This is a genomic window from Bacillus gaemokensis (assembly GCF_001590835.1).
Lineage (GTDB): Bacteria > Bacillota > Bacilli > Bacillales > Bacillaceae_G > Bacillus_A > Bacillus_A gaemokensis.
Genome location: NZ_LTAQ01000056.1, coordinates 124,491 through 182,161, shown reverse-complemented (window position 1 = coordinate 182,161; position 57,671 = coordinate 124,491). Strand labels below are relative to the sequence as shown.

Below are 57,671 nucleotides of genomic sequence, written 5' to 3'. Positions count from 1 at the left end.
AATTGGCTTAAACTTTGCTGATATATATAGACGTAGAGGTGCCTATCATCTCACTGGAAAACCACCCTATATATTAGGGTATGAAGGATCAGGAATTGTAGAGCGTGTTGGTAATGAAGTTTCTAACATCAACATTGGAGATCGCGTTGCATTTGCTGATGTCCCGTTCACAAATGCGGAGTTAGTAGCCGTTCCAAAAGAAAAAGTTATTCCGCTCCCAGATTCTATTTCCTTCCAAATAGCCTCTTCTGTTTTATTGCAAGGTTTAACGGCTCATTATTTAACAAAAGACAGTTACAAAATAAAAGATGGTGATTTTGTTTTAGTCCATGCAGCTGCTGGAGGCGTAGGTCAACTTCTCATTCAAATGATAAAACTACAAGGCGGGCAAGTAATTGGCCTTACTTCATCAAAAGAAAAAGCAAAGATAGCCTATTCAGTTGGGGCAGACCATGTTTTTTTATATACAGAATCTTGGTGTAACAAAGTAATAGATGTAACAAAAGGTCTTGGGGTTGATGTTGTATATGAATCCGTAGGGTCTACATTAGAAGAGAGCTTTCAAACTACACGAATCGGTGGTACCGTCGTATTTTATGGAATGGCCGGTGGTGATCCTGCTCCCGTTAATCCTCGAATGCTGATGGACACTTCAAAAACATTGACTGGTGGAGATCTTTGGAATGTACTAACAACGTATGAAGAACGCAAAACACGTTCACAGCAACTATTTGATTGGATTACTGCTGGAAAATTAAATATCCAAAGTCCAACTACTTTCTCTTTAAAAAACGGGGCTGAAGCACATCGATTATTAGAAAGTCGAAGAAGTACGGGGAAAATTTTATTAATACCATGATAATTTCTGGTTCAAAAATCAAATCAAAAAGAGGAATTAGACCACTCTGTAGTATTTAAGAGTAAGTGATTGTACACGAGATTTTTTTAACCCCTATCTTATCTATCATGTTACATATCACGTCGAAATCGTACATCATTCATATATTTAGTGATGTACTTTTTTGTTTTATAACACTGTTAAATGATTTTATTTACAACAACATTAATGATATGAATTGGATGCCACTGAAACAAAGTGAGTTTAATAACCATATCAAGTCGTTACTTTAAGGTGCTCTTGCTAAAGAAAGTTTCACTTAATCGACATAGCAAGCCGCATCACGAATCGTATGGGGAGTGCAGGATTCGCCATTTGATTTACATCTCCAACAAAAAACAAATCCTTATTAGGATAATAAAAGGCAAATGAACCTGTTGAGCCGGAATGACCAAGCAACTCACCTTTTCCCATAAAAAGTGTTGCAAGACCATTTAACGGGACACGCATATATCCACCACCGTATTGAATTGGGTACATGGAAGCTTGTAACTTGTTATATACTTTGCGTTCATGAAAAACAGTTTTATTAAATAATTTCCCTCCAAAGAAAGCTTTAATAAATATCATTAATTCACGAGCTGTAGAGATACCACCACCGCTAGCACCGCTGCTCTTAATAATTTTCGGACGGTAAAGAGAAGCACCCTTATAAAAAATATTAGGAACAAAGTCATACTCACTTGTTGGAAGATACGTATTCTTGAGCTCTAATGGGTCAAAAATCAACTGCTTATATGCATCTTCTAATGTTGAATTCGTAATTGTTTCAATGATTTCTCCGAGCATGTCAAAGTTCACATCTGCATAATGAGCCCTTTTTTTCTCATCAGGTGCAAAGTACGGGTTTAATTGTTTGGTCAATGTTATCTTTTCATCAAAATCAATCTCCATATCCTCATGAATGACACGTTTTTTAACATTGTTACTACTTTCTTCAAAGGCATCCGGTAATCCGCTTGTATGAAATAATAAATTTAAAAGTGTCAGCCTCAACGAATGCTCTTGATCTTTATAAATATGAAGGTTATTCAACGTATCTTTTTTAAAGTATTTTGTTACTTTGTCATCAAACGCTAACTTGCCCTGCTCCCTCAAAATAAAAATACAAGTGGTCGTAAACAACTTTGTGATACTTGCCATCAGTAATGGTGTATCGATATTTTTTCCTCCGTACCCATTACTATATGAAAAATCTCCATTTGTATTTTCTACAAATAGGACGCACTTATGTATCTGCTTAGAACTTATAGTTCGTCTGAAAATCTTTTTGATTTTTTGTTTGTCCATCTCCCTCTCTCCCCTTTTGTTATAGTATTTTTACCGTAGGTTTTATTCTTACAAAGAGATTAATATTCCTTCTTTGTCCAACACATCTTTTCTTTTTTACAGCCTAATACTTCATTCTATAATCTAAAATATTTTTTATGAAACATACTCCTCTCTTTTCTGTAAAACTAACGATACCTTTAATTGAAGACCACAGAATAATTTTATTGTGATAGCAAAGATCGTCGTATGTCATACAAAAAAGGATAGATAAAGCATATGTTTTCTGCTTTATCTATCCTTTTCTTTTTTCTAGCTACACTTTATCTATTCAATACCAAGTTCTATTCAGAAAAAGCTTCCGAATATTGAACAACTCCTTGTATATTTTGAAGAGCATGATCCGTTAACTCCATCGCCATAAATACTTCGTCTGGCACCTCAAATGGCGCTCGTATATTCCATAGGCTAGCCGGTTTAAAACCAAATTTCGGATAATAATCTTTATGACCTAAAACAATTACAGAATGATACCCAAGCTCTCTTGCCTTTCTTAATGCACCTGAAATTAGCAACCTCCCAATCCCTTTTTTCTGATAATCTGGTGCAACAGAAACTGGAGCGAGAGCTAAAGAATCTACAAATTTATCATCATGTTCTATTTTAATTTTAGATAATAGAATGTGACCAACAATTTCTTTATCCACCGCTACTAATGATAACTCTGGAATAAACGCATCAGATTTTCTGATTCGATTTACAAGTTCATGTTCTTTCTGATCACTATATTCTCCATTTAAAAACGCTTGTTTTACAACTTCTTCTATCCAGTTATAATCTTTCTCAAGTTCTTGTCTAATCATTATATTCATTTCATTTCATCTCAACCTCTACTTTTTCTTATTTCTTTTTGAATTTTGCGAAGCGCTTTTTTCGATCCACGCTCTATATCATGCTGCATTTTTCGTTCTTTATAATCCACAAACAATGTGTCTAAATCATACCCTTCTGGATATAATTCCTTCGCCTGTACCTCTAAAGAGATTCGCTTAACATTTACTTCTATAAATTCCCCGTTATAATATACAACGACATTATAAAAATTATCTTTCTCTTTATATACAATTCCAAAGTCATCATAGTCTAATAATGTCACACGGTCCCCTTTTTTATATTCATTCTTCTCTTCGGTTTTCTCTTTGACGACCTTAGGCTTCCTTATCTTATCTTCGTTTACACACTCTAAATGATACTCTTTATTTTCCATATAGCCTTTCGCTCTTTGTAACACACTTTCTCGTACATTCATTTTTTTAGAAATCCATAGGGCATTACTTTCTCCAGACCTTCCTATCATTAACTTATACAGTGGTTCCAATGTTTCATTATTAAATTGCATTGCCGCATTCATAAAATCGCTATGCATTTCTGAAAAACGTTTTATTTCTCCATAATGAGTAGTCGCAACTGTAGTACACCCCATATGATAAAACTCTTCTAAAATAGAAATCGCAAGTGCGGCTCCTTCATTCGGTTCCGTACCACTTCCTATTTCATCAAATAGTAAAAGTGTATTGTTGTTTGATACTCTCATAATTTCCGAAAGGTTTTTCATATGAGATGAAAATGTACTTAGCGCATTTTCTATACTTTGATTGTCACCAATATCTACGAAGATGTTTTCAAAAACGGCGATTTCTGTTTCCTTGTCAGCAGCAATATGCAAGCCTGACATTGTCGCTAATGTTAATAATCCTATCGTTTTCAAAACAATTGTTTTCCCACCAGCATTCGGACCTGTAATAATTAAACTTCGATAATTTTGCCCGATTTCAAAATTAAGTGGTACAACTTCTCCGGATAAAAGTGGATGTTTGCAGCGAACTAACTTTACATATCCATAATCATTTAATTTCGGCTCTATCCCGCCGATGTGTTTACTAAATTTCGCTTTTGCAAACACCAAATCATATTGACTAATAAGCTCCATATTAATCTTGATGTTATATATATTCTCTAAGATCATTCCTGATAAAGTGGCTAGTATTTGATATTCTTCTATCGCTTCTTCAGCTTTCAAACTTGTTAGTTCCACGTTTAATTTTGTAACAGTATTTGGTTCTATAAAAACTGTAGAACCTTTAGAAGAAATTTCAACAATTGTTCCCACAACTTGATTTTTATAGGAAGCTTTAACTGGAATCGTATATCGATCATCCTTTTTACTAATAAAGAACTCTTGAATATATTTCTTATTTGCACTACTATTTAAAAATTTATTTAAACGTTCTTTAATTTTCTCGTCTACTGAGTCGATACTATTTCGAATTCGTTTTAATTCTTTGCTTGCCGCTGAATCGACGCTATTTCCTTTAATTGAAAAATCAATTTCTTCTTCCACACTTTTGAATTCTGACATAGAATTCGCATACGATGCTAATACTGGTGCAAAGAACTCTTTCTCCAGCATAAACTTTTTAATCTTTCGACACCCTCTTAAAAAGTCTGCTACACTTACTAGCTCCGTTGGATCTAAAATCATACCCTTCTCAAGTTTTTGAATGGTACTATCAATATTAGAAATTCCGAAAAAAGGAACATGCCCTTCTGCATCTAATACTGTTCTTGCTTCCGTTGTTTCATTCAAACGATTTTTCACTACTTTTATACTTGCACTTGGCTCCAATTTATCTAACAACTGTTTCCCTAATCCACTCACGCAATAAGATTTAACCATTTCCTTTAATTCGTTATATTGTAACTTTTCAAAAGTCATTTTATTCACTTTTCATTCTCCTCACTATGATTTAATCAGACCATACATGAAGATACCTACTCATTAGATTTCAATGAGATTTAAACGATTACTATGACATGGTGTTTTGTTCCACCATTTTTATATGATAAAAAATAAACACAAAAAAAGCTGCGGAGATACCGCAGCTTTTTACATTTACAAGGCATGTGTAACATACATATATAATGAAATAAACCACAAAAAAACATTTGGGCTATCCCATCATCATTACACGCTTTATAAAGTATTGTAGGTATCTTCATAGGTATCGAAATAAATCCATAACAAAATTAGGGGTATGAATTATATAAAAAATCCCCTGTTTATCATCAGATTTATTTCATTCAATTTTTCCTATTTAGAACCTACCGCACTCACAAAAAGCACCTCTCATTAATTTATAGTTATGTTCATTGAAATCTAATTTATTAAAATCATCATACTATATGTTACAACAGAAGTAAAGGTGCCATGCTTTACAATGTTCTTCTTATTATACTTTAGTCGTAAGTATATATACGGATCGTTTATTCAACGTATTACCGATGTTTTCTTACTCATCATTAGATACAATTACATGTAGAGCAGGAAAATGTATAAGGAGTGATTCACATGACAGAACTACAAAAACAATTCTTCTCCAGATTAAATATAAAAGAAAAAGAATCTATCTCATTTGAAGATTTAAATGAAATCCTTTATGCGATGGCACAAGTAGTTCCCTTTGAAAACTTAGACATTATTCAAGGTACGGTAAAAGAAATTTCAAAAGAAAATCTTCAAAAAAAAATCTTGGTCAATAACCGTGGTGGACTTTGCTATGAATTAAATCCGGCTATGTATTACTTCCTTAAAGATTGCAGTTTTGATGTTCATTTAGTATCAGGAACAGTTTATAATGCAGCATCCGCAACCTGGGCTGTTGAATCTGGACACATAGCAACTGTTTTAAAACATAATAATGAACTTTATTTAATTGAAGTAGGTTTCGGTTCATATCTTCCCCTTTCACCTGTTCCTTTCTCTGGTGAAACTGTTCATTCTTTTACTGGAGACTATCGTATCCGAAAAGAAACAACTGCTAAAGGAAACTATGTTTTAGAGATGAGAAAAAATCATGAGTTTCTAGATGTCACTTCATCTGAAGATTGGATATTAGGTTATGCATTTTATATAGAAGAAGTTGATGAAACAACATTAAATAAAGCACAAAGAATAATTGTAGAACATGAAGAATCTCCTTTTAATAAAGTACCTCTTATTGTGAAACTAACTCCTGACGGGCATGCTTCTTTAACAAAAGATAGCCTTACCGTAACAAAGCAAGGTAAAAAACAAAAAGAATCCATTACAGAACAACAATATGCAGACTTATTACAATCCACATTTGGCATACACTTGTAATCTATTACATCCTAAAGTCTTGTCTTTTTGACAAGACTTTTTATACTGTAGCAGGGATTTTTTGCAATTTGTTGTATTTCATAGTTATTATAGAAGATACAAAATACATATCTAGAAAGGAAATGATTATGACCGAATTACAAAACAGATTAGATGTACCCGATCAAGAAAAGTGGGATTTAACGGATATTTATAAATCAATTGAACAATGGGAACACGACTATAAAAAAATCGAAACATTAACAAATGAGTTAAAAGAGTTTAACGGAAATATCCATGACAGTAAAACTCTACTTGCTTACTTAAAAAAAAGTGAAGAAATATCAGGTTTATTTAATTTAGTTTATGCATATGCAAGACTTCAATCAGACCTTGATACACGTGATACGGAAGCACAATCCCTTGTAGACAAGGCATCGCAATTACATGTTAAATTAAGTGCAGCTCGTTCCTTCTTTTCTCCATTCTTACTTAGTATAGATGAGAAAGTATTACATTCCTATATAGAAGAAAACGAAGCCTTACAGTATTATAAAGAGGATTTATTTGAATTATATCGCTATAAGAAACATGTTTTAAATAAAGACAAAGAAGAAATTTTATCTCAAATGGGCGAAGCCCTCTCTTCTCCTCAACATACATATGGAATGCTCAACAACGCAGATATTACATTTGGAGAAGTTACAACTGATAATGGAAGCACAGTGAACTTAACACGTGGAATGTACTCGAAGTTAATTAAAGATGAAAACAGAAATAAGAGAAAAGAAGCTTACAAAGCTTACTATCAACCTTACATTCAATTAAAAAACTCTATAGCTTCTACTTTAACAGGGGCTATCAAAAATAATGTTACCATTTCAAAAATTAGAAATTACCCATCCGCATTAGAAAAATCTCTATTTGGTGATATGGTTCCAAAAGAAGTATATGATAATTTAATTGATACAACTAAAAAAAACATTGCATCTCTACATACGTATAACCATTTACGAAAAGAGAAATTACAATTAGATGAATTAAGACAATATGACTTAAATGTTAATTTGGTAAAAGGTGGAAATCAAGATATTCCATATGATGAAGCATTTGAAATCATGCTTACTTCCCTTTTCCCACTCAGTGAAGAATATCTTCAAACTCTTAAAGGTTTTAAAGATAAACGCTATATAGATGTAAGAGAATTACCTGGTAAACGTTCTGGTGCTTATAATTTCGGGGTATATGGCGTTCATCCTTTTATCCTTTTAAATCATAACGATGACTTAAATAGTCTTTTTACACTGACTCATGAATGCGGGCATGGTATGCATACCTATTATTCACATGGTTTCCAACCGAGAATCTCCGCTCACTATTCAATCTTTGTAGCCGAAGTCGCTTCTACAGTGAATGAAATACTATTAATTCACCACCTATTAAAAGAAGCAAAAGATACAGACGTACGCAAGCATTTAATCAATCACTTTATTGAGCAATTTAAAGGAACCTTCTTTACACAAGTTATGTTTGCTGAATTTGAAAAGATTACACACGAAATGGCAGAGCAAGGTAAACCATTACATGCCCAAGCATTCAATGATGTTTATGAGAACTTATTTAGAGAGTACAACGGAGATACACTCGTATTCGACGAAGAAGTAAAATATGGCTGGGCTAGAATCCCTCATTTTTACCGACCATTTTATGTTTATAAATACGCTACAGGCTTCGCTTCTGCGATTCAAATTGCAGATCAGCTTTTAAGCGGTGATCCTATCGCACAGCAAAATTACATCGAGTTTTTAAAAGGTGGAAGTTCAGATTATCCACTTAACCTTTTAAAGAAAACAGGTGTAGATTTAACTACACCAACGCCAATTGAAAGTGCGCTAGGTCGTTTTGATAAACTAGTTAAAGAATTCTCGTCATTGTAGAAAAAAGCCTCTATTAGAGGCTTTTTTCAAACTTATTTATATCCATAAAGAACACACGCATTACTTATTTTCCTTCTAATAAATCTTTTGCCATCTTTCGAAATTCCTGATTAAATGCATCGGTCATTCCGTTTTGAACATTAGAGAAAAGAATAACAAAAATTCGTTTATCCCAATTGAAATTATTAAATGTATTCCATCCAGCTAATACACCATGATTGTGGTAATAATCTGGATAAATATAAAAACTAAATCCATATTTCCTTGCTGGCGATATTGTAAACATATCGGATAAACTTTGTTTAGAAAGAAGTTTACCAGTCATAATCGCCTCATCTAATCTTTTCATATCTTCTACAGTTGTATACATTTCACCACAACCGTATAACCAGCTCATTCTTAACTTAGGGGTAGCGACGAATTCATTATCTTTCTTTGTATAACCTTCTGCAAAAAATATGTCCGCAGGGAATTTCGCACCCATACCAGATTCATCCATTCCAATCGGCGTAAAAATATGTTCTTTTACATATTCAGCTAATGGTTGTTTAGAGATCTTTTCTACGATATAAGCAAGTACCATATAATTATAATCTGTATATCTCCAACCTGTTCCAGCAGGGAATTCAAGATTTTGTGAACCAATCCATGTCACTAATTTTTGGCGTGACGCTGCATCCACTTTCCCCTTTCCCTGCTCAGGTAGTCCAGATGTATGCGTCAATAAATGTCTTAAAGTAATATTTTTATCCGCGGGGAATGAAGGAATATATTTATTCACATTCTCTTCTATACTTAACTTTCCTTTTTCTTGTAACTGCAATATAGATACTGCCACTACTGTCTTAGTTATAGAACCAATACGATATTTTGTTCTTGGCGTTGTTAAGACTTTATCTTTCATATTTGCATAGCCATATCCTTTTCGCAAAATCACATTATTTCTATCCGTCACAAGTACAGTGCCATTAAATCCTTTTTCTTTTAAGTATGCATCTAATTTTTTCGCCGCCGCAGCATAACGATTCTGCTGATTGATATCTATTTTTTGTTTATCATTTTCTACTTTACTATTAGAATCTGAAAATGCCTTTAAATTCTGCTCTTTATTTTTATTTGTTTGCATTAACGTATATACACTTAAACATAAAATAGCCATAATAAAGAAAACCATTAAACATTTCTTAAACATACAGGAGCCCTCTTTTTATTCAGTTTATAAATATTATTCTATTTTCATTAGTTCATTCTATCTCTATTCATTCAAAAGAAGACCTTGATTTTCACTTAATTTTATTCAAGAATTACATTACTATTACAGTTCACAAACTTCTATTTTAACTTTCCGAACACTTTCTATTGTATTTCTTTCTTACAAAAATTCCACCCAACAATCCGATTCATCTAACTATAATTTTGTTTTTTATGTAACATTCGTTTCAATCAACATATACGATGATGTAAAAAGAGGATTTCTATTGAAAAACATTGACAAGCGAAATCGATTAAATAATGAACCATTCCATTATCGAACTAACAAAAATAACATGGTATTTATCGAATATTACGGAAAAGAAATTATGATTTTAACAGGAAAAGAAGCGGAAAAGTTTTTAAATAAAATAAATTATGCCAACAATGAACAAGAACGACAGCTCATTATGGCCAAAATAACCGGAAATTTCAAAAGAGGAAATGAGCGGAAAATAAATAGTAACAAAAACTAAGTTCGCTTTTTACCCCTACTGATTATAGTTTCACTTGATGTCATAATACCATTTTTTTAAAATTCAATTCAGAATTGATTATACAGCATATTGCAAAAAAAATGTCATTTACATGACATTTTTTTAAAATTCTCCAACAAACTTATTACCGAAACAAATAGTAATATAGTCATCCCCATCCATGCCCAGCTATACCCTTTTATATCCACTATAAATCCAAAAATAGGCGGAGCTAAGATAATAGCAATTTGATTTAGTGTAAGTGCAAAGCTGACTGTGATTCCTACTAAATCCTCCCTTGATTTTTCAGCAATTTCAACCATAAAAAGACTAAACCAGCCAATACCGAAGAACCCTAAAAAACTGCTAAACAAAAACAATTCCCCTACCGAAAGATTATGTATGTTCAGCATCAAAATGAATATTAAAGTACACGTAGCTAATACAGAAATACATAATGGCTTTCGACGATTACCTTTATAGAAAAAATCACTGACTGTTGCTAATACAATTCGTCCAATCATCCCCGAAAGCAAAGTAACCGAAAATATCTGTCCTGCCAAAATTGGAGGTATTGATTTAGCAGTAATCAAAAATTTTATAAAGTGTCCAATTAACACCATTTGTAACGAAATCATACAAATTCCTGTAAAAAAAACGGGATATAATTCCTTATTATGCATCACTTCTTTTAGCTGTTGCCAAAAAGAAATTAATTTGTTATTTGGTATGGACTCTTTATGAGCGAAAGGCTCCCTATAAAAAACTAAAAATAATACACCACCTGCAATACATATACTTGAGAGAATATATATCGTACAAGACACACTAAACTTTAAAGAGATCATTGGAACAATTGCTCCCGCTACTGCACCGCCTATAGGAATACCTGCTTGCCTAATACCCATAGCTAACCCGCGATTTCCTTTCGGAAACCATTTTAAAATCACCTTACTTCCCCCTGGTTGTGCGGTACTATAAAAAACTCCAACCAACGCAAGAACAAATAATAATCCAGTGAATCCTTCTACTATATTAATAAATAAAATAGATCCACCAAGCAATATAGAACTAACTCCAATTAGTAACCGTTCATTATATTGATCAAGTAATCTCCCTACAAAAAGCATACAAAAGAGCGGACCTATATTGACAGTAGTTAACAACATCCCCATCTGCATATTAGTAAGATTGTATATTTCCTTCCAAAAAAATGCTAACGGACCTACCCCATATGTTATAAGTGTTGCACTCGCCTGCGTTACTGTTGCCAACATTAGCACAATCCATCTATACGAACTATCATACTTCATGATTTCTTCTTGATTTAACAATTCCATCCCCCCATATACCATTATTGTATGAAAGTTCAGATATCATGTAAAATGAGTATTAATGATAAAAAACATCAAAATAATTGATATCTTTAGGAGGTGCAACGATGGACATAAAAGACTTAACCATTTTTCATGAAGTAGCTAGGGAAGGAAATATATCACGTGCGGCTCAAAACTTAAATTATGTGCAATCCAACGTAACAATGCGCATTAAACAATTAGAGAATGAATTAGGGGCACTATTATTTTACCGAAACGGAAAAGGTGTTTCTTTAACTTCAAATGGAGAGATATTATTAGCATACGCTAAACAAATCATACATTTAATGGAACAATCTATTAAAGCTGTCCAAAACAACGGCGCACAGCCAAAAGGAACATTAAAAATCGGTGCTACAGAATCTACAACTGCTGTCCGTCTTCCTTCTATATTGACATCGTATTATGAAACATATCCCGAAGTTGAATTCATTTTAGAAACTCATTCAACAGAACAATTAATTCAACTTGTTTTGGAACGAAAGCTTGAAGGTGCATTCATCGCTGGAAGTATTCATCATAACGATCTCAGCTCTATCTTGTTTCAAGAAGAAGAATTAGTTCTTATTAGTAAACTACCTTTATCTTCTTTTAAAGATTTGGGGACAATGAATTTATTGGCATTTAGCCAAGGATGTTATTACCGTAATCTATTAGAAAAATGGCTTCATGAAAAAGGCATTTTTCCAAAGCGAGTATTAGAATTTGGAACAATAGAAGCCATTTTAGCGTGTGTAAAATCAGGTATGGGCATCGCTATTATGATGAAATCTATTATACAAAATCATGAACATTCTTTTACGCTAACGTCTTTACCCGAAAGCTTTTCAAAGGTACCCACTACTTTTATCATGCGAAAAGATACTTTTTATTCAAGTGCTTTACGTAAGCTTATTGATATGATTACAGATGCGCCCTGTACAATAAAAGAGTAAATTTCAAACAAAAGTTTTCTCTTTTTCATTTCACATTTATCACCATATAATAGATGTAACAATTCTATTACAGGAGGTTTTAAAATGGTAATTCCTAAATACCCTGAGGTCCCTCACCTCACAGAAAAGCAAATTGAAGAAATAACAAATATCACTTTTTTCAATACAGTACCAATACAACAATGTGATGCTATTTTTGTATTTGGCGGTTCTCATCCTGGAAATTGGAAAGCTCCTTTACAAGCTTATCAAGAAGGTTTAGGTAAGCAAATTATCGTTACAGGTGGCACTAGTTTACACGGAATGAAACACCCTAGCTGGAGCTATGGAAATATGTCAGAAGCGGAAGTAATTGTTACAAAATTAATAGAGCATGGCATTCCAAGTGATTCCATATTTTATGAGAAGACCTCATTACATTCCATCGCGAATATAATTGAGGCTAAGAAAATTTTTGACTTCACGAAAATTAATAGTTTATTATTTGTATGTAAAAGTTTAGGGGCAGGTCGACAATACCGAACTCTAAAAAAACATTTACCCGGCCATATAAAGTTTATCCCCTATACATTCAATACAAGTTTCGATAATAATTTCGTTATTACTAGAGATAACTGGATGGAGCAAGATAAAAGTCGTTCCATGGTATTTGGAGAATACATAAGAAATGTTTGCTATGGTAGAAAAGGTGGGATTGAAGCGCCAGAAAAAGAGATTGCAGGACTTGAGGAATATGTTTCCTATTACTATAATCTTGCCTAATCGTTTGTAGAGCCCGTTATAATGAATCTATCAGCATTTTTCATGCCTTTTATACTATATATATCCATTTTGATTTTTCAACATATAAGTCGCTGCTATGAAAACAAAAGAAGATCTCCACTCGTTTTCTCCTTTTGTTTTCACTTGGCATGGGGTTGGAAGAGGATCTGACCGCTTCTATGCATGATCGGATCCTCTCTCCCACCCAAAAAATTAGACTTTATGTCGGTTTTTTAATTTGTGTTTATACTACTTCTTACCAGATGTTTTGCAGACATCGTTCTTGTTATTATGTAGTAGTAGCGCTTTCTTGAATAGTACCTTTATTGATTAAAAGGTTAGGACCATAAAAAATATAGCTGAAAGTCCAGCTATATTTTTTATTCATACATATCTCGTTATTCCCTCATACAGCTATCATTCACATTATTGTTTCATTAATCCACTTTTCCAATCATAAAGCCAATCATTAATATGATAAAAACAATTCCTGTAATCATAACATATAGTCTATCCTTCTCAATCCAAAAAGTGATAAGTGAAACTCCCACACGAAACACCGGTTATCCACTATAAGCTAAAACTTTATTTTTCCCTATCGCACCCATAATTTGATATTTCAATAAGATTTCCATCTAAATCTCTTATATACACAGATACAATAGGCCCTAATGCACCTGTTCTTTTCACTGGTCCTTCTATAATATCAATATATTGTTTACCTAAATGATTCATAACATCTAACATAGGTATTTTTGTAATAAAACAAAGATCAGCTGACCCTGGTGTAGGAACCTGTGCTTTTGGTTCAAACTCTTTTCCTGCTTGATGTAAATTAATTTTTTGATTACCGAATTTTAATGCTTTTCTACCATTTTGAAAGGTGATAACCGTCATACCTAATACTCTTTTATAAAATTCACATGTAGCTTCAATATCATGTACTGTGAGAACAAGATGATCTAAACGTTCTATATTCATCTAAAAGCACTCCTTTTTAATATATCCTCCACCAAAAATCGGTAACTTTTTTACTACCTGCCGCTCTATACAATAATTCTTATTTTAAAATGTATTTCCTGTATTTTTTAATAATCAGTTTAATAAAAAAGAGACAGCCTTAGCCATCTCTTTTGCAGTTACATATTCTGTTAATTGAATTGCGCTGTTAAATCGTACTCATAATTTATACTTGCATTCACATTAGACATTGTAGATTTTGCTGTTGCCTTTGCATTATATTTAAAATTCCATTTACTAGCTACTAATAAATTATCTTGTAAAGAAATTCTATATGAGCCACTCGTTGCACTTGAAACAATAGACGTGCTCCAAATATTATTTTGGTTTGACATTATCATATGATGTACATTCCCTTGATTTGGTGATTGTATACTTGATGTAGAAACAGATTTCACAATTGCGCCTTTAGGAATCGTTGTATCTTTTGTTAAATCCATCATAATCACAGAAGACTCAACACCATTTAAATCTAACTTAATATTCCCGTTATTGGTTGCACTTCCTGAGAAACGGTATGTTCCACTTCCTGTTTTTATACGATCTTCAATAGATAAAGAAAAATACATCGTTCCACTATTAGCACCTCTACTCACCTTTATGTAAAACGTTTGATTAGCGGAAGTAGCATCTGCATTTGCATATATAAATGGAGTAAGAGAACTACGATTTATTATATTTTCTCCACTACTAATCTTCTGGCGGTTTTGGTTAAATAATTCAATTTTCATTCCTTCATATTCATTCCGGTAGGAACTTCTCACATATATTCGTTCCCCCGCATTAGCAGTAAAAGTAAAGTAAGCTGCATCTTGACCTTCTGGTAAGATAATTGTATCAATATTTTTATACTTCCAATATCCAATTGACATTGCTGTATCAAAGCTATTATTTCCAGTAATTGAACCAGCTGGAACTTGTTGATCAGATTCACTCGCCAAAGCTGGAATAGCTAATATAGCTATTGATCCTACCATTATAAGTAATGCGAGTATTTGTTTAAAGAATGTTCGTATCATAAAGCATCCTCCTATATATATATTAGTTGCAAGTTAAGAATACTCTCCCTACTCTATTATGTAAATATTGCTAATCTTTATAAAAATTAAATTCATTATTATGAATGTTTAGATTAGATATAACTATATATAATAAATATAGTTACTGAGTCTCCAAGACTAGAAAAAACCTAAGTCAATCGAATTTGACTTAGGTTTCTTAGAAAATCACCGATTTCTATACCAAAAAGTATAGCCTCCATACACTCATTACATTTATTCACTTTCAATTTAATTGCTATTTTTCTTTTAAAACACTATGTAATCGATCTGGATAATTTGTAAACATACCTGTTGCACCCCACCCAATTAAAAGTCTCATATCTTCTTTTTCATTAATTGTATACGGATGAACAAGCAAACCATTTTTTCGAGCCTTTTTAACATAAGTTTCGTCAATAATTAGTTCTCCATTATCATTACGTAAGTTTGGTCCAATACCAACTGCGTACTCTTTAATAGCTCGAAGATCTTGATTTGTTACGTCTTTAGGAGCATGAGTAACTCCTGACCATTCAATAATCTCATTATTTTCATTCGGATAATACCAAAGCAGTTGAACTAATGGGATATTTTGATTCATGCTATGAATCTTTTTTAAACTCTCTTGACTAAATGATTGAATCATCACACGACTTGAAGACATATTTTGACCAATTAAATTATATTTCTTTAATAACTCTAATAATTTCTCTTCCATTCCTGGATATACATCTGGAGATTTCGTTTCAATATAATACTTCATGCTTCTTCCATACTTTTGAAATATCTCTTCAAGCGTTGGAACTTTTTGAGCTACATATTCCTTTTTGGCTTTCTCTGGATATGTAGCATTAAACCAAGACCCTGCATCTAAACTTTTTATTTCACTTAATGTTTTCTCTCTTACTTCGCCAGTTCCATTTGTTGTGCGGTCCACTGAAGTATCATGCATCGCAATTAATTGACCATCTTTTGTTAATTGAATATCTAATTCTAAGTAATCAGCTTTCATTTTTTTCACAAGGTCATATGAAGCGAATGTATGTTCCGGGGCATGTCCACTCGCTCCCCGATGCGCAATATTTAAAAATTTATTCGCGTTTAATCTATTTTTTGTATCTGCTTTCGCATCAACAGTGCCCCCATAAAGAAAACTCCCTACTGTAAAGAAAATAAACAAGAAACTTATTATCTTTTTCATAATCTTAAACCCTTCCCACGTTGTAAATTTCAACAAGTTAATGAGATTTACACGAAATAGAAGAATGCCCTAAATATTCTTATAAGCCTCTAATAAAATTACAATCTCACAAATAAAAGTTAATCTATGATTCTATCTATCATCCCTTCCATATTGTATATCTAACCTATTATGAAGCAGTCTCTATTGTGTTCCCATAATTCAACAAAAAGCCATAAAACGTTTGTGAATACATTTGTATTCACAAACAGTTTTATGGCTTTTCTCAAATATCTCCGGCCTTCTATTAACTTGCTGGATTTAATCATAACAAATCTTATAAACTTTGTGAATATTTTTTGTCATATTAATTCCAATAAAATAATATAACAAAAAAGCGATACACTAACCTATATTGAGAAAATTTTTAGCGCCTCCCAAATTATATAAAATGAACTTTTTTTGTTGTAAGATAATTCTATTAATAAAGTTATTTCACTTAAGGGGAGAGAACATATATATGATTAAATATGATGAAAAAAGATATGAAACTTATATGCAACTGCCTAACGCTGATGAAGTAAAAAAGCATTTAGAACTAAAAAGTGTTTTAAACATTGTAAATGAAAATCCAAATATTTCACAAATCTTAGATATAGGTACAGCTACTGGAAGATACCCTATTTTATTTGCTAAAAAAGGCTATGAAGTTACTGGAATAGATATTTCTAAAGAAGCTCTATCAGTTGCTTCTAGTAATATTATAAAAGAAGGGATTTCCGATCGAGTGAATCTATTTCAAATGGATGCAACAGAGCTTGATTTCCCTGAAAATTCATTCGATTTAATCACATGTATGATGGGCACCATTTCACATGTAAACCCAGATAAGTATGAACAATTTCTAAAAAAAGTTAAATATCTATTAAAACCAAGAGGTTTTGTTATTATCTCTTCCTGGGATTCAGATTGTTCTTTTACTAAATTTTTATCTTTTTATAACGAACAAGAAAAAATTAAATTAAAGAACAATAGTATGCCAGCTGAAAAATTCAAATCATTAATGGATTCAATATTTCCGTATACTAAAATTAAAAATATAATTCCATTTTCAGATGAACAGATGGCTTTATTTCAACCAGAAAACGAGTTTGATGCATTTGTAGATATTCAAGAGTACATATATAGTAGAACTCATAACAAAATTGGGCAAATGTACCTTGCTATCGGATATAAATAAAAGAAAAAATGATGTATATTAGGCTTTTTATTACTTGATGAGCATTTAGATTTAACTTTTCTTTTTGGAGCCTGCTTAATTGGAATAGGCGTCTATTTATCTTCAGGTACCGATATCCGGAAACAAAGATTTTAGCAACGGGTAGCACTTTACTTTATGTTGAAGATCCCACATCATAATTCTTTGGATGAGAAAAAGGAGTTGGTAAAACTACCACTCCTTTTTCTCATCCAATAAAAGTACCATCTGGTACATGCATATCAGAATTCAATAATACGACATCTCCCTTTTCAGGAATACCTCCTAGTACTAATACCTCTGAATTAAATCCTGCAATCCTTCTAGGAGGAAAATTTACAACCCCTATTATTTGACGACCAATCACTTCTTCTGGTGTGTATCTTTTTGTAATTTGAGCACTTGATGCCTTGATCCCTATTTCTTCACCAAAGTCAATTTCTAACTTAATTGCTGGTACACGAGCACCTTCTAGATATTCTGCTTTTTTAATTGTACCGACCCTTAAGTCTAATTTTAAAAAATCTTCAATCGTTGCCATTGTTCCACTCCTTATTCATTTTTAAAAATATCGTACATCTTGAGGCGAAACATTATAAGAAAGAACTTATTCATGCCCCAGTTAAGAAAGAATAACTATCTAATTACTTTCATATAAGCTATTGAAAGTCTTAATACAACTTCTTCATCTGGAAGTTAATCATATTTTAACACAAAATATTTAAATATTCTTACTTCCACAAGTTATACCAGTGATTTATACGTAGAGATTTCATATTTAAATACGAAGTCTCTAACCGCTAAACCATCTTATCTCGCTTAAAAAATGCGTTTCAAATTAAGGATCTTATAGGTACAATCTTCACATTTACAGATACATAAGTTAATATAAAAGAACCCCACTCATTTTAGAATGAGCGGGGTTCTTTCTAGCACATTTATAAAATGAAAAAGTATGCTGCCATATCCTTTATTTCTCATTTAAAGAAGAATTGCATAGTAGGCAATTCAACACTTCCTTAAGTACTAAATCGGGTGCTAGCACTGCTTCTTCTGTACGCCAACCAATAAATCCATCAGGCCTTACTAATACTGCCCCTTCAGAATCAATTCCGTATAGCATTTCAAAAATGTTATCCCGATCAACAAAATCCCCTTTCGGAGAAACTCGATACACTTCAATACTGATTCCCAAATGAGATGCAACTGTACGTGCAGCACTTGACCAAGAATCATGTTCTGATCCAGTAAATAGCACAAAGTTTCTCCCCAGTAAATCAAGTATTGAAATTCGCTTTCCTTGGTAAGTCCCCCACATATGCGGAGCGCGTGTTCCCGGTCTTCCCTTGAGTTCTAAAATATCCATTGTATATGGAGTTTCATCTTGATCTATGATCGCTGCCGAACAGTACTTATAACCTACAGTAACAGCTAAACCATCCATAGTATTCAAGTTATCCGCGTCTCTATTTATAGCTCGCAGCAAGATACTACTTGCATAATTCGTGGTTAATTGTACAACGTGATGCCTCTCCTCATGATAAGTTTCTAGTAACTTAAGATTCGCTTGACCACGTATTACAGCAGCTAATTTCCAAGCTAAATTATGTGCATCCTGAACACCTGTATTTGAACCAAATCCTCCCGTCGGTGGCATAAGATGAGCTGCATCTCCAACTAAGAAAACACGATTATCTTGAAAACGTACAGCTGTATTTTCTGTCGCTTCCCAAGGTGAAATACTTAATATTTCCACATTAAGATTTGACTTCCCAATGGCTTTTCGAACGATTTGTTGGCAATCCTCTATAGAAAAATCTTTAGGTGTCTCCCCTTTTAAAGGATTATAGGCTACATGATAAATCCAACGATCACCATTATTGACTGGAATAAGCGCACCGAAGACGTCAGGGTTTGAAATCATAGAGAAACCGAAAGCATCCCCTTGGATGAAGTCACTTAAATCTGCTTTAAAATAAATGTTTATATAATGGCCTCCTATAGTACCACGACCAGTAGTTGGAATGTCTGAATGTTTACGTATCGAACTTTTTGCTCCATCTGCTGCAATCAAATAATTACTATGGATAATTTGATCTTGTTTCGTCTCACGATTCCGTACAATAGCCGTTACCCCTATATCATCCTGCTTATAAGAAACCAGTTCATGATTAAACCACAACTCCCCACCTAATCGCCTAGCCTCTTGTAGCAACATCGGTTCTAACGTAATTTGGTAACAAGACGTTATCTTTGATGGGCTAATCTTTTTAATCGTTTCAGACATACTTTTATCACTTTCAGAATGAGCTATTCTTATCCTTTTTAATTCTTCAGGGTCTGCCTCAGCCATTGTATTTACAGTAATTCTTCCACGGCAGTTCTCCAGTGGCTTTCCAGCGGTGCGAATATTTTTTTCTAACCCTAATTCTCGGAATAATTCCATCGTACGAAAGGTAATCCCCCCCGCCTTTGGGTGAATAGCAGTAGTAGGATGCCTCTCAATCAGTAAATAATCAACTTTGTGATATGCAAGAAATAGTGCAGAGGTTAGACCTGTCAAACCTCCTCCAATAATTAAAACTGGAACATGAATAGGTCTCATGTGTAGTGCTCCTTTCATATAGAACGTGCATCATTTTCACTGAGCTCAGTAGTTTAACTATAATAAGGAAATCCAGAAAAATGTAGACTTATTTTTCATAATAATTTATCATATAGATAGAGTACGCCCCAAAATCCCCCCTATTCAACCTACTATGTTAATAAAATTACATTTCACAACATGAAATGTAATCACCCACTTTGGGATACCGCCACATATCTATCAAGCTTAGAATTTGAACTATCCCCAAAACGAAAATTTTATGTCTCTACAGTTATTTATGAGAATTCAGCTCATTTTTATCGTTTTGGGGGTGTTTACTTTTCTTAAGTTGATATGCATGCGGTCGAACCCCTAAAAGAGAAAAAAGGTAGATTACTGTGTTTTTAAAAAATGGAGTTCCAATCCGTGGGGAGATCCTTGCGATAGATAAATTCACTGTTCTTATGATGGCTCATGATAAGCAGCAATTAGTTTACAAACAAGCCATTTCAACGATTGCTACGTAATACATACTAGATGTATGTAAATATTTCTCGATATTACACTATAGATATATAAGCTATAATATAAGTATTCTTTTTCTTGTTTATATATTTGTTGTTTCCTGTTGCAGAATCCTTATCATATGTTGATTTGAATTAAAGTCACGATGTTTGCAAAAAAGTTTGTTTGTTGTGGATTTGAAACAAAATCATATTGTTGAGTATTACGATAAACTAAAAACGCAACCTTATAACAAATGTCATAAAGTTGCGTCCATTGCATGTTTAAATAAGTTATTGAAGCTCCTCTTCTATCTCATTACACATAATATACACTATGATTATCGGTTAACGGCCTGAAATCATAGTTTCATTCATCATATCATATTCTCCCCCCTAGTAAAAAAATGAACACATATTAGGGGTATTTGGTTTGCAATATAATTGACATAAAATCTCTGACATTTAATGAATTAGAACTCTGAAAAACAATTGACTAATCGTAAGAAAAGGAATCGAAACCATTCATGCCCTATATAAAAAAAGACGGAGTCTTCAACCAAACTCCGTTTTTTCGACGTATAATGAATTACAGAAATTATTGATGCCTGCATAAAATTTGTCTTCTTCAACCACAGATCTTTTACATTTCAGCTAACTTTGCAACAGAACCCAGTTTCTAATTCATTAGACTATCTTTGTAGTTCCTACCGTCGGGAGAGTAATTTCAACTGTTGTTCCTTTATTCACTTCACTCTCAATAAATATCTTTCCGTGATGTGTTTCAATAATTTTATAACAGATCATTAATCCTAAACCAATACCATCTTCTTTAATACTATAAAAAGGTTCTCCAAGGTATGGTATACGTTCTTTGGGAACCCCACATCCTTGATCAATAAAACGAATGCCTATTTGATCATTATCAAGTTTATCGATTTGAATCAGAATTTCTCCCCCCATCGGCATGGATTCAATTGCATTTTTTAAGATATTAACAAATACTTGTTTTAATTGATTTGCTTCACAGGGTACCAATGGAATGCCAGGTGTAAAATCTGTTCTAATTTGTATATTATTCATCATTGCTTGAGGTTGAAGTAGTATTAAAACTTGATCAATTAGCAAACTAATATCATTAGGTTGTATCTTTATCACCTGTGGCTTGGCTACTGTCATAAATTCATTGGTGATATTTTCTATACGCTCAATCTCTGATGATACTATATTTATATAACGCTGATTATTTTCATTTTCCGTTGATTTTAATAATTGCATAAACCCTTTCATTGCGGTTAATGGATTCTTAATTTCATGAGCTATTGCAGTGGCTAATTGTCCTACCACAGCAAGTTTTTCAGATTTCCGTAATAATTCTTCTGTTTTTAACCGTTCAGTGATATCACGAGAGATACTTAAGAAAACTTTTTTGCCATTCAAGTTAAAAATACGAACACTAAACTCAGTGGTTATTTTTTTTCCTGTCGGAAAAATATGTTCATCTTGCAAAGTGAAAGAAGTCTGTCCCTCTCTAATTTTTTCTAACAACTGTATGATAATTGGAGAATCTTGTGGTACAGTATTGGGAAATGGCATTGAGAGAAGCTCTTCTCTACTATATCCAAATCTGTTACACCCAACAGGATTCACCTCAATAAATCGACTTGGAACTTGATCCTCATTCAACTCTACAACATATACTGCATCAGTTGCTTGTTCGATTAGTGCACGATATTTCATTTCACTATCTCTTAATTGTTGATGTAATCTATACCGTTCTCTTTCTGCTTGTTTTCTTTCGGAAATGTCTCTACATATTGCAGATAAAGCTATCACATTCCTCCTTACATCTAGAATAGGTGAAATTGTCAGACTGACATCAAGAAGACTTCTATCTTTACGTTGTCTAACGGTTTCTAATCTAGTAACTACAGATTCCCTTGCGAGAATTTTCTGGATATTATCCAATGATTCGTCCATTAAAAAATCAGGCACACAAGGCAATCTCTTACCTATGATTTCGTGTGATGACCAACCAAATATCTTTTCATAAGCTTTATTAGCTTGTAAAATATGTCCTTCTCGATCAGATATGGTGATAGCATCTGCGTTGTGATTCACAAATGATTCCAGTAATTCCTTGGTCGCTCTTAATTCTGATTCTATCTTTTTCCTTTCAGTTATATCGACTGTAGAACCAACAACTTCAATAACTTGTCCATTTCGTTTAATTGGCCTAAGCGCAATGAGAATAATAGTTTTATCATTTGGCCAGGGTAATTCGAATATAATTTCTTCCCCTTCCCATGCTTGTAGATAATACTTCATCAATTGGGGAACTAAATGGGAAGGAATAATAGAAGCATCAATGGTGCGTAAACTTTTTCCTACCACTTGTTCGGAATAAAATCCTTTTTGATAATAAAACTGTCCATCACACAAAGTGTGTATAAAATGTTTATCCACTTTTTTAAACTTAAAGATACCTCCTTGAAGTTCATGTACGGTATCTTTGAGTTCTTGCTTCGATTTTTTTAATTTTTGATTCATTTTAGATAAATCCTGTGTTAAGTAATATAATCTTTGGTAAGCTTCCATAAGAAAAAGCCCGATTAAAAGTCCTAAAGCTATATATAATAAACCTGGAGTGTAAAGCACTGTAGTTATAAAGAATACACCTACTAACAACTTCATACTCACAAAAACAGAAAAATATAGAGGTGCACTTTTAAAAGGATGAAGGCTTTTGAAATATGTTTTAAAAATAGTAAACAGAATACCCATACCTAAATAAGCAATCACAGGTGGTTCCCAATACCCTCCAATGTAAAAGATGCGCATTATAATAATACTTATTAATGTAATCCAACCCGCAGTGCGACCAAAGTAAATAAAAGAAAGAATAAGAGGAACAACACGGAGATCGTATGAAAATCCCATGTACGGAAAAGAAAAGAACATCAAAGTAACTGCGATAATTCCTCCATAGAATTTTTCGAAATATTTCCTGGAATTAATTATAAATACTTGAGTAAATATGGCTGCACTAACTAGTAAAGCAAAAATAGAAAGATTAATAAAATAGTCTTTGATAATCATGTAATGTCCCTCCTTACATTAAGTATATTCGACAAAAAAGAATAAAATCCTACAAATAACGTAAACGGTTCTGGTACAGCTAGCGATAGGGTACCACCAGCAAAACCCGAATTTACAATATTAAGGGAATACAAATATAAAAAGCCTAATTTCTCGGGTGTTATAAGTGAGAAATTAGGCTTTAGTTACTTCAGAAAAGCGCTCGATTGTTGAATAAATTTGTTTTCTATACTTTATTATCCTTGAGTGTCTTCGTCACTTTTGTATTCTAAAATATCTCCAGGCTGACATTCTAAAGCCTTACAAATCGCATCTAAAGTTGATAATCGAATCGCTTTTGCCTTTCCATTTTTCAATATAGAAAGATTAGCCATCGTTATTCCAACCCTCTCCGAAAGTTCTGTAACGCTCATTTTCCTTTTAGCTATCATTACATCAATATTGATTATAATTGCCATGTTTTTCACCTCAGACCGTTAAATCATTTTCTGACTTTATATCAATAGCTTCTTGTAAAAGCCTTTGAAGAACAGCCGCAAAGGTTGCAATTACACTTGAGGCAAAAATGCTTATTAGTGCCAGCATTATAATACCTGTTATATCTTCACTGCCATAAAATATAGCTCCGGATATCATTATTCCTACTACAATTAAGATACTAATTGTGATTGCACAGTACTTTATATACCTCAAAGCTCTAACAGATAATTCCGAGAAAGCCATATTCTTATCGATGTAGGTTAAAAGTTTAAATGCTTGATACAAGGCAACATAAAATGGAATACACAGTACATACGCATATACTAAAAAGGGATATTGCAAGTAAGCAGTCTCGGGATGTGCTGCTGCATCTCTACTTGCTACCCCAGGCAACCCAAATATACACACAGCAAGTACTGCAATGCCAATAAGAAAAATAACTACTTTTAAAAAAATTGTTGAACTTTGTTTATATTTCATAAAAAGCACCTCTCCTATTTTTTTTCAATTTGATACTAACACGTTATTTATCGTTTTCCAATAAATACTTATCATATTTCATTGATTTTTTATTGATAATCTCTTTGATTTTAGACAAAGATAAAAAGCGTTCCTCTAACTATCCTGATCTTTATCTCAATTAATCCATTAAATAATCCTATTATGGAATTCCATCACATCGTCATCAAGTTAAAAAATTAGTTTTTCTTCAAAATGAAGAACGGAACTAGATTATCATAAATAACTGTAGAGAGGTGAAAAATTTGTTTTGGGGGTACTTCAAAATCTTAGCTTGATGGGCATGGGGTACCGCCAACATTTCGGGAATTTTGTACGCTAAAGGAACCGATTTTTTTAGATTGGCTTGTTCAAGAAAAGTGCACCTTTCAGCAAAAAGCCAAAGGGTACACTTTTGTGTGCAGTATTTTTCTTTTCTTAACCGGTAATGCGTAAGCCTGTTATACGGTAGTTTGCTTATACTCTACAAATCACTTTTCTATTTTTTCCATTTTAAATTATTTGATTGAGTGTTACCTGCGATCTAAAAGGAGTTCGAATGAACTCAAAGTGAGGTAATATCTTAAAGTTTGATTAATTTATTTTCTTATCGAATGACTTGTGCGAGCCGTCACAGTTGGGCTGCTTTTGAGATAGCCCACAAGTACAATCATTTAATCCCTTTCCATCGAGAATTTTCTGGATATATTTCCTAAACCTTATCTCTCGAATTTTGGATTGTTTGGGTTGAGAAAAATAAAGAATGTATGCTCTTTGCCGTCCCGGCGTCAATGCTTCAAAAGCAGTTTTCAACGCAGGGATTTCATCGAATTTATTTTGAAGTTCTTCAGGAATTATGAATTCTTTATGCTTTATAAATTTCACTTCCAAACCGGCTTTTTCAACTTCAATAGCTTCATAAATATAGGCTTTTAAGATGATTTCCATTTCAACTATTTTTTGAACATTGGTGAACCGAATCTGGCGCGCCGCCTGTGCATTCTCCGTTTGTTGGATTAGAATCCCATGGGCATCCTGTAACAAGGCACCTTTGTGAAACAGAAGCGCACAATATTCTTTAAATCCATGTATTAAAACTATGTTTTTTTCTCAAACGTGTAACAAGGATGCATCCACTTAAATTCTTCGGTCAGCTCACAGTCAAGAACGATATTTCTCAACTTCTCATATTCTCCCTTCCACTTTTTGGCTTTACTTAAAAATTCATCAACTTTAGGATTCATTCCACTATTTGTCACCAAGGAACACCCCTCTTCAATTTTCCGATTAGCTGACAGTCAAGAATGATCATGCTCAATTCCTCCAATTCTTTCTGTCACTTTTTGACTTTACCAAAAACAAAATACCATAACAAATACTAAATGTTTGATTAAAGAAATATTTTAGACTGAGTATCGCTAGTTTAATGGGATTTCTCTATTCTTATATTCGTGTTTTAATAAAATAAGGATTTAGACTAATGAATAGTTTTTATTTCGGGAAAAGAAGTATTATTAAAATAAAGTATTAGACTAGATAATAGGGTGTGTTCTATTGAGACAAGTATGATTACCAGGCAAAGTAAGATGTAAATTTAGTAATTTATTTTGTATCTCTTTAATATTTTTTTATCTAAATAAATTAAATATAATAAGAATGTGTATTTTTTTGATTATTTTTAATTTTAGTTAATTACCTTCTAACTTATTTATTAATTATTAAAGGAGCTATCTTATGGATTATAGAATTGTATTTTTTGATGTTGATGGAACCCTTACACACCATGAAAATGGTCATATTTCAGATAATACTAAAGAAGCTATAAAAGCACTGAAAAATAAAGGATTAAGGGTAGTTGCAGCAACAGGAAGACCGTTATCCATGTGCAATGAAATAAGAAAATTAGGAGTAGATACGTTTATCACAGCGAATGGAGCTTATGTGAAGCACAATCAAGAAGTTCTTCATAAAGTACCAATGGATAAAAACATTATTCGTGAAGTGGTTGAATTTGCTTATGTTGAAAATAACGGGCTATCATTCTTTACAGAAGATTTTAGTATGAATGGTATAAAAGATAAAGAAATACTAGCAGCATTGAGTGAAACGTTGTCATTAAATGATTATCCAACTATAAATAAACATATTTATAATCAAGAGGTCTACTTAATGTGTTTGTATGCTACTGATGAAACGGTGAAGAAATACATCCACAAGTTCCCACATCTTAAGTTTATTAGATGGCATCCTTTTATTTTAAATGTATTACAAGAAGAAGTATCCAAATCTTTAGCAATAAAAAAAGTCTTACAGTATTTTGACATTGATAAATCAGAAGCTATTGCGTTTGGAGATGGTGGAAATGATATAGACATGTTGGAATTAGTAGGACTAGGGATTGCTATGGGAACTGGCAATGAACAATTAAAAGCAGTTGCAGATTTCGTCACGAAAAAGTCCAGTGAAGACGGAATCGATTATGCACTGAGAAAATGTGGGATTATTTAAGAATCTAGTTCGTTTCCCAATTTCTAGGTGAGCATACTAAAAAGGTGCTTTCATGTACAGAAAACACTTTTTCAGTCTACAACTATTTTTTAACAGTCTAATACTTTTTTCTATAGTCTAAAACATTTTTTTAATGGGACAGTATGTTGACTCTCCAATTAGAGGAGTATGATATATTTGCGACCAAGTAAAAAAGCGCCCTGTAAACAGGGCGCTTCACTTTTACCTAATGACTAATATTAGCAGTTGGGTATAATGTTGTTCCTCCAATTGAAACTTTTATTTCATTTGTTAATGGAACATTTTGTTCATTAATAATTGTTCTCCACCATTCCCATGCAAGACCTGTACATTCTCTCGCTACGACTTTTACATTTTTTGAATTCGGTGGAAGTGGTATGACTGTAGAGAAATGAGCAGTTTTGTCTCTGCCGCTTCCTTCCCAAGTTTTATGGGTTAGTACTTCTTTTCCATTTTGATCATATGAGAATTCATCCCAAGATACATCAAATTGAGCAACATATGCACCAGAATGATCAAGCGTCATTTTAGCACTGGAATATTCTGTAGTTGTAGTCTCAATATAATCTGTATTGTTATGAACAGCAGCAGTTGAGTTATCTTTTAAGAAAGTGCTTGTATATGAAATTGGGTATGCTGGATTTTTAGGACTTAATTCTGCATTATCTTTAATGATATTTCGTATTTCATTAAAATCTTTTGTAACAACCTTGTTATGCTCTTTTGAATCTCCACCTAATACTACAGCGGTAAAAGTACTGTCTTCAAAAATATCTTTGTATTGTCCACTCGTTTCGACGCTGTTATTCTTAATTAAGGCTTTAAAGGCAGCTTGTACATCTTTGCTCTTAGATGTTGTTTCTAATTTCACATAAATTGTTCTGCCATAAGCTACATTTGACACCATAACAGGCGGAGCCGCATTACTTACCCCTTTACGAGTTAACTCACCAAAAGTAACACTATTATCAAAAAGATCTGATGGATTGTTAGGTAGTTCTGCACTTACGGTATAAAATATTTGCTTATATGCCGCAACCATCACTTTTTTCTCTCCGTTTGCAATCGCATTAAAGTCAATGTTCAGCCCATTATCAAGATATTTAGCGTTAACATTAAGAGTACTTGCTATTTGAGATTTACTATAAACCATAGATTCTGTATACTGCATTCTTGCAGGTAACGTATGTGTTTTTGAATACTTTTCATTCCAAGTAGATACTAAATCATCTACTGCTCCAGACACATTACTATATGTTGGATTTTGGACAATTATTGTATTTTCTTTTCTCATGCCAGGTAAGTCTATACTAATATTCAAAGGTTTTCTCTTAGCCACTAATAAACTAGGTTGATTATCTGCAAAAGCTTTATTTGCAAATTGTACTGCTCCTGGATAAGTACGATTAGCCACAGAATCAATAATCGAAATATCAACTGGTGAAGTTGTAAGTGATTTTTTCTCACGTTCAACTACTACAAATTTACCATTTGAATTTATACTTTCTTTCGGAACAAAGCTCTCTACTTTATCACCATTTACTGCTAAAACCTCTTGATTATTATACTTTAGATTTGCTATGCCAGTATCAATGCCACTAGCATTTCTTATTGCATCAGCTGAATTACCTGTTTGTGTTTCCGCGAAGGAAATAGATGAATAATTAATAGTGCATAAACTAACTAATAAACATGTTAGGAATTTTATTCCTTTAGTATTTTTCGTAATTTTCAAAAAAACAAATCCCTTCCTTTTTTTTCGTATTAAGATATGATAATTATTTATAAATAATTGCTAAATAGTGAGCTTACATAAATGCTTTTAAAAGTTCTTGAACTAATGGAAGTGCTCCACCTACAAATTTTAAAATTGTCATTGCGATTGTCATATTATTTCCTCCTCTTTTGTTGTTGCTAAGATGTGATTTATCTTTATGCTTTCATTATAGTAAGCGCTTACATTTTTATCAATACATTCTTATATGCAATATTACATATAAGAATGTAGCAAGTTCCCTTTACATTGTTAATAAGAGTAACATTAATCATATTTTTCATTCGCAGATAATGGTCTTTCTGGAAAACGCAAGTAAGAAATTTATATGGCAAATCCTAATCTATTAGCGACTCCACGTTGTTTTTTTACTTTTTTAAATAAGAAACACTCCATATTTTAACTGGTTTTTGAATCGTATATATTTTAAATTCATCCCAATAGAGTAAATCTTATTGGGATAATGCATTGAACCTGATGTAACAGTCCCCTAAAGTGTCCCATATGACTCGTTTCAAAATAGGAGAGTAAAATATAAAAAAGGAACCCGTTATGGATCCCTTTTCATCTGAATATCCTGAATTATAATCATTTTCCATTTGATCGTTGTAAAAACATTTATGCTATTTCAAATGGTTTACTAGAATATAAAATTATCTTTCCCTGTCTTAGATTTTATATATCACTCAAAAGTTGCAAAAATCCTCCGTCTTTTTAACGATGATTAATCATAAAAATATAATTAAAATGAAGATATAGCAAGAGACACCATAAAATTATGTTATGGGGGATAATAAATGATTAAAGGAATATATGAAGCCCACTTACCTGTAAGTGAGCTCGAACAATCCATTAAATTTTATGAACGATTAGGTCTAGAATTGGCTGCTAAAGGGGATAAACTAGCCTTTTTCTGGATTGAAAAGGGAAAAAGTTGGCTTGGATTATGGGAAAGTGATCAAGTTCAAATCCCTTACCACGTTTCCATTCGTCATGTTGCCTTTCAAATTGATCTGGAAGATATGGAAAATGCAAAAAAATGGTTAAACGAGCGAAATGTGGATGTGGTTGATATCTTCAATTTTCCACCTGAGCGCCAGCCATTAGTACTCCCTAATCACCCACAAGCTCATGCTGCAATTTATTTTGAAGATCCAGACGGAAATCTGTTAGAGTTCATTTCACCGCTTAGGATTGATGGTAAAGAAAAATTCGAAATGATGGAATTAAATCAATGGTTTAAGCGAACAAATCAATCTTAGGAAACAATTTCCAAAAATACCTTTTGATATTAAATGGGATAGTACCACATTACTATCAACCTAAGATGAATTTATACCCATAATTCATAAAAAGCGTTATTCTTTTTGTAGAAATATACAGAAAGGATGGCGTATTTTTTTCATTTTAGGGAAGATTTTGTTTTATTAGCGTAATAGTGTTAGGTTGCCACCAAAATTCCAAAAACCCCCCAATTTATTTTTTAGAGTAAGTTGGGGGTTTTTGAACCAGCAAGGTATATTTTTACCTATAAAAACTATGACAAAATTTATCCAGTTTTCCTTTTTGCCTACTTGCTAAATTCAGCAAGTAAAATATTTTTAAAAGGATCAGGRCTGTTAGCTCKACCCATACTGTTCAAAYTGACGGCCAACGTATGCTTGCCTCCAAGTGTACCTCCAGCAAGAGTAGAAAACCCTGGAACGCCACCTGTGTGTCCCCATATCGAGACACCGTTTGGAAGCTTAATTTCATAGATTCCAAGACCATATCCATCGATTCCTTCTCTTCCTGTAGGAACTGTAGTAAGCATTTGTTTTAGTTGCTGTTCCTTCAGTAATTTGCCACTGAGTAAGTAAGAGAAGAATTTGTTTAAGTCGTCAGCAGTAGAAATCATATCTCCATCCGAGCTACCTGGGTTAGAATAAGTAACGTCTTTTAGCTCACTTGCTCCGTCTRGTTGGAAATATCCACGGGCATGCTTGGTGCCTGGAATAACGCTTGAATTGCCAGGTAGGAATGTATTCGACAATTCAAGCGGTTCAATAATCCGATTTTCANCTTGGTGCCTGGAATAACGCTTGAATTGCCAGGTAGGAATGTATTCGACAATTCAAGCGGTTCAATAATCCGATTTTCAATCTCTTCCGCATAGCTGTTTCCAGTTACTTTTTCAATAAGRATACCCAGTAATACGTATCCTGTGTTTGAATAAGACCAGCCCTTTCCTGGGGCAAAGTCTGGGGGMAGAGAAATCCCCATCTTYACKAAYTCTTCAGSYGTATACGATTTTTTTGTATCCTTAATATCAAAGTCTTTTGACTTTATGTAGTCAGCGATACCACTTGTATGRTTCAATATCTGCCGGATAGTAATCTGGTTACCATCATATCCGTTTCCTTGAATGACACCAGGCAACCATTTTTCRATGGAGTCGTCTAGATTCAAGCGGTTCTCTCCAGCTAATTGAAGTAGAACTGTTGCAATGAACGTCTTCGTCACGCTGCCAATGCGAAAGCGAAAATCTGTTTTCATTGGTTTCTTGGTTCTCAGATCCGCTATCCCAGCGGCATAACTCCACGTTTTTCCACCCTTAGAAATTTTAGCAAGTATCCCCGGGTATCCAAGYTGCAATGTATCCCGCATTGCTTGCTTGACAGAATTACGATCTCGCTCAGTGCTTGTGTGTGACGAACTAGATACATTTTGAGTGGGCTCTGCTTTTACAATTGAGGTTGGCGTTGTGTATAACAGGGAACTTCCAGCTATTAAAAGRGCCAGACTTGCAAATGTAATTTGACTACGTRTTTTCATAAGGAATTCCTCTCCTCTATTCATATTGTATAGGTGGTTGCTTGCTGTTTCATACTAACCACACAGCTATCATCTCTACCAATGACAAAATGTCATCATTAAGTTTGTAATCGTCTTCATAATTGTTGTTTTACCAACGCCATTCTTTCCTAACAAGCGGTAAATCCCTCTCTTTTTCACATGTATGTTAACCCCAGAAATTACTTTTTTTCCTTGAAATACTCTTGTTAACTGGTTTGTTTTTCATATATACGTCATATTTGTTCCACCTTTCACGCCTCGTTATATTTTTATCATACACAATGAAACTCTCTTTTTCCTTATCCATTCCTTACAAATTACTTACGTTCAAAATAGCTTCTATTTCTTGTACGTTAAGAAACCGACTTTTTTAGGTTAAAGCTAAAATTTTTCTTTAATCTATCATTTCTTTAAAAGGAAAATCAGATGTTCAGTTTTAAAAATGTTTTAGACTGAGCATTATTGGTTTAATTGGATTTCTCAATTCTAATTGTCCTAATTTCATAAAATAAAGATTTAGACTAGTGAGTAGTTGTCGTTTCTTGAAAGAGTTTTTATAAAAATAAAGTATTAGATTAGATAGTCAATATAAAACTTACAAGTAGAAACAAATGACATTCAAAGACAGCTCTTCTTAGTAAAATTGAAAATACTCCTGTGTTAACTTGACGTGTATAGAATTTACGACAAGAAACAACCATCATTGTTATCACCTAAATGGTATAATTTAGATGATAGGGGTAAATTCAACAAAAATCAGGAGGAGTTACATGGGAAGAGAGATCCAGTTTGATAACGAAAGTATGACCCTAAAATTAAATGGAATTACAGGATTCTTTGCATTAAAATTAAAATTAAAAATTCCTTATAATACTGTTAAGAGTGTATATGTTGACTATTTTGATGCCCCTCAATGGATGCTCCGAATGCCTGGAACTTCAATTTCAGCACTTAACATTTTTGAAGGTAGTTTTAAGTATGCGGATGAATGGTATTTTCTTTCTTATGAAAACAGAGTACCTCTTGTAATGATTGAACTAGAAGGTCATGAAAAGTATAAACATGTCTTTTTTGAGATTAATGATCCTACTAGCGTAGCAGCAGAGATTAGAAAACGTATAAGGTAATTATTAGTAATGTAGTGATATCTACAAAATTACAGACCTCAACAATGGAAATTACAGAAATAAAGGGTGTTTTCACATATGGAAAACACCCTTTCAGTCTACAACTATTTTTTAATAGTCTAATACTTTTTTCTATAGTCTAAAACATTTTTTAATCAAACATCAGAGATTCATCACATATTATTAGTTTTTTAATTAGTAAGAAAGTCATTAATGAAGAAGCCCTTTTGCTCATAGTTTACGAATGGGACTAGTAAGCGCGATAATAACTTCAATGACCTTTGTAGTTGATGCCAAAATAAATATTGCAACCGGATTAAAATCGGAAATTAATCCACCTACTAGTGCTCCTAATGGCATAGCCAAACGAGTAAGTACACGTGAAAATCCTAAAACTCTTCCCTGCATATCGGTGGGGACTGTTTCCTGCCGGACGGATGCTACAATAGTATTCCAAGCTATATTACAAATCATAGCAATACCAAATGAAATGCCTGGCGCAAGCCAATATTCACTCCATATTGCATAGGTCAATCCAATTGCTCCCACCCCAAGAAGGGTTGGAATAAGGATTCCCCTTCGAAAACGTCGTTCAAGTGGAATAACAATGATACTTCCTAAAAGACCACCTACCCCGATTAAAGTATAATTAATCCCACTTTCTTCAGCAGATAGATTTAATGTAGAAAGCAAATAATACATAAGCCCACCTAATACAGCGCTAGCGCCAAAGTTTCCCACCATTGCTTGAAGAGATAAAGCAATGTTAAGACGATCATTCATTAACCATTTAAGCCCTTCTTTCATATCATTCCTTATAGTTTGCAATAGTGTTCTTGATCTATCTGTGGGTTTCTTCTTTTCTAATTTCGGCAATAGTAATACAGCAACTAAAGTAGCTATAAAAGAGATAGCATTTATCCAGAGAGCATTAATCCCACCTATTATAGCAATTATAATACCTGCTAATGCGGGTCCTGCTAAACTAGCAATTTGATTAACCATTTGGTATGCGGAATTGGCTCTTGTTAACGATTGACCTGCGATTTGTGGAATTACTGTAATAGTCGCTACGTCAAATAACATCGATAGTACGGCTAAAATAAAAGAAACAACATATAGATGCCAGAGTTGAAGTACGCTCAAGTTATACAGGATAGGAATTAAGGCTACTAAAATAATACATCCTAAATCTGCAATCCACATTAATTTCCGCCGATCAAAACGATCCACTACTACTCCTACGATTGGACCAAATAAAACAATAGGTAACACACCGATAGCAAAAAGTGAACTCATAATTATTGCTGATCCAGTTAACTTATAGGCAATCCAAGGAAGAGCAAACGTATAAAGGGAATCACCCATCCTGGAAATCAGTAAACCAAAAATAAAAATCACGTAGGTACTAGGAAAATGTGTAATTGTTGAAACTAGATTTCTACTTTGTGAATTCGGTTTCAACGATGAGTTAAAGTTTGTTTCTTTCTTCATTATCGACTCTAATTTACCTCCTTTTTTAGTAGCAAAACTTATATTAACTGGCAGTAAGCCCCTTACTTATTAAATATTTAATAAGTATAAAATTCTTTAAAATACAAAAACACTCCTTCTTTTACCCAATTATTCATTTTTCTGTAAGTTCCTGTTTATGCTAAGTTAACCTTTGTAACAAAAACGACCGTTTATGGTACTTGTTTGTTTTTTTAACAAAAGCGTTGTAACTTTTGCATTTATTTTGCACTTTTTTTAATACTTATTTTGCGTGAAAAGAAAAAAGGATCATACATATTAGTCCTGCTAATATGTATGATCCTTTTATATTTATTCTACAAACGCGCCCTTTAACAGAAGACTCGATTTCAAGATAATCTTAACAGACATTAATATCGATCTTCAGTTACTGCCCCCTTATATGTCCTAGTGACAGGGTTCTTACCATAGACCGCAAAGCACCATGATGTCAATGATTCTCCTAATTCGAATGCTCTTCTTTTATGATTTAAATGTAATGAATTATAGTATTTCTATATAACCTTCTGTTCCATTTACTCGAATACGTTGCCCATCTTTTATCAGCTTGGTGGCATTTTCAACACCGACAACGGCAGGTAAGCCATATTCACGTGCGATGACTGCTCCATGGGTCATCAGTCCGCCAACTTCGGTGACAAGTCCTTTTATGGATACAAACAATGGTGTCCAGCTAGGATCGGTGAAGGTTGTAACCAGTATATCTCCATCTTCTAGATCTGCATCTTCCATTTTTAAGATAACGCGTGCTCTGCCTTCTATAACTCCGGAAGAAACCGGTAGACCTACAATAGCTTCGGCTGGGAGATTTTCTCGTTTGTGTTTACCTACAATGATTTCACCATCAGACGTGATAACACGTGGGGGAGTTAGTTTTTCATATAGTTTGTACTCTTCTTTTCGTTTGCTGATGATCTGATAATCCAGTTTGTTTGTACCTATGACTTCGCGAAGTTCCTCAAAAGTAAGATAGTATATGTCTTCTTTTTTACGAATAACTTTGGCTTGTACAAGCTGTTCGGCTTCTTTCATCAAAGTCTGCTTATAAACGAAGTAGCGATCAATCATGCCGTATTTTGGATACTCCCGATAACCGATGAAATTCCGGATCAGGCTGATCATTCGTTTTGTCTCTTTGGCTTTTCGTTTACCATCTGGTAATTGCTTCAATTGATCTAATAACTCTTGTTCTTTTTTCAAAGCTTCCTGTCGCCCTTGCTCAAATTTTTGCTTGCTAGCATTAGGCTCAAAGTTTTTGATGTTACTGAGAATCATGGGGATGAGTGTAGTTGGTTTTTCGCTCCAACGAGTTTTAGTAATATCGATTTCTCCGGGACATCGCATTCCGTATTTGTTGAGATAAGCATTGATAGCGTCTTGGATTTCCTGTCCACCATCAAACTTAACCAGTTCATCCAAAAAGTTATCATCTTTTACATGTTGTAAATAATTGATTACTTCCGGGTAAGGACGAATCACATCTGCGACATCCAATAGCGCCAGACCCATTTCCGAAGTAATATTGTTTGGTACAGATAGAGAAAGCGTGTCTGCTACGTTTTTTTCACCTAACCACTTGTTCATTTTTTCATTGATCCATGATGAAGCATCTATAGCAGCCATAATCACACCCAAACTTTGTGGATCAAATAAAATCTTCTTTAATTTCTGGATATCCTCTAGAATAAAATCAAATAAATCTGATCCTGATTTCGTTTGAATGTTTTGTTTTAACTCTTCTATCGATATTTGACTACTCTTAATCAAATCAGAAACGATTGTCGGATCGTTTTCGATTTGTGCTTGAAAACCCGAAGACGATATATCTTTATTGCTTTTACTGGAACTCTGTACTTTTTTAACATCTGGTGACGATTTTATAAAATCTTCTCGCTCTATTATAGTCATGAGTGCGTCTTTTATGAGCGGATCGGATTGTCCCAAGGTATCTATTATCGTTTTTCTGCTGACAGGCGAAGCCAGATTATGCGTGATATCAACAAATAACCTTCCACCAGCTTTAAACCTGGGCCCAAAAGATGTTAACTGGAATAAAGACATTCCCAGTGGTTTCATGGGATCGGTCATCATTTGTTGATGACCAACAGATACATAGACGTGATTTTCTTGATCATTCGCTTCAGGGATGGGGTATAAAGTAGTGATTGGACGACTCTGGACAATATAAAATGTATCATCAACCAAACACCATTCGATATCTTGCGGACAGCCAAAATACACTTCCAGCTTTCTACCGATCCTTTCAAGCTCTAACACTTGCTCATCTGAAAGTGTAGATAGATTCTGCTGGCCCGGCTCAATTCCCTTCTTCTCCGTTCCGCCTTCTTTTCGTACATATATAGCCAGCTTTTTGGTAGAAATCGTCTTCTCCACAATACTACCTTCCCGCACTTTATAATTGTCCGCAGACACTAAGCCAGAGACAAGTGCCTCACCCAGTCCAAAGCTAGCATCGATCGACAACACCTTTCGGTTTGAGGTAACTGGATCAGCTGTAAATAGTATTCCGGAAGCTTGTGGAAAAATCATCCTTTGAATAACAACAGACAGATAAACCTTTCGATGGTCAAATCCGTTTTGCATGCGATAAATTACTGCACGATCAGTAAATAGTGAAGCCCAGCACTTACTAATATGTTGTAAAATTGCATCTTTTCCTTTGATGTTTAGATAGGTATCCTGTTGACCAGCAAAGGAGGCGTGTGGCAAATCTTCAGCAGTTGCACTGGAACGAACTGCATAAGCATGTTCATTACCAAACTGGGAGAGATAGTGAGCAACAGCCTTCACTACATCGGAAGGAATTTCTACTTCCAAAATGATTTTCCGAATCTCTCTGCTAATTTCACCAATCTGATCTCGATCCTTTACTTTTAGCAGCGTTAGTTGATCCAACAATGCGTGGAAGGCTTCGTTTTGTTCGAGAGCTTTTTGATAAGCTTCTGTCGTAACACAAAATCCTTCTGGCACTTGTATTCCATGAATCTTCGATAGTTTCCCTAAATTCGACCCTTTTCCTCCAGCGAGCAAAAGTTGCGTTTTATCGATCTCCCGAAACTCTAGTACATATGGTTTCATTTCTTTCCCTCCCATTTATCAGCTCAATACCAAGAAGAATCATATGACAAAAATTGTTCATCTGATCAACCAATTACGCTGTCCACTCGTTCTTGCTCCTGGCGAAGTTCCACGTTCATATCAAACACTCCTTTAAAAAAATAAAAATAGGTGTTGACTGAAAAGAATTTTATGATGTATAATTAAAATAGGGATAATTTATACAAAAATTCATTATTGGTTTATCTATATAAATTTACCACAGTTTCTCATTTTTATCAATGTATTTACACGACCATAATTGTTGCAAATTCAAAGGAAGAAAAAACCCATTTTACAAGACAAATAACTCACAAAAAATGATATCCAAATATCCAATCATTTAGTGTAGCGTTAGGAAAATACGGATTTACAACGTTAAGAAATTCCAATATTAAAAAGCCCAATTTCTTAGTATTATTATTAAGAAATTGGGCTTTTTTCGTTACCTCATTAAAGCGCCCGATTATTGAGGATTTTAAAGAGTGATTTTAAATATTTTACCTTTCCTCACAAATAATTGATTATCACTATTACTTGTATATTCTCCAATTTCTGTACCTAAACGGCTGTACAAAGAAAATACCTTTTGATGACTTAATTTTACATAGATTGTTTTAAAATTTTTAGATTTATAATACGGCATAATAATATCCCTAAACCATATTTGACCATTCCCTCTACCTTCTTGGGATATATGAAAATAGTTAAATATCAAGACATCGTTATTATTTTCATTTATAGGTATGGGTTCTTTAAAAAAGATTTTATAGTCGATAATTCCTTTATTAACAAGAGCAATGCCTAAATATTTTTCATCCTTCATCATAACATGGAAATCCATATTCATATCCCTATTTATTTCTAACCTTCTCAATAGTAATAGTCACCTTGTTTAAAATCCTGAATTTTAGTATAACGTGAAGTGAAATTATCTGATTGGATACTAACATCTGGAGAACCATCTTTCCAATCGAAGTCAAGATACCACTCCTACTGACGGAAACTTATGTATATAAAAAGGAATAGCAGAAATTTGACTGACATTATAATAGAAAGGACTACTGTTCAGTTAGGAAAATTCTTTTACTAACCTTAGATGAGATAAACAATTTTCACCACCGATAAACAGCGGATATTTATTTAGATCATTTAATTCATTCACTTCTATGACATCCTGATTTTCTTTTGAAATAACAAAAATGAAAAATGTTTGAGTTTTGGTTCTACAAGTAAAAATGTTAAAATGTATATCAGCACTATTTGAATAAAAAAGCTTATAGTTAATAAAACACAATTACTAATACGTTTATCATTGATTAAAGATGTAACACCCATTACTACAAATGAATTACAAAAACGAAGGACAAAGATAAAACAACATTAAATTCCACCCTTATATATTCCACAAATAAAATAGAGTATATTATGAAATACTTTTTATATTATGCTTTATGTAAAAGAAAAAACTAGGATGAAAAAAGGAGATACAATGAAAAAGAAAAAAGAACGAAAAGAAGCCGGATGGAACTTAGACAATAGTTATGCCCGCCTGCCAGAATCATTTTTTACCAAGCTTAGCCCAACTCCTGTAGACTTACCAAAGCTAGCCATTCTTAATAATCCTGTGGCAACATCACTAGGATTAAATATCGAGGCACTACAAGGCGAAGAAGGCGTAGCGGTGCTTGCTGGCAACCGAATTCCTGAAGGTTCTATTCCTCTTGCTCAAGCTTATGCAGGACATCAATTTGGACATTTTAATTTGTTAGGAGACGGTCGTGCTCTACTGATTGGTGAACAGATTACTCCTTTAGGCGAGCGCTTTGATATTCAGCTAAAAGGAGCTGGGAGAACGCCATACTCTCGCCGAGGTGATGGCAGAGCGGCACTTGGACCAATGCTGCGCGAATATATCATCAGTGAAGCAATGCATGCGCTTGGCATTCCTACTACTCGTAGTCTAGCCGTAGTAGCAACTGGCGAATCAATCCTTCGCGAAACTGGCCTACCTGGTGCAATTCTAGTTCGTGTGGCTGCTAGTCATCTACGCTTCGGTACATTTCAATACGTAGCTCAATGGGGCACCGTTGAGGAACTCAGAATTTTAGCTGACTATGCGCTAGAACGTCATTTTCCAGAAATTGAAGCTGATGAGAATCGATACCTTTCACTGCTTCAAGAAGTGATCAAACGTCAAGCAGCGTTGATTGCCAAATGGCAACTAGTTGGCTTTATCCACGGAGTGATGAATACTGACAACATGACCATTAGCGGAGAAACCATTGATTACGGACCTTGTGCCTTTATGGATGAATATGACCCAGCAACGGTATTCAGTTCCATTGACACGCAAGGCCGATATGCCTATGGTAACCAACCATACATTGGTGTGTGGAATCTCGCGCGATTTGCTGAAACTTTATTACCACTGCTACATGAAGACGAGGAGCAGGCTGTCAAACTAGCCCAAGATGCGATTTCAGTTTTCGGTGCACAGTATAAAAGTAATTGGCTCGCTGGGATGAGAGCAAAACTCGGCATATTTAACGAAGAGATAGAGGATGAGTCCCTTGTTGAAGAACTCCTGGATATAATGGAGAAGTATCACGCAGACTATACCAATACATTCCTTGCATTAACGTTTGATACACCTGAGGATACAAAATTATTTGGAAGCACAGAATTTGCTAAGTGGCGCGAAAAATGGCAGGCGCGACTAGACAGACAACAAGAATCAAAAGCATCCTCGCATCAGTTGATGCAAAGCAACAATCCTGCGCTAACCCCACGAAACCACCGTGTGGAAGACGCCCTAGAGGCCGCAGTGAAACAAGGAGACTACAGCGTGATGGAGCGACTGCTTGCTGTTCTTTCAAATCCTTACGCGCATTCACCTGAACAGCGTGAGTACGCTACACTTCCCGCACCATCAGCCCGACCTTATCGAACTTTTTGTGGTACGTGAGAAAGAATTCAGTTAACACTTTATCATGAGTTACTATTTATACAACATAATGCTACCCCCTCACCTGATGGGGTAGCATTTCTTTTCTAATATGATCCAGTTATAAAACAGACCGCTCTTTTATTTCTCTTCATTCTTTATAAGATTCTCTCTCATCAACCCAGCAATCCCTTTATGGTCCTCACTATCAATTTGTTCAAGTTGCTGAATTACTAACTCCTGCCGCTCCATGGAATGATTTTGACTTACTTTCCGTTTCCCCTCAATCCGATCAATTTTTATTTTGAACCCAACAATCCCCTTACTTAATCCTTCAATGTAACTAGGTTCCACATCATCTAACGAATAAGAACTCGCTGGATTCTCATATTTTTCTACTAAATCACGCAAAGAACCTAGAAGTTCTTGTTCGTTTTCTACAATCTTCATTTCACCATATACATGAACTGCTACATAGTTCCATGTTGGAACGGCTTTATTCGTTTCATACCATGAAGGAGAGATATAACAATGTGGTCCTTGAAAAACAGCAAGTACTTTCTGCTCTCCAATATCTTTCCATTGTTCATTCGGACGTGCAAAATGACCATATAGAATTCGTTCATCTCTATTCAATAATAACGGTAGATGTGTCGCATATGGCTCCCCATTATGCTGAGAAAATAACGTTGCAAAACCATTTTGTTCAATGATTTCATATTTTGTTTTTTCATCGGTTATGTTGAAGTATTTTGGTATGTACATAATTCCCCTCTTTTTCTTAAATACTTTTTGTTTTTGATTATATGTTTCATCTAACCAAACCAACAGGGACAGATTATATATATTTTATAAGGACAGTTTCATTTCCTATTCTTCGATTTTAAAAATTTTATTCGGATTTAAAATATTTTGCGGATCAAGAACTTGTTTAATTTTTTTCATTACAAGAAGCGCTGCCCCATGCTCTTTTTCTTGATATTTTTGTTTTCCAATCCCTACCCCATGTTCTCCTGTACATGTTCCACCACGTTCAAGAGCATACATCACAATTTTTTCATTTGTTGCTTCAGCTTTACTCACTTCCTCTTTATCACTTGGATTAACCATTAATAAAACATGAAAATTCCCATCTCCTACATGCCCAAGGATTCCACCAACTAGGCCAATAGAATCTAAAGTCTCTTTTGCATGCTGTATTGCATCTGCTAACTCTGAAATAGGGACACAAACATCCGTACTCATCAGCTTTTTACCAGGATAACTATGAACATAAGCATACGCTAAATTGTGCCTTGCGTCCCATAATTGATTCCTTGCTGCTGTTTCGGTTTCAAATTCAATGTTCTTGCATTTATGATCCTGAACAATTTCTTTTGTAAATTCAATATCTTGCTTTAATCCAGCTTCATTTCCATGAAACTCTAAAAATAATGTTGGTTCTTCTCTATAATTTGTTTCACTATATTTGTTAACTTGTTTCATCGAAAGTTCATCGACAAGCTCAATTCTCGCAATTGGAATACCAGCTTGTAAAATATCAATCACAGCTTCTATCGCATCATTCACAGCCGGAAAAGATGCTCTTGCCGCCATAGTATGTTCTGGTATACCGTATACTTTAAGTGTTAACTCAGTAAAGCAACCAAGCGTACCTTCTGATCCAACGAAAATACCGTTTAAATGATAACCAGATGATGACTTTGCAGCTAAATTACCTGTATGTATAATTGTCCCATCAGCAAGCACAACTTCTAAATCACGAACTTGATCACGCATAACACCATACTTTACTGCTGTTGTTCCACTTGCATTTGTGGCAGCCATTCCACCTAATGTCGCATCCGCTCCTGGATCCACACTAAAAAACAAACCGTGCTTTTTCAACTCTTTATTCAGTTGTGAACGAGTTACTCCAGGTTGTACCTTAACAAGAAAATCTTTTTCTCTTACCTCGAGTATTCGGTTCATGAGAGAGAAGTCCATTGTAATTCCCTTTTCATATGGAATAACATGTCCTTCTAAACTTGACCCAACTCCAAAAGGTACAACAGACTTTTGATGTTGATTCGCTAGTTTCATTACTTTACTAACTTCTTCTGTCGTCTTTGGAAATACAACAACATCTGGCAAGCTACTAGCGTGATAGGATTCATCTTTACTATGTAATTCTCTTACTGTCATATTTACTACTACTTGATTTTCAGGGAGTATTTCTTTTAAATCACTTACTAAACGCTCAATTGTTATTTCCATCTTATTTTCTCCTCTTCTTAAAAATCTAAATTTAAAAATAAGCCTACCATTTTTATACATAATAATCTGAAAAATACAATTATTCAAGTTTTACATACAGAAGATAACTATAAAAAAACTATCTTTCTATTTGACAGAATGAATAATCTTCACCTATCTTATATGTAACATACATATTCTTATGTAATATAAAGGTGGTGTTATAAATGATAGTTCTTAAAACAGAACGACTCGTTCTTCGCTGGTTAGAAATTAAAGATGCACCATTTATATTGGAGCTGTTAAACGACCCTGCATGGTTACAATTCATTGGCGATAAAGGTGTTCGAACTCTTGAAAACGCACAGGAATATATTTTGAATGGTCCAGTTGATATGTATCACCGCTTCGGTTTCGGCCTTTACTTAGTAGAACGAAAAGAAGATCTTATGCCACTAGGAATATGTGGCCTTGTCAAAAGAGATTCCTTAGAAGATATAGATATTGGTTTTGCTTTTTTAGAAAAGTTCCGTTCCAAAGGATATGCTTATGAATCCGCTTCAGCTGTGATGGACTACGGGACAAATACATTAGGACTACATCGGATTGTGGCAATTACTTCGATAGACAACAATGATTCAGCAAAACTTTTAGAAAAATTAGGCTTACGGTTTGAAAGAATGATTCCATATTCCAAAGAAGAAGAAGAAGTTAAATTATTTAGTTATACCTCACCTTCTTCCTAACAATAATATGAAAAGGTCGCCATATTCATATGACGACCTTTTTTCATTACTTCACTTCTACCGTATAATTTCCCGATCCACCACTATACTTATATACATGTAAATAGTATTTTCCTGGGTACGTATAATAATTCCCTACTAGTTTATTTCCTTCTCGCTGAGCATAGGTAATATAATTATTTAAATCTGCTTCAGAGTATAACACCCAGTTCATACCAAGATTATTTTCATTCGTCACGTTGATTTGGAGATTTTTTGCAGTCTCAACGTTAATTTCAAAGAAATCATTTTCATCTCCGTCACTTAAACTACCACGTAATAGCTTATTCAGTGATAGTTTATTTGCTGTTTCAAATGAATTGTTCGGTTCTGCTTCTACACTACCAGTATCTTTCTTTTGAACTGTTACATTTGTTGTTGCAGTAGCAGTTGCTCCTTTATCATCTGTTACTGATAATTTCACTGTATACGTTCCTTCTTTTGTATATACATGAGATGGATTTTTCTCATTACTTAATTGCCCATCCCCAAATTCCCATTTATAAGCAGCTATTTTTCCATCTTCGTCTTTTGAACCGTCACTCTTGAAAGAAATTGCTTCATTTACATTCCCGCTATATGGACCATTTATAACAGCAACCGGCGCTTTATTCCCTGTACTTTCTTCCGTATTTATACCGTGAAACACAAGATCATATTCAAATTGACCAGATGCATTGACCCGATAATTAACAAAATAAGCTGTTACTGTTTTATAGCCTGTCCACTCTTTTTCTGCTAAACGTTTCAATGAATCATTCACCGTTTGTATTATCGTTTTCCAGTCTTCATATTCTCCTTTTGCAGTGCCTCCTGTATATGTTCCTTGCAGTGTGAATGTATTGAAAAATTGTGATTTATGCTTTGTCACTTTGACGTCTTTTAATTTCGCTTCTGCTGTAATATCCGCCTCAATATCTGAAACAGGTTTCAGTGCATGTTTTGCTAAATAATTATCCGATACTAATGGGACATTATATTTATCGCGATTATCTACTAACATTTGCATATAATCTTGATATTCTTTGTTTAGCCCTGAATCTTTACTTAACGCTAAGCGGTATGCATCATATCCTGATACATCATTTTTCCGAATCAAATCGTGAATCTTATCAAACATATCATACCGCTTATTATACATATAAGATTGCAGCGCAAAGGAGTAATTATAAAAATCCCACGTTCCGTATTTTGCATTCAATGTTTGTTCTGCTGTGTAACGATCTGCCGGATTAGAAGATAACCCTCCTATAATACTCTTTCTTGGAACAACATTATCTGTTCTAGTTGAACCTGCAAAAAACTCAGCATTTCCTTCTTCAAACCAAGATAAGCGCTCATCTTCGTAGATTTTACCTTCTCCCCACAGGCCGGGCACTTCATATCTTCCTTGTAGATAATGTGTAAATTCATGACGGAACAATTCTTCTAAACTATATATACTCTCCTCTGGTGTACGTTCATATGTGAAAAACGTTCCTGTTCCTTCGATATAAAGACCACCATTATTTGTTTCATATCCATATAATTGACGGTTAAATTGATATTCAGCTGGACTATTATATATAACCATTGTTAACACATCGTCTGGATTTCCATTTTCAAGTGGTTTATCGCTTTCAACTGTACGGTGAAATTGGGCCTTCACTTCTTTAGCCGCCCAGTATAAACGTTTTACTTTCTCTTCTGTTACTTTATCCCCCGCTTTCAATACAATCGCTCCATCATCAAATGTATACGTTTTAGGTAAGTACTTTTTCTTTCCATCTTCACGTATTTGGTCTAGATCAATTGTTTTCCCATTTGCGTCCTTCCCGCCGTAATTCGTAGTGATTTGTTCAGCAGCTACAAAGTATTGTTCACTTAAATACGGATACACTTTCATCGCTTCCGTTACAACTTGCAAACCTTTTGTTGAAGTAGTATGGAACATCCCAAGCCTTCCTGTATAATACAATCCATTATTAATGAGCCATCCATTTTTATCCGTAACCGTACCAATTAATGCAAAACGACTTAGCTCATTAATATAGCCATCTATCTTTTTATACCACATCGTATCTTTTGGCTCTTTTCTCGTATCATATAAATAAGATTGTATGTCATAATCTATTCCCTGCATAATATCGTATACAGCACTTCCTGCAGAACGACTATCAACATACGTCGGAAGGTTATCGTTATATTGTTTAAAAATCGGCGTTGCAAGTGAAACTATTTCCGGATCACTGGAGGCATTCCCGATTAACTTCCCGTATGAAGATACTACTCTATCTTGTTCAGATGTACCTAACTTAAAATTAGGGTTTTTCGCAATTAGTTTTAATGCAGGTAAGCATTTATCATGATAGCTACGCTCATTTAGTTTGCTTAATTCATTATGATAAAACCCTAAATAAAATCCTGATCGTAACACTTCTACCAATGTTTCAATTCCTTTTGAATCATCCTTTGTATATGTTTTTCCTTGCTGTGCTAATTTATCAATAATTGCTTGCATCCGACTATCATTTTGATAGAATGCAAGGCTATCATTATTAAATTGGAAAAGACCCGAAATTTGTTCCCAATTAATTGTTACAAGTAAATCTACTAATTGTTGATTGCTTAATTGATTTAATTCTGCAATTGTATATTTTTTTGCTGGTGCTTCTTGTTTTGTTTCTTTCATTACCTCTGGTGGACGCTGTGATAAATCTGATAATTGTAACCTTTTCTCAAAAGACTTATTTTCTAATACATTTGATGAATGCGCTAGTTCTTGTAACGGTAACTGTACACCAGTTGGCTCCATTCGCAATACGTTTCGATAGGAATGCGCTTTATCATTTTTATTGTCTTTCGCTAGCGCCTCCCCTTGAAAACTACCTAACATGAAAGTAATCAAACTTACCCCAGCTAACACTTTTTTTGAATAATCTCTCATACGCATACGTCTCCCCTACTTTACATTTTTTATTGTCCCCGTAATTATTTTACTAGTTTTACTAGTTATTAACTATTGAGAAAAAAACTATCAAAACTAATAAATATATCATCTATACATCTTTTATACAGGTAAAACTACCCTTATTTTTACTAAAAATAGAATTTTCTAATAATATATTATATGATTGTTTTAGAAAGCAAATATATATACAACTCATGATAAAGAAAGAATAGGATGTATATTATTCATTTTTTAGTAAAATTACCATTTACATTTTATTAAAAGAGGTGGGTATTCTATGATTCAACAATTAAAATCATATTACGGAGAAGATATGTGTATTGCTGAACTCCATTTATGCGAAGAATATAAATGGTTTTTAGTTGATGGAAAAAAAGTCGGAATACGCAGAAAGCGCCTACACAAAAACGAAAATGATTTACTTACATCAATTTTAACTCCTATTGATACAAACACATTTTATAAAACAAAAGCTGAAAAGACCTGGTATGAGATACTTTATCAAAATAAAACTATAACGATCTCATCCATGCAATTTTTACATTTTTTCATGAACCAAACTATTATAGAACGCGATGAATTTCAAAACGCATTACAATCCATGTTCCCTTTTTCTACTACAGTTGTTTGGGAGAACTCCCAGGCCGGCGTTGTCATATTAACAGCACCTTCATCAGACTATTCATTACAAGCAATCATTGATACGTTAGAAGCTGATTTTTTCGTTTCAATTTCCTTCTTTATCGGCAAACTTTATACACAAGCAACTACACCTTCTCATCTCTATCAATGGGAAAGGAATTTTTTCTCAAGCCTTTCTCCCTATCTATCAAAAAAAATAATAAGTATGGAACATATACTTCCTTATCAATTCATTACTGCATTACCGAAACATGAAAAGGAAGAATATATAAAACGACTGCTTCAAAATATACAGGACGATAAAGAATTAATTCATACCATTCAAGTATTCTTTCAATGTAACTTAAACGTTTCACTCGCTGCAAAACAATTATATTTACATCGTAATACACTGCAATATCGCATTGATAAATTCATTGAGAAAACAGGCATTAATATTAAAACATTTGAAGGTGCTGTAGCGGTCTATATGGCATTTCTAACTTTACAAATATCACACAAACCCAAACAATCATACTCCCCTTTCAATTCCTAGTAGACTTGCCTAAAAAACTCTTTATATTTTTGTGCAATATGTCAATATACCTAATTATATAAAACGCTTACAATATAACTAATTATTAGATAAGGAGTGATATAATGGCGGAATTAGTACTAGATCACATTTTTAAAGTCTACGATAATAAAGTGACTGCTGTATCTGATTTCAATTTACATATTGAAGATAAAGAGTTTATTGTATTCGTTGGTCCTTCCGGCTGCGGAAAATCTACAACTTTACGTATGATTGCTGGCTTAGAAGACATCTCTGATGGATCTTTTTATATTGACGGGGAACGAATGAACGATGTTCCTCCAAAAGACCGTGATATTGCAATGGTATTTCAAAATTACGCATTATATCCACACATGTCCGTATATGATAATATGGCCTTTGGTTTAAAATTACGCAAACTGCCTAAGGAAGAGATTAATCGTCGCGTAACAGAAGCTGCAAAGATTCTAGGCCTAGAAGAATACTTGAAACGTAAGCCAAAAGCATTATCTGGCGGCCAGCGTCAACGTGTTGCTTTAGGACGGGCGATTGTTCGTGATGCAAAAGTCTTTTTAATGGACGAACCTTTATCCAATTTAGATGCAAAGTTACGTGTTAGTATGCGTTCTGAAATTTCTAAACTACACCGTCGTCTCGATACAACAACTATTTACGTTACACATGATCAAACCGAGGCGATGACAATGGCAACTCGTCTTGTTGTTATGAAAGATGGGCTTATTCAACAAGTTGGTAGCCCAAAAGAAGTATATGATGCCCCAGAAAATATCTTTGTCGGAGGTTTTATCGGTTCTCCAGCAATGAACTTTTTTAACGGAACATTACAAGATGGTTATATAAACATCGATGGTATTCGTTTAAAAATACCAGATGGACAATTAAAGATATTACAAACACAAGGTTACAACGGGAAGAAGCTGACCCTCGGTATTCGTCCAGAAGATATTCACGATGAACCAGTTGTACTACAAGCATCTCCGGAATCAACCATTGAAATTACCGTTGAAGTAGCTGAATTACTAGGTGCTGAGTCAATGATTCATGGCAAACTTGCCGAACAAAATTTTGTTGCCAGAATCAACGCTCGTTCAGAAATAAAAACGAACGACAAACTAAAATTAGCCTTTAGTTTAAGCAAGGCTCATTTTTTCGATAGCGATACAGAACGACGTATACGAAATAAATAGAGCTGATTCATTAAAAACGAAAAGAGGAAAGTTACGAAGATTCACGAGTATATTGTTAACACTCATAAAGAGTCTCCAGTTATTTTGCTTGGCGACCTAAATGATGATGAACACTCTATTCCGATAGAAGGCATTAACTAATAGAGAAAGGCTTTTAGAAGGAGACGGAAAAGCCTATTCAACACTTCCTGAAGAAACACAAAAGATCGGGTACGACTATAAACTTTACGATGCTTTTGACTTAGCTCCAAATCAAAGTGGACAAAAAAGATTGCCAACACATTATTATAAAAAAGTAGGAAACGTATTAGACTATATTTTTGTATCTAATGCACTCAATGAGAAAAACGAACAGCACGTTGGTCGAGTAAGCACATATGAGGTACTCGACCGACATTTAAAATGTGATGATATTGGAAATCAAAAACAATCTGATCATGCCCAAGTGGTTGCAACCATAAAGTTTAAAGAAAATTAATCCAAGAATTAAAAAAAGGTGTTTTTAAGTTAAAAAACACCTTTTTTACGTCCATGTACTCATAGATATTTTAGTTATTATGTTTATTCATCATATTCACTACAAAACTGAAGATCAATTGTCGTCATTATATATGCCAGCCTTTCTCCTTGAAATAACTTAGCATTTTTCGGTAATTTTCACCGTACTTCTCTTGAAATTCTTTTCCGAAATCCTCTTCGATATGCTGCATCATCATATCATGGTAAAATGCATTTTTTATTACTTCTATTACCGCTGGATGATTCGTTTCTAATGCAGATGGTTTGATTTCTCCTCCGAAACTACCAATTAACGCTGAACTAGAGTCACAAAGAATAGAAAACTTTCTTTCATCAGTTGGCCATTCTTCATCTCTATAATGCTGAAACACATGTTTTAAAGATGTTTTACATGGTCCAATTGTAATAAGAATTACACTAACCCCTTTAGATTCTGCTAAAAGTAAGGATTCTTCTACATATCGAACATCTTCTGCCCATATATCAACAACAATCGATGCTTCTGCATTTACGATAGCTCGTTGTACAGTTTTCTCTAGCGCTTTACTTCCTTGCCAATTATAAAAAGCGGGTGCAGGTTTTGGTGATGGCTTTAAATTTTCGATAAGAGCTTTTGAAGTTTGTTCAAATTCTGTTTGAACAAGACGTAACAATTGTTCAATTGGAACAGCGTCATAAAGAACTGTTTCTCCTTCAATACTACGACAAGCTCCTTTGTCCGTTAACGATCGTAACGCAGCATATACATTCGTTCTGGAAACTGACACTCGTTTTGCAACTTCATAACCTGATATCCCAGGTTCTTCGTGCAATGTCATATAGCATCTTGCTTCCAAATCAGACAATCCTATCTTTTTTAGCAAATCAATCATTAGAAAACCTCCTTACTTCTTTCTTATATTTCGAGATTACGTTTTAAGTAGTATCTAAAAATACTACTAGTTGAACCGTACACTTTCTCGTTCTAGAAGTCAATCATCTCAATCTAATATCACATCATTTCCCTTTTCACACATCTCACTTATATAATTTCAAAAAGCCCCTCGTTAATCCCATAATTATGTTAATATTATAAATATTACATTTGAAAGGAGAATATTTACAGTGCATGTTTATTTAGTAACTCCTACAATTGATTTAAAAAAAGAGTACTTAGATTTCTATCAAGAATGGAAAGATAGTGGTGAAACGATGGTTCCCTGGGTTATTACAAAAGACCCCTCCAATTTCCCAGCAATGGTTCAAGAACTACTCGATGCAGCGGCAGGAAAAAACATTCCCGATAGTTGGGTTCCTGACTCTACGTATTGGCTAGTCACAAATAATAAAAAAGTTGTTGGGGCTGTTAATATTCGTCATCGTTTAACAGAGCACCTTTTCAACGCTGGCGGGCACATTGGTTATGGTATTCGTCCTTCAGCAAGACGGAAAGGATATGCTACAAAATTATTAGCTTTATCATTAAAAAAGATAAAAGAAGTTGGTGTTACAAAAGTTCTTGTCGTTTGCGATGAAAGAAATACCGCTTCCGAAAAAACAATTCTACATAATAGAGGCCTTCGTGACAGTAATTATATTGAAGATGATGGTAACGTTGTGAGAAGATTCTGGATTGAACTTTGATACATCCCATTACAAATAATAACGGAGGGATCCATATGCCTACATTAGCAATTCAATTAGAAAATACAATCCATACCGCTTCCCAAAAAATTATACTTCTTTCTAATATGGACGTAAAACTCACCCCAGCAAAATGGTCTAAAAAAGAAATATTAGGTCACCTTTGTGATTCTGGTACAGTAAACCATAAACGCTTTGTTGATATTCTTACTTCAAAAGAATCAATTACAATAAACGGTTATGATCAAAATTCATGGGTGCAAGCACATAATTATCAACAATCTTTTTCATCAAATGACATACTAAAATTATGGGAAGCTATTAATAATCAAATCATAAAACTATTAGACAATGTAAAAAATGAACAATGGCATCTTACATGTAAGTTAGAAAACCAAAACGTCGTAACTTTAGAATGGCTTGTTACAGATTATATCGACCATATGAACCATCATCTTAATCAAATATTTACAAATTCTAAAAACTAGATTTCTTTTTGTATATTCTTCAGATCCCATGAATGATATGGAGGGAAAAATCAAGTGCAACTTCTTATAAAGGAATATGAAGATACAAATGAAGTAATCACGCAGTTAACCTTATACCAAATCACTTATACAGATAAGCATAAATCTCATTTCATTCCAGCCCTGCTCTACTTGGATTACGTATCAAAAATAAGGAGAAGGAAAGTCCATAGACACTTCCCTCCTCCTTATTTTTTGTTACCTCATACAAATATTATGCTTCCTCTACTTCAAACTGTACCCTAATTCCACTTGGATCCACCACTGTGAATCCATTCACTATTACTGTTAGTTCATAATTTTTTTCTATTAATCTCTCTCTCACTTCATCCAATGCCTCTTTATGCGGTAATACAATTGTATATACTTTTAATCCAGTTGCATGAGCTGGTGGATGTGGATTGTTTACTCCGTTCCATGTATTAGCACCGATGTGATGATGATACCCACCTGCTGAGATAAATAGGCAATCTTCTTCACGCTGCTGCTCTTCAAAACCAACTGTTTCTACATAAAATTCATGTGAACTTTCTACATCTGCTATTCGTAAATGTACATGTCCAACTACAGTTCCTGCTGGTAATCCATTAAAATCATAATCAACAAGTGTAGCTAGTTCCTTTAAATCTAATGGTGTACTTCCTCCTGGCCCTCCTCCCCATTGATCACGCGGACGATCCGCATAGATCTCAATGCCGTTCCCCTCTAAATCTTGTAAGTAAAACGCTTCACTATACGTGTGATCACTCGCACTATTAAAGCGTGAAATTGGTAAAATCTCATTTGAATATGTATAACGCCCTTCTTGTTCAATTGGACTATCAATTACTTTTTTATTACGGATTACCCCAAATAGTGCAGATGCGAAATCTTTACGAGTCGGGACTAAAAAAGCAACGTGATATATTCCTGTTGTACGTGGCTCTTGTAAAATTGCATCATTTAATTGTTCAAGTACCAATAGAGCCTTTGTTCCACCCTTTCCAGCTAAATATGCTTTATTACCCTCTTTTTTTATTACTTCTAACCCTACTACGCTTTCATAAAAAGCAATTTGACGCGCTAAATCTTTCACTTTAAATTCCACATGTCCAATACGTGTTTCCGGATAAATTTGTACCATAAATCAGTTCTCCCCTTAATCCTTTAATTGTTTATATAAGCTGATGGAGCGATTACTCCGCTCAACGAATACACTTTATTTTTGTTTTTTGGTCGCATCAATCTTTAACCATCTTTTCGAGATTTCACTTAATGTCCCACCTTGATCTAATTCTTTTAAAACCTTATTTATATTTTCTAACTTTTCGTTATTTTTAGCAAATGGGAATTATTTTTATTTTAGTAGAGAAATAACATATACAATTATATCCTACACCGCTCAACCAAAAGAAACTTACAACACATAACATGAATTGGCGAAAGTTGCCCCCAAGACTTGTGAATAAAAATAAAATTCTATAAATACCTTAACGTTATGAACGTTTGTTTGCGTCATAAGGTTAATTCAATATATAAAGGAGGAATGTCATGAAAAGTTGGACTGAAGATATCATCATTCATACACCCATTGAACATGTATTTTCATATTTTGACGGTTCATTAGATCAAATACAAAAACTAATGCCCCAATTAATAGCTAATATACCACTCAAAGAAACAGACGCGATTGTTGGAAATATTTATCGTCAGCAATACCGAGAAGGTGCAGAGATTCAAGAATATGATGTAGAAACTCTTGATTATATAAACACGCACACATATAAAAAATTAAAATGTGTTTTTACTCTTGCTAACATGTTTGATATTACCGCTACATACGAATTGACCCAAACAGATAAAAACCAAACATTATTTAAATATACTCCAACAAATAAGGCATTAAATGAGCAAGCTAAGTTATATATGAAATCTGCAACAAATCAAGTTGTGATCGACTTTGTTAATCGTGTTAAAACGATCGCTGAGTCTGAATATAACCAATAAACCGTTACTTAAGTAACCTAATAAAACATTAAAGGAGCGTTACAAATGAAACAACAAATTACTCCATACTTAACATTCAACGGCAATGCGAGAGAAGCACTTGAATACTATAAATCAGTATTTGAAGGAGACATTCAAGGAATCCAAACTTTCGGTGATGCTGACTTCCCGACACCACCAGAAGTGAATAACCGCATTATGCACGCTCGCTTCAAGAAAGATGGTTTATTTTTCATGGTATCCGATGCATTTTTAGGTCAATCCGTTGAAATCGGAAATCACATCTCATTAGCACTTGAATTAGATAGTGAAGAGGAAATTCATAAAATTTATGCAGCGCTAAGTGAAAAAGGAACTGTATTCATGGAATTACAAGATACATTCTGGGGAGCAAAATTTGCCAAAGTGAAAGATTGTTTTGGCGTTATCTGGGATTTAAATTATACAAAAGCTTAAATCCTTCTTTATAAAAAAAGGTGCTTTTATTATACATAAGCACCTTTTTTATCTATTATTTTTTATCATTACGCAATACCATTCATTTGTCCTCTTTATTCTTCTTTCGATTAACATCTTTTAACGTTTTACTATATCCCAAAATCAAAACAACAAATAAGATTCCTGCAATTGCAACCATTTCAAAGATAAATTGCACGCACAATTCTCTCCTCTCAGCCTTATTCTTATTCCCCTTCCTTTTCCTATCTATTCCAGTTCAAAAAGATTTAAAGCAACAAATAAAGTGAAACTTCCATCAGTGGGGGTTCTTCATCCCCCATTTATCTTCCTTACTTCTCTCTGAATCTTGAGATGAGGGCTTACTGCCCGTTCATGTGGGATAAATTTTCAATACTAATTTTATGTATACAAAAAGCCATCCCTTCTAGAAAAACACTAGAAAAGATGACTCAGAGAATAATAGAACACCATTCTTATCTTGCAGCACGTACCTCAGCAATAAGCTTTCCACCCTCTACACTCATATAAAGCTTCACAGGTACATCATTCGTATTTTCAAACACTAAATCTAAATATGGATATGCGATTGTAGCATCTCTTCCGTTTGGAACATATCCTACTGTTTTTGAATGTGTTGTTCTCTCTACCATTTTTAACCCAGCTTGGTCTGCAGCATTGTATAGAGTAGATGATGTTTGACAAACACCGCCTCCATATCCATCCACTAATTTTCCATCTACAATTTCTTTCCCTAACTGATATCCTTTGTCTGGTGTTGTATCTCCAATCAATGCATTAAAAGAGAAACGATCTCCTTTTCCTAATACAACTCCACTAATGTTATTTGCGGACAAACGAATATTCTCAATTCTTCCCCCAGTAGAGCCACCTAAATTTGTTTCATATCTACCGATTACTGCACCGCTTCCACTTGCATCTTCTGGTTTCGCTACTGGCTTTTTCTCAACAATCGGTAATTGATAAGTAGAATCCCACATACCTACATTCATCAGTTTGTCTACTAGCTCTTTTTCCATCAATTCATAGGCAGGTTTTCCTTCTTGCCACGTTCCGTCACTTGCCATACGAGAAGGAATCATTTTTTTATCAATGCTTTTTCCTACTTCACTAACAACTTTCGTTACTTCTTTTTTAAACTTAGTTTCATCATTAAAGTAACCTAGGCTTTCTAGATTTAAATTTTTCACTTCAGTACCGCTTCTAGCATCTATTAAACTTATACTATCATTAACACCCGTCTTAGCTTCTACAGTATGCTCACCCATTTCACTGACTAACGAAACATCGCTTACCTTTGTATTACATCCGCTCATTACACCTACACAGAGTGCTCCAATTACTAAACTTTGTACCTTACGCAACAATATACTCTCCCCTTTTCCATAAAAACTTTTACTTCTTTATTTATCAACTTTATGTATGTATGGTTACATGACATTGCAATATGATTATGGAATATTACAATTTGATTTCTGCTATATTAAAATTACTCTTTTCTTCCCAAAATGTCTACATATATTTGCATAAAAAAATTAAGTTTGTTACTTTTGTAACTATATCCCTTTTTGACCATTATATACCATAAAAGAAATTGAAAACAATTTTAATACATTCCTATTTTAGTTTTTTTGCATTTCATACTTATTTTTCAAAAAATCTTCATAACTCCTCTAGGTACATCCACTCACCATCACCATCCAGTTTATAGGTATTCGCCGTGTCACCCATCCGCACTAACACATACATTATGATGAATTCAACCTAATTTAGAGAACGGAGGATGTTTATGTATCCCTACAATTCATATCCCCCTTACAATCCTTATATATATCAGCAACAATACGACGCACAATCCCAATACCAACCGTACGTAGAACAAACAGAACAAATTGATCCATATGATCCAAACAGACAATTCCAAATCCCTATTTCATTTCCTGGTGGCGGCGGGCGCCAGTTAGAAAGAAGAGTAAATGAGCTAGAACAACGAGTAAATCAATTAAACCGTCAAGTAAACCAACTTCAACAGACTGTAGAACGTCATACACGCAGGCTAAATCGATTAAATCAACGCTTGCGTACTGTAGAAAACCGACTAAACATTCCATTTTCGGCACTTGAGGATGGGTTTTAATTCAGAAGAACGAAAAACTATAGAAGGAAGGGATACCCTTCCTTCATTAAATTGACGAAAGTTTTCTCTGTCTCTATACTGGTAAGAGTTAACGAAATGAAACAAGGTGATAAATATGGATTTTGAAATAAATTATCTTTCTTTCTATGTTGTACAAGTAGAAGGAAAAGGTGAACAAGCTGATAAACGATATAAACATTTTCAAACGTTGGATACTGATGAATATGAGGACAGCCCATTAAAAGACTTCTTAGATGGGGAATTATTAAAAATATCTAAACGAAAAGTAGAACGTCATGCAAAAACCGAACAAGCTCCAACAAAAATTGGTCGATTTATAGTAGAAACTGGACACGAATTAGATTCGAATCCTCATTATAATTTATTCAACCGCATTCGCTTTGCGGAAACGAAAGACAATTTTAAAGATATGAGCGAACCTCTTGTTTATACATATATCGATACGAGCGCCGTACGTGGTGGTGTATTTTTAGTTGCTCAAGCAAAACTACGTAAGTACTTTGACGATCCATTCGTCTTCGTTATGAAGTGTGATTTCGAACCGAAAGTTGCCTCTATTTCTGACGAAGCAACGCTTATTCACAACGTTGAAATGGCGATTACGACAAAAAACATGAAATCAATTCAATACCCCTACATGCCAGAAGAAGGCATCGTCGAAGCCGGTGAACTAAAAATCCACCAAGCATCACACGCCCGCTACTTCGAAGACTTCTTAAAATTCGTAGAATACGAGCNTGCCAGAAGAAGGCATCGTCGAAGCCGGTGAACTAAAAATCCACCAAGCATCACACGCCCGCTACTTCGAAGACTTCTTAAAATTCGTAGAATACGAGCGTTCCATGCCAGAAATTATGAAAACGCAAGTTATGGACATGGTATATGACCAAATTGAAGACGTATTTGAAGAAGGTACAGAGGAACGTGAACAGTTTGACCAAGCGATGGAAGTATGGGCTGCGAGTCCAAAACGTGAAATTATGGAGCAATTTTCAACAGAAGAAGTAATGGAAGCAACAGCACAAATTGTGGAGCACGCTCCTGAGGTTGAACTGAAAGTAAAAGCAGACCATATTTCTGTGAAGGCCTTACTTGCGGATTTTGGAGACCAGATTCATATTGCGAAGGTTAATGACAGATATGTACTCATGATTGAGGCGGATACACTTACGTTTGAGAAAGGCTTCTCTCCTATTGAGTTTCTGAAGCCGGACGAGTTGCAAGATGTGATTGAGCGGATTGAAAAGAAAGCTTCAANCGGATACACTTACGTTTGAGAAAGGCTTCTCTCCTATTGAGTTTCTGAAGCCGGACGAGTTGCAAGATGTGATTGAGCGGATTGAAAAGAAAGCTTCAATGACGGAGTTTTAATTGGTTGTGGTCACATGAATGTGTCCCGATTTGTGACCCAAAAT

At 34.1% G+C, this 57,671-nt stretch carries 45 protein-coding genes and 8 pseudogenes (1 of these 53 only partly in view); 25 read left to right on the top strand and 28 right to left on the bottom strand.

Annotated elements, in window-relative coordinates:
• On the top strand, positions 1–859 hold the 3' portion of the coding sequence (locus AZF08_RS24020; RefSeq protein WP_033677107.1) for a quinone oxidoreductase family protein. The gene continues 107 nt to the left of window position 1, outside the view; the window shows 859 of its 966 coding nt (coding positions 108–966); its start codon lies beyond the left edge, outside the window; its stop codon occupies positions 857–859.
• 294 nt (positions 860–1,153) lie between these two features.
• Here the strand turns inward: AZF08_RS24020 and AZF08_RS24015 are convergent, their stop codons facing one another.
• The 3 genes from AZF08_RS24015 to AZF08_RS24005 all read right to left on the bottom strand — a co-directional run bounded on the left by AZF08_RS24015 (position 1,154) and on the right by AZF08_RS24005 (position 4,952).
• Positions 1,154–2,188, bottom strand: a complete 1,035-nt coding sequence (locus AZF08_RS24015) for a serine hydrolase domain-containing protein (protein WP_033677110.1) — start codon at positions 2,186–2,188, stop codon at positions 1,154–1,156.
• 323 nt (positions 2,189–2,511) lie between these two features.
• Positions 2,512–3,039 (bottom strand): GNAT family N-acetyltransferase, encoded by a 528-nt coding sequence (locus tag AZF08_RS24010; protein WP_033677112.1) that lies wholly within the window; start codon positions 3,037–3,039, stop codon positions 2,512–2,514.
• Positions 3,040–3,050: 11 nt separating this feature from the next.
• Positions 3,051–4,952 (bottom strand): endonuclease MutS2, encoded by a 1,902-nt coding sequence (locus AZF08_RS24005; RefSeq protein WP_033677114.1) that lies wholly within the window; start codon positions 4,950–4,952, stop codon positions 3,051–3,053.
• A 624-nt stretch (positions 4,953–5,576) separates the two neighbouring features.
• Between AZF08_RS24005 and AZF08_RS24000 the strand changes: the two genes are divergently transcribed.
• Together AZF08_RS24000 and pepF are read left to right on the top strand one after the other, a co-directional pair.
• Positions 5,577–6,368 carry an arylamine N-acetyltransferase family protein gene (locus AZF08_RS24000; protein ID WP_033677115.1) on the top strand — a complete coding sequence of 264 codons (792 nt, stop codon included), beginning with the start codon at positions 5,577–5,579 and terminating at the stop codon, positions 6,366–6,368.
• 128 nt (positions 6,369–6,496) lie between these two features.
• On the top strand, positions 6,497–8,284 hold the full coding sequence (pepF, locus tag AZF08_RS23995) for an oligoendopeptidase F (protein ID WP_033677117.1): 1,788 nt from the start codon (positions 6,497–6,499) through the stop codon (positions 8,282–8,284).
• Between the two features lie 64 nt (positions 8,285–8,348).
• On the opposite strand, the gene AZF08_RS23990 is transcribed toward pepF, so the two are convergent.
• On the bottom strand, positions 8,349–9,476 hold the full coding sequence (locus AZF08_RS23990) for a serine hydrolase domain-containing protein (protein WP_033677119.1): 1,128 nt from the start codon (positions 9,474–9,476) through the stop codon (positions 8,349–8,351).
• 286 nt (positions 9,477–9,762) lie between these two features.
• Here AZF08_RS23990 and AZF08_RS23985 point away from each other — a divergent pair, with 286 nt between their 5' ends.
• The gene (locus AZF08_RS23985; protein WP_033677121.1) at positions 9,763–10,011 is read left to right on the top strand and encodes a hypothetical protein; all 249 of its coding nucleotides are present in this window, start codon (positions 9,763–9,765) and stop codon (positions 10,009–10,011) included.
• Between the two features lie 104 nt (positions 10,012–10,115).
• On the opposite strand, the gene AZF08_RS23980 is transcribed toward AZF08_RS23985, so the two are convergent.
• Positions 10,116–11,345, bottom strand: a complete 1,230-nt coding sequence (locus AZF08_RS23980) for an MFS transporter (protein WP_033677124.1) — start codon at positions 11,343–11,345, stop codon at positions 10,116–10,118.
• A 107-nt stretch (positions 11,346–11,452) separates the two neighbouring features.
• Between AZF08_RS23980 and AZF08_RS23975 the strand changes: the two genes are divergently transcribed.
• Both AZF08_RS23975 and AZF08_RS23970 read left to right on the top strand, forming a co-directional pair.
• Positions 11,453–12,322, top strand: coding sequence for a LysR family transcriptional regulator (locus AZF08_RS23975; protein WP_033677126.1), 870 nt, complete (start codon positions 11,453–11,455; stop codon positions 12,320–12,322).
• A gap of 84 nt (positions 12,323–12,406) precedes the next feature.
• A complete protein-coding gene (locus tag AZF08_RS23970; protein WP_033677129.1) occupies positions 12,407–13,084 on the top strand; it encodes a YdcF family protein in 678 nt (225 codons plus the stop codon).
• A gap of 437 nt (positions 13,085–13,521) precedes the next feature.
• Here the strand turns inward: AZF08_RS23970 and AZF08_RS29305 are convergent, their stop codons facing one another.
• The 4 genes from AZF08_RS29305 to AZF08_RS23955 form a co-directional block, all read right to left on the bottom strand.
• A complete protein-coding gene (locus AZF08_RS29305; protein WP_407639505.1) occupies positions 13,522–13,644 on the bottom strand; it encodes a DUF1634 domain-containing protein in 123 nt (40 codons plus the stop codon).
• A gap of 25 nt (positions 13,645–13,669) precedes the next feature.
• Positions 13,670–14,065 (bottom strand): VOC family protein, encoded by a 396-nt coding sequence (locus tag AZF08_RS23965; RefSeq protein WP_033677608.1) that lies wholly within the window; start codon positions 14,063–14,065, stop codon positions 13,670–13,672.
• A 170-nt stretch (positions 14,066–14,235) separates the two neighbouring features.
• Positions 14,236–15,081 carry a hypothetical protein gene (locus AZF08_RS23960; RefSeq protein WP_407639508.1) on the bottom strand — a complete coding sequence of 282 codons (846 nt, stop codon included), beginning with the start codon at positions 15,079–15,081 and terminating at the stop codon, positions 14,236–14,238.
• 319 nt (positions 15,082–15,400) lie between these two features.
• A complete protein-coding gene (locus tag AZF08_RS23955; protein WP_033677613.1) occupies positions 15,401–16,345 on the bottom strand; it encodes a glycerophosphodiester phosphodiesterase in 945 nt (314 codons plus the stop codon).
• 499 nt (positions 16,346–16,844) lie between these two features.
• Between AZF08_RS23955 and AZF08_RS23950 the strand changes: the two genes are divergently transcribed.
• A complete protein-coding gene (locus AZF08_RS23950) occupies positions 16,845–17,564 on the top strand; it encodes a class I SAM-dependent methyltransferase (RefSeq protein ID WP_033677614.1) in 720 nt (239 codons plus the stop codon).
• A 226-nt stretch (positions 17,565–17,790) separates the two neighbouring features.
• Here the strand turns inward: AZF08_RS23950 and csaA are convergent, their stop codons facing one another.
• Together csaA and AZF08_RS23940 are read right to left on the bottom strand one after the other, a co-directional pair.
• Positions 17,791–18,123 (bottom strand): chaperone CsaA, encoded by a 333-nt coding sequence (csaA, locus tag AZF08_RS23945; RefSeq protein ID WP_033677616.1) that lies wholly within the window; start codon positions 18,121–18,123, stop codon positions 17,791–17,793.
• Positions 18,124–18,552: 429 nt separating this feature from the next.
• A complete protein-coding gene (locus tag AZF08_RS23940; RefSeq protein WP_033677617.1) occupies positions 18,553–20,187 on the bottom strand; it encodes an FAD-dependent monooxygenase in 1,635 nt (544 codons plus the stop codon).
• Positions 20,188–20,523: 336 nt separating this feature from the next.
• Between AZF08_RS23940 and hfq the strand changes: the two are divergent.
• The 3 pseudogenes from hfq to AZF08_RS31605 form a co-directional block, all read left to right on the top strand.
• A pseudogene (hfq, locus tag AZF08_RS29300) lies at positions 20,524–20,696 on the top strand (RNA chaperone Hfq).
• 180 nt (positions 20,697–20,876) lie between these two features.
• Positions 20,877–21,032: pseudogene (locus tag AZF08_RS31610) on the top strand (IS110 family transposase); the annotation flags it as partial.
• A gap of 148 nt (positions 21,033–21,180) precedes the next feature.
• Positions 21,181–21,288 (top strand): annotated as a pseudogene (locus tag AZF08_RS31605) (IS6 family transposase); the annotation flags it as partial.
• A 71-nt stretch (positions 21,289–21,359) separates the two neighbouring features.
• Here the strand turns inward: AZF08_RS31605 and AZF08_RS23935 are convergent.
• The 4 genes and pseudogenes from AZF08_RS23935 to AZF08_RS23920 form a co-directional block, all read right to left on the bottom strand.
• A complete protein-coding gene (locus AZF08_RS23935; protein ID WP_033677619.1) occupies positions 21,360–23,771 on the bottom strand; it encodes a PAS domain S-box protein in 2,412 nt (803 codons plus the stop codon).
• 236 nt (positions 23,772–24,007) lie between these two features.
• Entirely contained in the window at positions 24,008–24,229 is a 222-nt protein-coding gene (locus tag AZF08_RS23930; RefSeq protein WP_033677620.1) for a helix-turn-helix domain-containing protein, read from the bottom strand.
• A 10-nt stretch (positions 24,230–24,239) separates the two neighbouring features.
• Complete coding sequence (locus tag AZF08_RS23925) at positions 24,240–24,731, bottom strand: DUF2975 domain-containing protein (RefSeq protein ID WP_033677621.1); 492 nt, start codon at positions 24,729–24,731, stop codon at positions 24,240–24,242.
• Between the two features lie 612 nt (positions 24,732–25,343).
• Positions 25,344–26,008: pseudogene (locus tag AZF08_RS23920) on the bottom strand (DUF1801 domain-containing protein).
• A gap of 475 nt (positions 26,009–26,483) precedes the next feature.
• Between AZF08_RS23920 and AZF08_RS23915 the strand changes: the two are divergent.
• A complete protein-coding gene (locus AZF08_RS23915) occupies positions 26,484–27,257 on the top strand; it encodes a Cof-type HAD-IIB family hydrolase (protein WP_033677622.1) in 774 nt (257 codons plus the stop codon).
• 226 nt (positions 27,258–27,483) lie between these two features.
• Here the strand turns inward: AZF08_RS23915 and AZF08_RS23910 are convergent, their stop codons facing one another.
• Complete coding sequence (locus AZF08_RS23910; protein ID WP_033677624.1) at positions 27,484–29,013, bottom strand: thiol-activated cytolysin family protein; 1,530 nt, start codon at positions 29,011–29,013, stop codon at positions 27,484–27,486.
• A gap of 836 nt (positions 29,014–29,849) precedes the next feature.
• Between AZF08_RS23910 and AZF08_RS23905 the strand changes: the two genes are divergently transcribed.
• Positions 29,850–30,314: a VOC family protein gene (locus AZF08_RS23905; protein ID WP_033677626.1), complete on the top strand. Its 465-nt coding sequence runs from the start codon at positions 29,850–29,852 to the stop codon at positions 30,312–30,314.
• A 308-nt stretch (positions 30,315–30,622) separates the two neighbouring features.
• On the opposite strand, the pseudogene AZF08_RS23900 reads toward AZF08_RS23905, so the two are convergent.
• Both AZF08_RS23900 and AZF08_RS32280 read right to left on the bottom strand, forming a co-directional pair.
• Positions 30,623–31,866, bottom strand: a pseudogene (locus AZF08_RS23900) (serine hydrolase domain-containing protein).
• 96 nt (positions 31,867–31,962) lie between these two features.
• Positions 31,963–32,067 (bottom strand): annotated as a pseudogene (locus AZF08_RS32280) (ATP-binding cassette domain-containing protein); the annotation flags it as partial.
• A 590-nt stretch (positions 32,068–32,657) separates the two neighbouring features.
• On the opposite strand from AZF08_RS32280, the gene AZF08_RS23895 reads away from it, so the two are divergent.
• Positions 32,658–33,014, top strand: a complete 357-nt coding sequence (locus AZF08_RS23895; protein WP_033677631.1) for a hypothetical protein — start codon at positions 32,658–32,660, stop codon at positions 33,012–33,014.
• A 231-nt stretch (positions 33,015–33,245) separates the two neighbouring features.
• Here AZF08_RS23895 and AZF08_RS23890 read toward each other — a convergent pair whose 3' ends face one another.
• The 3 genes from AZF08_RS23890 to AZF08_RS23880 form a co-directional block, all read right to left on the bottom strand.
• On the bottom strand, positions 33,246–34,508 hold the full coding sequence (locus AZF08_RS23890; RefSeq protein ID WP_051725904.1) for an MFS transporter: 1,263 nt from the start codon (positions 34,506–34,508) through the stop codon (positions 33,246–33,248).
• Between the two features lie 522 nt (positions 34,509–35,030).
• Positions 35,031–37,646 (bottom strand): phosphoenolpyruvate synthase, encoded by a 2,616-nt coding sequence (ppsA, locus tag AZF08_RS23885; protein WP_033677632.1) that lies wholly within the window; start codon positions 37,644–37,646, stop codon positions 35,031–35,033.
• Between the two features lie 496 nt (positions 37,647–38,142).
• Positions 38,143–38,541: a hypothetical protein gene (locus AZF08_RS23880; RefSeq protein WP_051725905.1), complete on the bottom strand. Its 399-nt coding sequence runs from the start codon at positions 38,539–38,541 to the stop codon at positions 38,143–38,145.
• A gap of 615 nt (positions 38,542–39,156) precedes the next feature.
• Here AZF08_RS23880 and AZF08_RS23875 point away from each other — a divergent pair.
• Complete coding sequence (locus tag AZF08_RS23875) at positions 39,157–40,632, top strand: protein adenylyltransferase SelO (protein ID WP_033677634.1); 1,476 nt, start codon at positions 39,157–39,159, stop codon at positions 40,630–40,632.
• 120 nt (positions 40,633–40,752) lie between these two features.
• On the opposite strand, the gene AZF08_RS23870 is transcribed toward AZF08_RS23875, so the two are convergent.
• Both AZF08_RS23870 and AZF08_RS23865 read right to left on the bottom strand, forming a co-directional pair.
• Positions 40,753–41,376: an FMN-binding negative transcriptional regulator gene (locus AZF08_RS23870; RefSeq protein ID WP_033677635.1), complete on the bottom strand. Its 624-nt coding sequence runs from the start codon at positions 41,374–41,376 to the stop codon at positions 40,753–40,755.
• A gap of 105 nt (positions 41,377–41,481) precedes the next feature.
• Entirely contained in the window at positions 41,482–42,867 is a 1,386-nt protein-coding gene (locus tag AZF08_RS23865) for an FAD-binding oxidoreductase (protein WP_033677636.1), read from the bottom strand.
• Positions 42,868–43,073: 206 nt separating this feature from the next.
• Between AZF08_RS23865 and AZF08_RS23860 the strand changes: the two genes are divergently transcribed.
• Positions 43,074–43,592 carry a GNAT family N-acetyltransferase gene (locus tag AZF08_RS23860; RefSeq protein ID WP_033677638.1) on the top strand — a complete coding sequence of 173 codons (519 nt, stop codon included), beginning with the start codon at positions 43,074–43,076 and terminating at the stop codon, positions 43,590–43,592.
• A 46-nt stretch (positions 43,593–43,638) separates the two neighbouring features.
• Here AZF08_RS23860 and colA read toward each other — a convergent pair whose 3' ends face one another.
• A complete protein-coding gene (gene colA / locus AZF08_RS23855; RefSeq protein WP_033677662.1) occupies positions 43,639–46,557 on the bottom strand; it encodes a collagenase ColA in 2,919 nt (972 codons plus the stop codon).
• Between the two features lie 301 nt (positions 46,558–46,858).
• On the opposite strand from colA, the gene AZF08_RS23850 reads away from it, so the two are divergent.
• From AZF08_RS23850 to AZF08_RS31600, 3 genes are all read left to right on the top strand, one after another.
• Positions 46,859–47,758: a PucR family transcriptional regulator gene (locus AZF08_RS23850; RefSeq protein ID WP_051725908.1), complete on the top strand. Its 900-nt coding sequence runs from the start codon at positions 46,859–46,861 to the stop codon at positions 47,756–47,758.
• 104 nt (positions 47,759–47,862) lie between these two features.
• Positions 47,863–48,966 carry an ABC transporter ATP-binding protein gene (locus AZF08_RS23845; protein WP_033677640.1) on the top strand — a complete coding sequence of 368 codons (1,104 nt, stop codon included), beginning with the start codon at positions 47,863–47,865 and terminating at the stop codon, positions 48,964–48,966.
• A gap of 271 nt (positions 48,967–49,237) precedes the next feature.
• Positions 49,238–49,444, top strand: a complete 207-nt coding sequence (locus AZF08_RS31600) for a hypothetical protein (RefSeq protein WP_235190104.1) — start codon at positions 49,238–49,240, stop codon at positions 49,442–49,444.
• Positions 49,445–49,571: 127 nt separating this feature from the next.
• Here AZF08_RS31600 and AZF08_RS23835 read toward each other — a convergent pair whose 3' ends face one another.
• Positions 49,572–50,357: a TrmB family transcriptional regulator gene (locus AZF08_RS23835; RefSeq protein ID WP_033677642.1), complete on the bottom strand. Its 786-nt coding sequence runs from the start codon at positions 50,355–50,357 to the stop codon at positions 49,572–49,574.
• A gap of 232 nt (positions 50,358–50,589) precedes the next feature.
• Between AZF08_RS23835 and AZF08_RS23830 the strand changes: the two genes are divergently transcribed.
• Complete coding sequence (locus AZF08_RS23830) at positions 50,590–51,108, top strand: GNAT family N-acetyltransferase (RefSeq protein WP_033677644.1); 519 nt, start codon at positions 50,590–50,592, stop codon at positions 51,106–51,108.
• A 35-nt stretch (positions 51,109–51,143) separates the two neighbouring features.
• Positions 51,144–51,596, top strand: a complete 453-nt coding sequence (locus AZF08_RS23825; RefSeq protein WP_033677646.1) for a DinB family protein — start codon at positions 51,144–51,146, stop codon at positions 51,594–51,596.
• A gap of 253 nt (positions 51,597–51,849) precedes the next feature.
• Here AZF08_RS23825 and AZF08_RS23820 read toward each other — a convergent pair whose 3' ends face one another.
• Positions 51,850–52,758: a VOC family protein gene (locus AZF08_RS23820; protein ID WP_033677649.1), complete on the bottom strand. Its 909-nt coding sequence runs from the start codon at positions 52,756–52,758 to the stop codon at positions 51,850–51,852.
• A gap of 75 nt (positions 52,759–52,833) precedes the next feature.
• A pseudogene (locus tag AZF08_RS29280) lies at positions 52,834–52,965 on the bottom strand (amino acid ABC transporter substrate-binding protein); the annotation flags it as partial.
• 200 nt (positions 52,966–53,165) lie between these two features.
• On the opposite strand from AZF08_RS29280, the gene AZF08_RS23815 reads away from it, so the two are divergent.
• The gene (locus AZF08_RS23815; protein WP_033677651.1) at positions 53,166–53,621 is read left to right on the top strand and encodes a hypothetical protein; all 456 of its coding nucleotides are present in this window, start codon (positions 53,166–53,168) and stop codon (positions 53,619–53,621) included.
• A gap of 45 nt (positions 53,622–53,666) precedes the next feature.
• Entirely contained in the window at positions 53,667–54,077 is a 411-nt protein-coding gene (locus AZF08_RS23810) for a VOC family protein (RefSeq protein ID WP_033677653.1), read from the top strand.
• Between the two features lie 476 nt (positions 54,078–54,553).
• Here AZF08_RS23810 and AZF08_RS23805 read toward each other — a convergent pair whose 3' ends face one another.
• Positions 54,554–55,414, bottom strand: coding sequence for a VanW family protein (locus tag AZF08_RS23805; RefSeq protein ID WP_407639507.1), 861 nt, complete (start codon positions 55,412–55,414; stop codon positions 54,554–54,556).
• A 473-nt stretch (positions 55,415–55,887) separates the two neighbouring features.
• Here AZF08_RS23805 and AZF08_RS23800 point away from each other — a divergent pair, with 473 nt between their 5' ends.
• The 3 genes and pseudogenes from AZF08_RS23800 (at position 55,888) to AZF08_RS32275 (ending at position 57,627) form a co-directional block, all read left to right on the top strand.
• A complete protein-coding gene (locus tag AZF08_RS23800) occupies positions 55,888–56,235 on the top strand; it encodes a hypothetical protein (protein ID WP_033677657.1) in 348 nt (115 codons plus the stop codon).
• A gap of 115 nt (positions 56,236–56,350) precedes the next feature.
• A pseudogene (locus tag AZF08_RS31595) lies at positions 56,351–57,533 on the top strand (DUF3900 domain-containing protein).
• Complete coding sequence (locus AZF08_RS32275) at positions 57,487–57,627, top strand: DUF3898 domain-containing protein (protein WP_153019588.1); 141 nt, start codon at positions 57,487–57,489, stop codon at positions 57,625–57,627. The pseudogene AZF08_RS31595 and the gene AZF08_RS32275 overlap by 47 nt, the downstream one beginning before the upstream one ends.
• Positions 57,628–57,671 lie beyond the last annotated feature (44 nt).

Excerpts from the sequence above, each read along its gene's own strand:
- AZF08_RS24015 (WP_033677110.1), bottom strand. The coding sequence starts at position 2,188 with ATGGACAAACAAAAAATCAAAAAGATTTTCAGACGAACTATAAGTTCT.
- AZF08_RS24010 (WP_033677112.1), bottom strand. The coding sequence starts at position 3,039 with ATGAATATAATGATTAGACAAGAACTTGAGAAAGATTATAACTGGATA.
- AZF08_RS24000 (WP_033677115.1), top strand. The coding sequence starts at position 5,577 with ATGACAGAACTACAAAAACAATTCTTCTCCAGATTAAATATAAAAGAA.
- pepF (WP_033677117.1), top strand. The coding sequence starts at position 6,497 with ATGACCGAATTACAAAACAGATTAGATGTACCCGATCAAGAAAAGTGG.
- AZF08_RS23990 (WP_033677119.1), bottom strand. The coding sequence starts at position 9,476 with ATGTTTAAGAAATGTTTAATGGTTTTCTTTATTATGGCTATTTTATGT.
- AZF08_RS23975 (WP_033677126.1), top strand. The coding sequence starts at position 11,453 with ATGGACATAAAAGACTTAACCATTTTTCATGAAGTAGCTAGGGAAGGA.
- AZF08_RS23970 (WP_033677129.1), top strand. The coding sequence starts at position 12,407 with ATGGTAATTCCTAAATACCCTGAGGTCCCTCACCTCACAGAAAAGCAA.
- AZF08_RS23965 (WP_033677608.1), bottom strand. The coding sequence starts at position 14,065 with ATGAATATAGAACGTTTAGATCATCTTGTTCTCACAGTACATGATATT.
- AZF08_RS23960 (WP_407639508.1), bottom strand. The coding sequence starts at position 15,081 with ATGGTAGGATCAATAGCTATATTAGCTATTCCAGCTTTGGCGAGTGAA.
- AZF08_RS23955 (WP_033677613.1), bottom strand. The coding sequence starts at position 16,345 with ATGAAAAAGATAATAAGTTTCTTGTTTATTTTCTTTACAGTAGGGAGT.
- AZF08_RS23950 (WP_033677614.1), top strand. The coding sequence starts at position 16,845 with ATGATTAAATATGATGAAAAAAGATATGAAACTTATATGCAACTGCCT.
- csaA (WP_033677616.1), bottom strand. The coding sequence starts at position 18,123 with ATGGCAACGATTGAAGATTTTTTAAAATTAGACTTAAGGGTCGGTACA.
- AZF08_RS23940 (WP_033677617.1), bottom strand. The coding sequence starts at position 20,187 with ATGAGACCTATTCATGTTCCAGTTTTAATTATTGGAGGAGGTTTGACA.
- AZF08_RS23935 (WP_033677619.1), bottom strand. The coding sequence starts at position 23,771 with ATGATTATCAAAGACTATTTTATTAATCTTTCTATTTTTGCTTTACTA.
- AZF08_RS23930 (WP_033677620.1), bottom strand. The coding sequence starts at position 24,229 with ATGGCAATTATAATCAATATTGATGTAATGATAGCTAAAAGGAAAATG.
- AZF08_RS23925 (WP_033677621.1), bottom strand. The coding sequence starts at position 24,731 with ATGAAATATAAACAAAGTTCAACAATTTTTTTAAAAGTAGTTATTTTT.
- AZF08_RS23915 (WP_033677622.1), top strand. The coding sequence starts at position 26,484 with ATGGATTATAGAATTGTATTTTTTGATGTTGATGGAACCCTTACACAC.
- AZF08_RS23905 (WP_033677626.1), top strand. The coding sequence starts at position 29,850 with ATGATTAAAGGAATATATGAAGCCCACTTACCTGTAAGTGAGCTCGAA.
- AZF08_RS23895 (WP_033677631.1), top strand. The coding sequence starts at position 32,658 with ATGGGAAGAGAGATCCAGTTTGATAACGAAAGTATGACCCTAAAATTA.
- AZF08_RS23890 (WP_051725904.1), bottom strand. The coding sequence starts at position 34,508 with ATGAAGAAAGAAACAAACTTTAACTCATCGTTGAAACCGAATTCACAA.
- ppsA (WP_033677632.1), bottom strand. The coding sequence starts at position 37,646 with ATGAAACCATATGTACTAGAGTTTCGGGAGATCGATAAAACGCAACTT.
- AZF08_RS23875 (WP_033677634.1), top strand. The coding sequence starts at position 39,157 with ATGAAAAAGAAAAAAGAACGAAAAGAAGCCGGATGGAACTTAGACAAT.
- AZF08_RS23870 (WP_033677635.1), bottom strand. The coding sequence starts at position 41,376 with ATGTACATACCAAAATACTTCAACATAACCGATGAAAAAACAAAATAT.
- AZF08_RS23865 (WP_033677636.1), bottom strand. The coding sequence starts at position 42,867 with ATGGAAATAACAATTGAGCGTTTAGTAAGTGATTTAAAAGAAATACTC.
- AZF08_RS23860 (WP_033677638.1), top strand. The coding sequence starts at position 43,074 with ATGATAGTTCTTAAAACAGAACGACTCGTTCTTCGCTGGTTAGAAATT.
- colA (WP_033677662.1), bottom strand. The coding sequence starts at position 46,557 with ATGAGAGATTATTCAAAAAAAGTGTTAGCTGGGGTAAGTTTGATTACT.
- AZF08_RS23850 (WP_051725908.1), top strand. The coding sequence starts at position 46,859 with ATGATTCAACAATTAAAATCATATTACGGAGAAGATATGTGTATTGCT.
- AZF08_RS23845 (WP_033677640.1), top strand. The coding sequence starts at position 47,863 with ATGGCGGAATTAGTACTAGATCACATTTTTAAAGTCTACGATAATAAA.
- AZF08_RS23835 (WP_033677642.1), bottom strand. The coding sequence starts at position 50,357 with ATGATTGATTTGCTAAAAAAGATAGGATTGTCTGATTTGGAAGCAAGA.
- AZF08_RS23825 (WP_033677646.1), top strand. The coding sequence starts at position 51,144 with ATGCCTACATTAGCAATTCAATTAGAAAATACAATCCATACCGCTTCC.
- AZF08_RS23820 (WP_033677649.1), bottom strand. The coding sequence starts at position 52,758 with ATGGTACAAATTTATCCGGAAACACGTATTGGACATGTGGAATTTAAA.
- AZF08_RS23815 (WP_033677651.1), top strand. The coding sequence starts at position 53,166 with ATGAAAAGTTGGACTGAAGATATCATCATTCATACACCCATTGAACAT.
- AZF08_RS23810 (WP_033677653.1), top strand. The coding sequence starts at position 53,667 with ATGAAACAACAAATTACTCCATACTTAACATTCAACGGCAATGCGAGA.
- AZF08_RS23805 (WP_407639507.1), bottom strand. The coding sequence starts at position 55,414 with ATGAGCGGATGTAATACAAAGGTAAGCGATGTTTCGTTAGTCAGTGAA.
- AZF08_RS23800 (WP_033677657.1), top strand. The coding sequence starts at position 55,888 with ATGTATCCCTACAATTCATATCCCCCTTACAATCCTTATATATATCAG.